Source organism: Thiothrix caldifontis (assembly GCF_900107695.1).
Classification (GTDB): domain Bacteria; phylum Pseudomonadota; class Gammaproteobacteria; order Thiotrichales; family Thiotrichaceae; genus Thiothrix; species Thiothrix caldifontis.
Genome location: NZ_FNQP01000022.1, coordinates 6092 through 52378, shown reverse-complemented (window position 1 = coordinate 52378; position 46287 = coordinate 6092). Strand labels below are relative to the sequence as shown.

Here is a 46287-nt window from a genome sequence, read left to right as displayed (position 1 = left end):
GGCGAATTTTGTGTGAAATCTACGTCAAATTACTGATTATCCTCATCCAACACTGGATCATGCTCACCGGATTGTGGGAAATACCCCAGCGCAGCCTCACCAAAGGTGTTCAAGCCATTCAGGAACAGGCTTCCCATCTTGCCGCCTGCATCGCTGAGCGACGCAGCTTGATAAAATGCCTCAAGCAACTGGCAAAACTCTTCGCTTCTTCAACCGCTTGCCGACAAAACAAACGGAGGAAAAAACCTAATAATTGGATGAGATTACAGCAAGTTAGGGAATGGAGGGCTTAAAGTTGATGCGTATAGGGGCCGAAAAATACCTGCCCCAGCGCCAAACCCAGAAACAAGGTGGTGAGGATTAATTGCGCGTCGTTGTCGTGTTGTGTACCCAGTTCGCGCCCGATGGTGACGAGCGCGGGCAGCATGGCATCAATCGCCAGTGCTGTTAGGGATGTGAGCATGGCGATTAGAGCGACGAATTCGCCGAAGCGGGGGAGGTTGGTGGGCATGTTAGGGAGAGGTTTCCTGCATAAATGCCCAAGCAATAAGCGACATTATAGTGATGTTCCTTCTTTCTGCTGTTGCTCCAACCACGCCAACACATCCTCATTTTTAACCCGCTCGTAAATGGCTGCAACTGGCAGGCGGGCATTGACCGACTCCAATACCACCTCATCCCCCAAAAAGTAATAGGTGGATTGCCAACTGGCACTGCGGCGTTGTACTTCGATTTCCGCGAAATCCTGCTCAATCAGCACGTATTCCAAGAGGCTAGGGATGGCGAGGTATTCCAAACGCTTTTCGCCTTTGTCTTTTTTACGGGTGCTTTTGGACAGCACCTCGATAATGAGGATAGGGCTTTCCCTGACACGTTCATCGTCTGAGGCATCATCATCACACACCACCACAACATCAGGGTAGCGGAAGCGTTTGCCGAAGGTTTTTACCAGCATGTCACCACTGAGCGGTTCGCAAGGTTGGTGACGTAAATGATTCCACAAGAGTGCAGACATATTGCGGGCAATACGGTTGTGATTAACCTTTGCGCCAGCCATTGCGTAAACCTGACCATCCACATACTCGTGTTTGATGTCGCTGATTTCTTCGCCTGCTAAATAGTCTTCTACGGAAAGGTAGGCGAATTTTTCTGCCGCTGCTGCCATAACATCACCTGCTGTTTTGTCTTTTGCTGATGGTAGCATAACAGGAAGTGAGGATGTCTCAACTCTGGAAAAACTGCGTTGCCGTTTCGCCATCCGGCTGCTGCAACCAACGCTGTGTCAACGCTTCCACCCGCTCCGGGTAATGCGCTACCACTTCCCTCGCTGCCATTTGCACTGCTGGCAGCAAATGCTGATCGCGCAATAAACTGGCAATTCGCAGCCGCACATCCCCGGTTTGGCGCGTCCCCAATACTTCGCCGGGGCCACGCAATTCCAGATCAATATCCGCAATCATGAAACCATCGGTAGTAGTGCGCATCGCATCCAGCCGTTTCCGTGCTGTTTTGCCGAGCGGATGTTGGTAAAGCAGCACGCAGCTACTCGCCACACTGCCGCGCCCAACCCGTCCGCGCAACTGGTGCAATTGCGATAAGCCCATGCGTTCAGCATTTTCGATCACCATCAAGGACGCATTCGGCACATCCACCCCGACTTCAATCACCGTGGTTGCCACCAAAAGCTGAATTTCCCCCAGCTTGAACTGACGCATGATGTTTTCTTTTTCCGAACCATGCAGCCGCCCGTGTACCAGCCCCACGGCGACATGCGGCAAGCGTTCGTGCAACATCGCAGCGGTCACTTCTGCCGCTTCACATTGCAAGGCTTCCGATTCTTCGATCAGGGTGCAAACCCAATACACCTGCCGACCTTCGCGACATGCGGCGGAAATGCGCTCAATCACCTCATCGCGGCGCTCATTGTTCAGGGCAACGGTGGTAATCGGCGTGCGCCCCGGCGGTAATTCGTCGATCACCGAATAATCCAGATCGCCGTAAGCGGTCATTGCTAGAGTGCGCGGAATCGGTGTCGCGGTCATCACCAACTGGTGGGGGTAATGCTCGCCTTGCTTGCCTTTTTCGCGCAAGGCCATGCGCTGATGCACGCCGAAACGGTGCTGTTCGTCGATAATAATCAGCCCCAGTTGCAGGAATTCCACCGTGCGCTGGAATAGGGCGTGTGTACCCACGGCGATATGCCCGATGCCCAACAGCAAATTTTCCACTTTGCGGCGGCGTTGGCGCGGGGTTTGATTGCCGGAAATGTACACCGTCTCGATACCCAGCGGTTCGAGCCAACGTACCAGATTTTGGTAATGCTGTTCCGCCAGTAATTCGGTCGGAGCCATCATGGCGACTTGGAAACCGTTGGCAATCGCGTGCAAAGCAGCCGCCACCGCCACCAGCGTTTTGCCCGACCCAACATCGCCTTGCACCAGCCGATTCATGGGGACGGTTTGTTGCAAGTCGGTGGTGATTTCAGCAATCACGCGGTCTTGTGCACCCGTGGGGGCAAAGGGCAGGGCACGCAACAATTGCCGCCAATAGTGGTTGGTTTCGGGCATGGTGTGCGCTTGCACTTGCTTGAGTTCGTGTCGCGCTTGTTGCACACCCAGTTGATGCGCGAGCAATTCCTCGAAAATCAGCCGGTACGGGCGCATTCCTTCTACCGTTGAACCCGACGGCGGTGTATGCAGTTTGCGTAATTCGTTTGCCAATGGCGGAAAATGGTGTTGCCTGACCACGCTTTCCGGCAGCAAATCCGGCAACTCCTCCACATGCTCCAGCGCTAAATCAATCAGGCGGCGCAAGCTACGTTGCTGCAAACCTTCGGTGGTGGGATACGTAGGGGTGAGGGTGTTGGCAATCGGTTCGGGGTCATCGGCTTTGAGGTAATGGCATTCGGGGTGTGCCATTTCCAGCTTCATACCGGATTGGCGCACTTCACCAAAACAGCGCAGCAACACGCCTTTGCGCAAGCTGTATTTCTGGGCGGAGGTGAAGTGGAAAAAGCGTAAGATCAAGGTGCCGCTGCCGTCGTTGAGGTAGCACAGCAACATGGTACGCCCGCGTTGCACCACTTCGGTGGATTCGATTTCACCTTCCACCAGCACTTCTTGCCCAACTTTGAGGCTGGCGATGGGGTAAATGCGGGTGCGATCCTGATAGCGTAGCGGTAGGTGAAACAGCAAATCGGCAACGCGCAAGATACCCAGCCGCACCAGTTTTTCAGCGACCGCATCACCGACCCCACGCAGGGCGGTGACAGGTTGCTGCAAAAAGTCGGGTTCGGCTGGTTCACTCATGCCGTGAGTATACTATCGCTTGAAGCGCAATGCCTCTGGGTAGGGGAACACATCTTCATACTGACCCGCTTTGATCCTGTCCTTTTTCTCTTGCCAGTAACGGGCATCCAGCAAATTCCGATGGTATTTGAGGAAAGTTTTGCGGATTTTGGGCGTAGACAGCAAAAACGTGCCGAATTCTTCCGGGAACACGTCATTCGGCTCGACCGAATACCACGGTTCGGAACGGAACTCGTCTTCCGGGAAACGCGGCGGCGGAATCTTGCGGAAGTTGCATTCGGTCATGTAGCTGATTTCGTCGTAATCGTAGAACACCACGCGCCCTTGCTGCGTGACCCCGAAGTTTTTGTAGAGGAAATCGCCGGGGAAAATGTTCGCGCCCGCCAGTTGTTTGATGGCATTGCCATAGTCTTCGATCACCCATTCCAGAATATCATCGGCGGCGGTTTCGATGAAAATGTTCAGCGGGATCATGCGCCGTTCCATATAAACATGGCGGAACACCAGATTGTCGGTGTCGTAACTGATGCTACTGGCACAGGTTTCTTGCAGTTCTTCCAGCAGGCTGGCATCGAAACGTTCCAGCGGCAGCGCAACATTGGAATATTCCAGCATATCCGCCATGCGCCCCACGCGGTCGTGGCGTTTCACCAACTGGTATTTTTCTTCGACTTGTTGGCGGGTGAATTCTTTTTGTGGCGCGAATTTGTCCTTGATGATCTTGAACACGTAGGGGTAAGAGGGCAGGGTGAATACCATCATGACCATGCCGCGTATCCCCGGTGCAATCACGAATTCATCGCTGGAATGCTTCAAGTGGTGCAAAAAGTCGCGGTAAAATGCTGATTTGCCCTGCTTGTGCAAGCCAATTGCCGAATACAGTTCCGAGGTATCGCGGCGCGGCAACAGTTGTTGCAGGAAGCACACCACCGCCGACGGCACTTGGTGTTCCATCATGAAATACGCCTGCGAGTAGCTGAATACCACGGAAAGCTGCTTTTCCCCCCACACCAGCGCATCAATGTACAAACCACCGTTTTCATTGTTGAGAATGGGCAGGGCGAAGGCGGTTTCTTCGCGCCCATTCATCATGCGCCCGACCAGATACGCCGCCTTGTTACGGAAAAACGGGTGGCGGATCACGGCAAGTTGGAAGTTCAGTTGTGCCTTGCGGTTTGTCTTGCCGGGGTAGTGCTTGACGATGGCGCGGTAAATATTGCGCAGGTCGCGTTCGAGGTTTTCAAACGGCAGCACAAACCCCGCATTGTGGAGGATGCTGATAATGGATTCGCGCAAACCGCTCGTGCCGGGGTAATAACACACGTAGCTGGTTTCTTCTGAATCAATGTATTCGGTCGAAATCGAGCTACGCACAAAGATGAATTCGTTGGTGTAGTACTGGCGTGGAAATTGGCGGCAAAACACCGAGGTGTAGAAGGTTTCCGCCAGTTCTGGCTGTTGGTGATCCAGCAACAGGCGCATGTAACAGTGTTTGATTTCGCGCCATAGGCTGGGGTCGATGGTCTTGATTTCATACAAATCGCGGGTCAGGGCAATGGTTTCCTTGATGCGATGATCGTACAACATAATGCGTTCGCGGGAGGCGAGTTGCACCGCTTTCCAATCCGCATCCTCAAAACGCTGACGTGCGCCAGCGGTGATTTGCTGGAAAATATCAAAGTGCCGGTTAAAGCCTTGCAGGATGGTGGTGGCAATGCCGCGTGCAAGAGAATTGATCTGCAAAGCCTGTTCTGCCATACCCTACCCATCCAAAATATCCAAGGAAAGAGGTCAGAATATTACAGGAATATTTATGTGCGCTGCAACAAAGATAGTAAGGCGGCAAATTGTCGACAATTTGCATTATTTGTTGCGGATTTTGTGGCGATTATTGCGGTTTTTATATAATATTGTATTACAATAACGCCGCTAGGAATGACTGTACATGAATAATGAAACACCAAAAGTAATTTACACGCTGACGGATGAAGCGCCACTGCTGGCGACTTGCTCCTTGCTACCGATTATTCGTACCTTTGCATCCGGCGCGGGTATTGAGATTGCCAAAAGCGATTTGTCGCTACCTGCCCGTACCCTTGCCGAGTTCGCCGACTATCTGAGCGCCGAACAACAGGTAGTGGATGAGTTGGCGATCATGGCGCAACTGACGCAAGAGCCAGATAGCAATATTATCAAGCTACCCAATATCAGCGCCTCTGTGCCGCAACTGGTAGCGACGGTCAAAGAACTGCAAGCCGCAGGCTACCCGCTGCCGGATTATCCCGAAGACCCGCAAACCGAAGAAGAAAAAACTATTCTGCGCCGTTACTCCAAAGTGCTGGGCAGTGCGGTCAACCCGGTGTTGCGTGAAGGCAACTCGGATCGGCGCGTACCGGCGGCGGTCAAACGTTACGCACAAACGTTTCCGCATGAAATGAAGGAATGGAGTCAGGCTTCACGCACCCACGTTTCGCACATGCATCACGGTGACTTTTACAGCAGCGAAAAATGCCTGACGCTGGATCGTGCCTGTGATGTCAGCATGGATTTGGTGACTAACAGCGGCAAAACCATCGTGCTCAAGCCTAAGGTTTCCTTGCTGGAAGGCGAAATCATCGACAGCATGTTCATGAGCAAAAAAGCCCTGTGCGAGTTCTACGAAAAGCAGATCGAGGACGCGAAAGAAACGGGCGTGATGTTCTCGCTGCACGTCAAAGCCACCATGATGAAAGTGTCGCACCCGATTGTATTCGGTCACTGCGTCAAGATTTTCTACAAGGAGCTGTTTGAAAAACACGCGCAGTTGTTCAAGGAATTGGGTGTCAACCCCAACAACGGCATGAGCAGTGTGTATGAAAAAATTGCCACGTTGCCAACTTCGTTGCGGGAAGAAATTGAGCGGGACATTCATGCCTGCTACGAACATCGCCCGGAACTGGCGATGGTGGATTCAGCCAAAGGCATTTCCAATCTGCATTCCCCGAACCATGTCATCGTCGATGCTTCGATGCCAGCCATGATCCGCAATGGCGGCAAAATGTATGGCCCGGCGGGTAAGTTGAAAGACACCAAGGCGGTGATGCCTGAAAGTACCTTTGCGCGTATTTATCAGGAGATCATTAACTTCTGTAAAACCCACGGTTCGTTCGATCCGCGCACCTTGGGCACTGTGCCGAACGTTGGTCTGATGGCGCAAAAAGCCGAAGAATACGGCTCGCATGACAAGACCTTTGAAATTCCCGAAGATGGCGTGGCGCGTATTGTGGACGATCAAGGCAATGTCCTGATTGAGCAAAACGTGGAAGCTGGCGACATCTGGCGCATGTGTCAGACCAAAGATCTGCCAGTGCGTGACTGGGTAGGTCTGGCAGTCAGACGGGCGCGTGAATCCCAATTGCCTGCGGTATTCTGGTTGGACGAGTACCGTCCGCATGAATACGAGCTGATCAAGAAGGTGAAAACCTACCTGAAGGATCATGATCTGACCGGTGTTGATATTAGTATTATGTCCCCCCTGCGCGGGATGCGTTTCAGTCTGGAACGGATTATTCGTGGCAAGAATACGATTTCCGTAACCGGCAATATTTTGCGCGATTACCTGACTGACCTATTCCCGATCATGGAAGTGGGCACGAGTGCAAAAATGCTGTCGGTTGTACCGTTGATGAAAGGCGGCGGTTTGTATGAAACAGGTGCGGGTGGTACAGCGCCGGTCTTGGTGAAGCAATTGCTGGAAGAGAACCATCTGAGCTGGGATTCCCTTGGGGAGTTTCTGGCGCTGACGGTTTCCTTTGAACAGGTGGCTAGACAATACGGCAGCAATAAAGCCAAAGTGCTGTCGGTCACGCTGGATGAGGCTATCGGTAATGTGTTGTTGAGCGATAAATCACCGAAGCCGCGCACAGGCGAGTTGGATACACGCGGCAATCACTTCTATCTGGCGATGTATTGGGCGCAAGCGCTTGCCAAGCAAACCGAAGAGCCGGAAATGGCGGAACATTTTGGTAAGTTGGCGAAAGTCCTGACGGAAAATGAAGAGAAAATTCTGGCTGAGCTGAGGGACGCTCAAGGGCGACCTGTGGATATTGGTGGCTATTTCTTCGCCGATTCTGCCATGACCAAAGCGGTGATGCGTCCGAGTGCGACGTTCACGAATGCCATTATGGCGGCACGTATGCCGGGCTTTAGTGCGGCGGAGTTAGACGTGCCTCACTGACCGATGCTAACCAGCGGATGACGCCCTCTCCGACCTCTCGTCCGCTGGCAAAACACGCTGTCAGGAGATAACCTCCTGTCGGCGCTTCCCAATCCAGCATTTCCCCCGCGCAAAATACCCCCGGTAATGCCCGTAACATCAGGTTCTCATCCAAGGCTTCAAACGGTATGCCGCCTGCGGTGCTGATCGCTTCGTCAATGGGCGTGGTCGCAGTAACGGTAATTGGGATCGCTTTTAAAGTTGCAGCGAGCAGTGGAATGTTCTGCCAGTGTGCTTTATCCAGCGTTTCAAACAGCAATGCTGCTTTTACCCCATCCAATTTCCAATGGCTTTTCAGGAAGTTGCCTAGCGTTTTATTAGCAGGTTTTTTGTGCAAGGTTGTTTCAAGCTGAGCGTGGCTGTGGTTGGGGAGCAAATCCAAGTGGAAGGTGGCTGAACCGTGGGCATCCAGCGTGTCACGTAAGCGAGCAGAAAAGGCGTAGATCAAGCTGCCTTCCACGCCGCGTGCGGTGACGATCATTTCACCCATGCGCGTTTCGGTTTGCCCGTTAAGATCGGTGAAACTTAGGGTGACGGATTTTAGCGGTGAACCTGCAAAGCGGCTGCTGAGGTGTTCGCTCCATGCGCACAGAAAGCCGCAGTTGGCGGGTTTTAAGGGGGCGATGGGGATGTGACGGTCGGTTAGCAGGTTGACCCATGCGCCATCACTACCGAGTTTTTTCCAGCTACCACCGCCGAGCGCGAGGATGACGGCGTTGTAGGGAACGGTAACTGTATCTTGAGGTGTCTCGAACATGAGCTGCCCCTGCGCATCCCACCCCATCCAACGATGACGCGGATGCACCCGCAACCCATTCCGTTTCAGCCGTGCCAACCACGCCCGCAATAGCGGCGCAGCTTTCATTTCCTTGGGAAACACCCGCCCCGATGTGCCCACAAACGTTTCCACCCCCAATTCCGCACACCACGCCCGCAATGCCTCCGCCCCAAAACGTGCTAACAGCGGTTGTATCTGCGGCTGACGTTCAGCATAGCGGCTGCAAAACGCCTCAAACGGTTCAGAATGCGTAATGTTCAAGCCGCCAATCCCCGCCAGCAAGAACTTGCGCCCCAGCGTCGGCATGGCATCGTACAAATCCACCGCATAACCCGCGTTAGTAAGCTGTTCGGCAGCCATTAATCCAGCAGGCCCGCCGCCGATAATGATTACGCTCAACTGCGAATCCCAATGCCTTTATTCAACAAATACAGGCTAAACCCGCCCAGCAGCAGGATAAAGCCCATGATGACGCTGTAACTCAGCCAAATCGACATATCCGACGCGCCCAAAATGCCGTAACGGAAGCCGTTTACCATGTAGAGCACGGGATTCAGCAACGAAATGTTTTGCCACAGCGGGGAAAGCATCGCAATCGAGTAAAACACCCCACCCAAATACGTCAGCGGTGTCAGCACAAAGGTCGGAATAATGGTGATGTCATCAAAACTTTTCGCATATACCGCATTGATCACCCCAGCCAGTGAAAACAGTACCGAAGTCAGTAAGACAATCGTAAACGTGATGAAAATATGCTGCACACTCAAGGTACTGAAAAACAAGGATACCAAGGTAACAGCTAACCCAACTGCCAAGCCACGCGCCACCCCGCCACTCACAAAGCCCGCCAGAATGATCCAATTCGGCATGGGCGAGACCAGCATTTCCGCGACATTGCCTTGAAATTTGCTACCGTAAAACGACGACACCACATTGGCGTAGGCGTTGGTAATCACCGTCATCATGATCAACCCCGGCGTGATGAAGTCGATGTAACGATGCCCTTCCATATCGCCGATTTGCGAGCCGATCAGGTTGCCGAAAATCACGAAATACAGTGCGGTAGTAATCACGGGCGGGATGATGGTTTGCACCCAAATCCGTGCAAACCGCAGTACTTCCTTGACCAGAATGGTGGTGTAGGCCGTCCAGAGTTGTTGTGCATTCATCTATCTTGCGCGAGAAACCTCGCCCTTCAGGGCGGGGAGGGATAGCGCGTCGGCGTCAGCCAACCCTCTTCCCGCGACCTCCTTTTTCGTTGGCTATCTTTTGTGGTTTTACTTCACACGATTGAACTATATAATGTGAAGCATGAAAGTCAAACGCGCCTACAAATTCAGGTTCTACCCAGACCAGCAACAAGAGAAACTGCTGGCGCAAACCTTTGGCTGTGTGCGTTTCGTCTATAACAGCATTCTCCGCTACCGGATGGATGCTTACTATCAGGCAAAAGAGAAGGTGAATTATGTCGGTGCTAACGCACGGCTCACTGCCATCAAGCAAATGCCTGAATTTGCCTTCCTGAATGATGTTTCCAGTGTTCCGCTGCAACAATGCTTGCGAAACCAGCAAACCGCTTTCAAGAATTTCTTTGAAGGGCGGGCGAAATACCCCGTCTTCAAATCCAAAAAACACCGTCAGTCGGCGGAGTTCACCTACCGCGCTTTTACCTACAAGGACGGCGCGTTGAAGCTGGCAAAGTGCGACAAGCCGCTGGCTATTCACTGGAGTCAAAGCCTTCCCTCAAACCCTTCAACTGTTACTGTTTCAAAAGACCCAGCAGACCGGTACTGGCTATTCACTGGAGTCAAAGCCTTCCCTCAAACCCTTCAACTGTTACTGTTTCAAAAGACCCAGCAGACCGGTACTTTGTATCGTGCCTGTGTGAGTTCGAGCCAACCCTGCTTCCCGTTACCAACAAAAAGGTAGGGGTAGATGTTGGCATCAAGGATTTGTTCGTCACTTCTGACGGTTTCAAATCCGGCAATCCCCGCCATACCGCGAAATACGCGGCTAAACTTGCGAAGTACCAGCGCCGTCTTGCCAAGAAAAAACTCGGCAGCAAGAATCGGCTGAAAGCCAAACACAAGGTTGCCCGTATTCACGCGAAAATTACCGATTGCCGTTCGGACAACTTGCACCAGTTGTCCCGCAGATTAGTCAACGAGAACCAAGTTATCTGTGTTGAAAACCTCGCCGTGAAGAACATGGTCAAGAACCCAAATCTGGCTAGGCACATTGCTGATGCAGGCTGGGGGGAATTTACCCGGCAGCTTGAATACAAATCAGCTTGGGCTGGAAGGACATACGTTGAGATTGGGCGGTTCTTCCCGTCCAGCAAACGCTGTTCCTGTTGTGGGTTTGTCAAGGACACTATGCCGCTGGATGTGCGGGAATGGGAATGCCCCGAATGTGGCGCTACCCACGACCGTGACGTGAACGCCGCGCATAACATTTTAGCCGCCGGACTGGCGGTGTTAGCCTTTGGAGAGAATGTCAGTGGCGATAGCATTTCGGTGTTGTCGTCCAGTTCTTGATGAATTAGGAATCCCATTCCTTTAGGGAGGGGAGGATGTCAATGCTTATTGTTCTCCACCAGATCCATGAAAAGCTGTTCTAAGCGATTGGTTTTATTGCGCATACTGTTGACCACGACCCCATGTTCATTGAGGAAGGCGAATACCTTGTTGAGCGAGTAATGTTCTTTGTGGAACACCGCTTCCAGCGTGGTTGGGTCTTGCAGGGTGAAATGGCAAAGGTTGCTGGTAGTGGGTAACACCTCCACTGGGCTGGCAAGGTCGAACACGTAGCTTTCGGTATCCAGCCGGTTGAGAAGTTGTTTCATGCTGGTATTTTCGATCAATTCGCCCCGGTCGATAATGCCGATATTGCGGCAAAGGCTTTCGGCTTCTTCCAGATAATGCGTGGTGAGGATAATGGTGGTGCCATCCGCGTTGAGCTTGCGCAGGAATTCCCACATCGAACGGCGGATTTCGATGTCAACGCCAGCGGTGGGTTCGTCGAGGATCAGCAGGCGCGGTTGATGGATGAGGGAACGTGCAATCATCAGGCGGCGTTTCATGCCACCGGAGAGGGTGCGGGCTTGTTCGCGGGCTTTGTCCCACAGACCCAGTTGTTTAAGCAGTACTTCGGCACGGGCAAAGGCTTCCGCACGCGGGATGCCGTAATAGCCACCTTGATTGACCACGATTTCGATCACTGGCTCGAAGACATTGAAGTTGAATTCTTGTGGCACTAATCCAATTTGCGCTTTGGCTTGTTCGCGTTGGGTATCGAGGTCGTAGCCGAAAATGCTGACCTTGCCTGCGGTTTTGTTCACCAAGGAGCTGGCAATGCCGATGGTGGTGGATTTGCCAGCACCATTTGCGCCGAGTAGGGCGAAGAAATCACCTTGTTCTACCCGCAAGTCGATGCCTTTCAGCGCGGTGAAGCCATTGTGGTAGGTTTTTTGTAAGCCTTGAATGTCGAGAGCCGTCGTCATGGTGTTTTTTCTGCTGAAAACGAAACGCGAATGTTACCACGTATCTCACGAGTGGGGATTTGTTGTGACATAATACGCGCCATTATGAAATTGTATGATCTGTTAACCGTTGGACAATCCAAACATTGGGCGCACTGGCTATGGCGTGTGCCGTTGCTGCTATTCATCGCCTTGTGTGTGTGGTTGCTGATTTTTCGTTGGTTGCCGGTGCCGACGTCGGCGTTTATGTTGCGGCAAGATGTAGTGGCAATCTTTAGTGCGGAAACGCCGTTTGTACGCCACGATTGGGTGAGTTTGGAGGAGATTCCGCGCCACATGCAATTGGCGGTGATTGCCTCGGAAGACCAGCGTTTTGCTGAGCATTGGGGCATTGATGTGGCGGCAACGGAAGCGGCGATTCGTGCGGAAATGCGCGGACGTGGTAAAGGCGGTGGTAGTACGATTACCCAGCAGTTAGTGAAAAATTTGTTCTTGTGGGAAGGGCGCAGTTATGTGCGTAAGGGACTGGAATGGGGTATTGCAGGGGTGATGGAAATCTTCTGGTCGAAAGAGCGGATTTTGGAGGTTTACCTGAATACCGCACAATTCAGCAAGGCGGATTATGGGGTGGGTGCGGCAAGTCAGTATTTGTTGAAAAAGCCGGTCGGTAAATTGGCGGCGGCGGATGCGGCGTTGTTGGCAGCGGTGTTACCCGCGCCGCGTAAATACAGCGTGGTGAAACCTTCCGCTTATGTGCGGGCGCGGCAGAACCGGATTTTGCGGCAAATGCGTTCTTTGGGTGGGGCGGCGTATTTGCAGCGTTTGGATTAAGGCAACACCACCCGCACCGATTCTGACGGCCTCAACACCTCTTTCGCATTGCGCTTAAAGAGAATATCCAGCTCATAAATCGCGCCTTCCGGCTCGATCCGCACCGCTTCCACGCCTTGGCTGTATACCTTGCCGCTGCGATTATCGCCGTTCACTTGTACTTGTGCCGTTGTGCCTACTGGGTAACGCCGCAATACATCCGCCGTCACCAATACCCGTGCTAACATCTGATCATCGGGTGCAAGGCTAACCAGCGGCTGATCTTGCTTACCTGCAAAAATGACTGCACCTTGCCATGCATTATTGGCGGCAATAATCCCCGCAAATGGCGCTTTGAGTTCGGTATGACCTAAGGCTACTTGTGCGGCTTCTTCTGCTGCTTTCGCTGACTCCAGTTCGGTGGTGGCAACCGCTTTTTTCAATTCGCCATCTTTGAGTTCTTCCTCGGCAATTAAGCCACGGTCAAATAGCTCTTGGGTACGTGCCATGTCACGTTCAGCATCATCCATGCTTAAGGTGGCACGTGCCACTCGCGCTTTGGCTTCCAGCAACGCCGCTTTCTGTTTACGCTGATCCATGCGTACCAGCAAAGCGCCTTTGTTGACGTGTTGCCCTGTGGTCACATTCACTTCTTCCACCACACCGTTTTCGACGACGCGCATATCCACCTTGTGTTGCCATTCCAGACGACCTTTCAATTCCAGTGCTTGGGTAGGCAAACTGTATAGTAATAAAATGGGCAATACGATCTGGAAAGTAGTGTGGGGGTGTTTCATGCAGGCTTGTCCTCTGTCGGGGCAGGTTTGGGCAAGGGCCAAACGGGGTTGCCTTGTAAAGCATTCAATTGTGCCAAGGTCAGGGCACGGCAGAACTGGATTTGTTGTTGTTGCAAGCGGGCTTTGCTTTGTTGAGTCATGGCATCACCGATGTCGGATTTGACTTCTTGCTCATACAGGGTACGGCTACGTTCCAGATAATAATCGCGCCAGAGAATTTCCGCTTGGGAACGCTCTTCGGCTACCTTGAACACATCCAGACGCAACAGTAATTCGAGAATGTGCTGGTGTAATTCCATATCGGTCACGGCACGTTCGTCAGCAGTCATATCGTCACGGCGGTCATCCAGCCATTTGTTGTTTTTTAGGCTGGTTTCTACCAGTTCATTCAGCGGTGGCAACTCGGTAGGAAATGTACCAATCTCTGGCGGATTCAGCTCATTTGGCAGCTTTTGCGGATTATTAATGGCTTGGGCTAACAACGAGCGTGTCAAACGTTGCGCAGCAGCACTGGCAGCGCCTTGTTGGCGCACCACTTGGTATTCCGCGTCGAGTTCTGCAACATCCAATTCCGAAAACTCTTTCAATTCCAAACGGGTACGGGTACGGTCAAGTGGGATGTAGTACACCGCCATGTTTTCGTTATCACGAACCGCGCTGGAATCTGCCAACACCACATCAAAAAAGCGTTCCATGATGTCGAGGCGTTGCTTTTCCAGTGGTGCAATCAGGTTGGGTAATAAACGGTCGCGCTGATTGTCTACTCCCGTATTGCTATTATACGCAAGGCTATGGCAGTCCAAGTACAGTGGCTGCGGGGCAGGGTGGCGTAACGCAATTTCCGGTGCAAGCTGGCTGCGTGGATGGCCTTCGGCGTAGTTGAGTGCTTGATCAAGACTCAACGGGTCAGGGACATCAGCGGCTTGAACGCTAGTGAACAATATCAGGGGGGAAAGCATTCCCCACCAACCAGTGTTAACTCTTCGCATCATCAGCCTTGGCAGCGGCATCGCTGCCTTGTTCACGCTTGAATTTAGAAAACGGTACGTCCTCATTCTTTTTGTCGGCAATGTATTTACCAAACAGCATGAACTCATCCGCATCTTTGGTTGCACCTGTCAAACGCCCGTTTTTGATTGGTTCGCCATCTAACCCCATGAATTGGAAGACTGGTGTGGCACGCACTCGAAATTCTTTCAAAGAAAAATCTTTTTGGGTAGTGGCATCGCCTTTGAAGTTGGTTAATTCCACATCGCCTTCAATATCGACAGTGATAATACGGAAGTTTTCTTTGTAATAATCCTGAATATCACTGCGGTTGAGAACGGTACTTTTCATACGCTGACAGAATGGGCACTCATCCATTTCAAACATCATCAGCAAACCTTTTTTGCCGTCCGCTTTGGCAGTTTCCAACTCTTCTTTCATGTCGTTAAAACTGTCGTCGAAGAATTGCGCGGCATCGCGGATTTCTACTTTAGCAGAGGCACTACTGACAGTAGCTGTTGTATCAGCAGCTTTATCATCGGTGCTGACACTGGTTGATTTGTCATCAGCAGGTTTATCCGCAACGGTAGCACTATCAGCGACTTTAGCCGGTTCGGTAGGCTTGTCTTCCGCGACAACACTGGTGGAAAGGCTCAACGCGATGAGCGTACTCGATAATACAGTACGTAACACTTATATATCCTCCTAACTATTAATTGTGAGCGTTAGCATGCACTCAATTTGTGCTCTTATCCTAGGTTGAATTTAGGCACTCTTCAAGCTTAAAAGTTACGATAGGGTTAGTGCGGCAAGGCAAACCACAGTATGGCTGGCATAATCACCAAACTGGCGAGATTGCCTAATAACACGATAGAGGCAACTCGATCCGGTTCTTGTTGGTATTGTTCTGCCACCAAGACGTTCAACACGGCAGGTGGCAAGGCAGCAAATACCAGCAACAGGGCATAATGCGTAGCACTCAATTCCAGCCACTGCGCTATTAAAAATGCGCTACCAAGCCCAGCCGCAGGGCCTGCAATAGCGCCGAGTGTACCTAATTTCCAATCACGAAAATTCACATCCAACAGGCGCACGCCCAGCGAAAACAGTAGCAGCGGAATGGAAACCTGCCCCAGTAATTTGACTGTATTCGCCAAGGCATCCGGCAAGGTAAGGTGTAAACTGCTAAACAATAACCCCAGAATCGTGGCCTGAATCATTGGCATTTTCAGCAAATGCAGCGGATTCGTGCGATGGTTTAAAATGTAAAACCCAACCGTGAAATGCAGCACCATTTCAATGATAAACAACACCACGGCTGCTTGCAGCGCTGACTCCCCAAATGCAAACAGGATCAACGGGATACCCATATTGCCGGAGTTATTAAACATCATCGGTGGTAAAAAGGTTTTCAGATTGATGCGAAACAGCCAGGCCAGCGGCAACAATAACAGACCAGAACCCAATACCACTGCCACGCCGCCAATGGTGAGGTCGCGAAAGGCTAAAAAGTCGAAAGGCTTATCCATCAGCGCCCAGAACACGAGGAAGGGCGCGAAAAATTCCATATTGAGGCGGTTAACCACTGCCATATCCGGGCGGCGGAAATAACCATACGCTGCCCCCAGTGCCGAGCAGGCAAAGACGGGGAAGATAATGCTGAAAATGCGCAAAGCGGCATCAAGCATAATCTACTCAGAATTCCTTTACCCAAGCGATTTTATTATCGCCGATTATCCAATGCCCTGCTTGCACACCGACAAAAGCGCCAACGGCATCCCATGCCAGATCTTTACCGCTGAATTGTTTGCCTTCATCTTGACTGTCAATGATTTCCTTGAGGACACCGGGAGCAATAGCCCAAGCAAACGCTTTAGTTCGATTATGCGTTTGCGAATAGGCAGCAACTCCCAATGCAGCAGAGACACTAAAATGTACTGATTTATCCTTGCTCATCCATTCATCTGCATGGCTCAGATTAGAGGATAACAGCAACAGTAGCAGGGTGGTTGCCTGCAAAGTTTGGGGGGCTTTCATGTGGAATGAGGCTCAATCCATTATTCGAACCGCCATTACATCACACGGAACACCTTTGAGGGTAGCTTCAGCGGTTGAACCCATGAAGCCAAGCACACTTTTTTTGCCGCTGTTACCAACGACCACTAACTCAATGCCATTTTGTTTGACGAATTCGATAATGGCATCGCTGGGTTTGCCGCTGGCATAGGTCACTTCTAAGGCAACATTTGCACCTGCACCTAAGTTATCGGCTAATTTGCGTAGTTTTTCGGTTGCTAGATTGATTTGGTTTTGTTTGATGGCGGGAGGCATTCCGAGTTTGTTGGTGCCACCGAATGCGACATTGCCGAGTGAGGCATCTTCCAGCACATTGAGTAGGGTAAGCTTGGCTTGGTAAAAGTTTGCCAGTTCATTGGCACGTGCCACGATGGTATTGCTGATTTTGGTGAAATCGACAGGCACTAAAATTTGTTGGTAGGGCTTCATGGGGTTCTCCTGTGGGTGGCGACCGCTCCATCATGTTATGGATTGCGTGTGACGGGAATGATGTACGTCAATTTTTCGGTGTTCTGACAATTTACCGGTAATTCCATTACACTGTAATCATTATGTTAATAGTCGATGAGGAGGAAGCAATAATATGGGTATTCCAGCGGCATTGTCGCGTTATCTGAATTATTTTCTGGTGGTGTTTGCGGTGTTATTCACGCTGCCACCCGCAATGGCGGCTGATACCAGCTTTGATTTTGGGGATGAAAGCCTGACGGCTGAACAGGCATTTGCGCTAGGGCAACCGGCCTTGGCGAGTGAGAAATTAAGCATTCAATGGGTGGTTGCCCCTGACCATTACCTCTATAAAGATAAATTTATGGTCAAAATTTTTGATCCGCAAGGCGTGACGGTGGGCGAACCTGAGTTGCCGAGTGGTGAAGTTAAACAAGACGAATTCTTCGGAAAAATCGAAGCAGTACACGATCTCGCTGTCATCCAATTACCTGTGAAACGCACCGAAGCCGGTAAAGCAGGCAGTTTTGTGCTGGAACTCGGCTGGCAAGGTTGTGCGGAAAATGTGTTGTGTTACCCGCCGGAACTCAAAGCGTTCAAGGTGAATTTGCCTGCGCCTGTAGCTGGTGAACAACCCAGTGTGACTTGGGCTGAAACCACGCCACCGGAAGCAATTGCCAAAGCAGCCGATAACACTGCTACCACCACTGCGGCTGGCGCAAATGCAACGTTATCGGAGCAAGATGAAATCGCGCAAACCCTTGCCAGCGGCAATGTGCTGCTGACCTTATTAGGCTTTTTAGGGTTTGGTTTATTGCTGGCATTTACCCCGTGCGTGTTCCCGATGATTCCGATTTTGTCGGGCATTATTGTGGGGCAAAAAGACATGACTGGACGCAAAGCGTTTATTTTGTCCTTGGTTTATGTGTTGGCGATGGCACTGACTTACACGGTTGCAGGTGTTTTAGCGGGTTTGTTTGGGGAAAACTTGCAAGCGATGTTCCAGAATCCGTGGGTATTGGCAACGTTCAGCCTTATTTTCGTATTGCTGGCCTTGTCGATGTTCGGGTTTTACGAATTGCAAATGCCTTCTAGCATCCAAAGCCGTTTGAATAATCTGAGCAATAAGCAACAAGGTGGCAGCTTGATTGGGGTGGCGATCATGGGTGCGTTATCCGCATTGATTGTCGGGCCGTGTGTCGCTGCACCACTGGCAGGGGCGTTGATTTATATTGGGCAAACGGGTGACGCGGTATTGGGTGGCATGGCGTTGTTTGCCTTGAGTATCGGCATGGGGATTCCGTTATTGCTGGTGGGGACATCCGCCGGGAAATGGTTGCCGCGTGCGGGCATGTGGATGGAAGCAATTAAAGCGGTCTTCGGGGTGATGATGCTGGCAGTGGCAATCTGGATGCTGGAGCGTATTTTGCCCGAATCCGTGAGTTTGTTGCTGTGGGCGGCGTTGTTGATCATTTCGGCGATTTTCCTCGGTGCCTTGAGCGGCTTGCCAGAAAATGCCAGTGGTTGGCGCAAGTTTTGGAAAGGCTGGGGGATTTTGCTGCTGATCTATGGCGGTTTGCTGATGGTCGGCAGTGCCACGGGGAAAGGCGATTTGTTCCAGCCTTTGCGTGGTTTGAGCATGGGGCAGGCGGGGGCAGGCGGCGGTGCTGCTACCGCTAGTTTGCAGTTCAACACGGTCAAGACCTTGGCGGACTTGGAGCAGGCGGTGAAAGATGGAAAAGGTCAGCCGGTAATGGTGGACTTTTACGCTGACTGGTGCGTGACCTGTAAGGAAATGGAAAAGTACACGTTTTCTGATCCGGCAGTGCAGGCGTTATTGCGTAATGCAATTTTGGTGAAAGCCGATGTGACGGAAACCAACGCGGAAACCAAAGCGTTGTTGAAACATTTTAAAATTCCGGGCCCCCCAGCCATCCTGTTCTTTAACAAGGATGGCGAGGAGTTACGCCAGTTTCGCGTGGTTGGGTTTATGCCAGCGGAAACGTTTGCGGGACATTTGAGCAAATCATTGCAATAGTTATTCCATCAAATTCGCCGGGAAGCCGTGGGCGGCTAGGGCTTCGCGGCGGTGTTGCAGGTAGCGTTGGAATTCGGGCATCCAGGCATACGCGCCAGAGGTGACGTAATCCATTGCGCCGTGGGTGTGGAAGGCTTTGAAGTAGGCTTCGGTGCGGAAGACTTCTTTGCCAGCGGTATCGAAGAAGACGAGGCTGGGGCTGTATTTGATTTCCAGCGTTTTTGCCCATTCTGCCACTGTCATTTCCTTGCCATCGGGGGTTTGGATTTTGGTGTTATCGTCGGGGTTGGCTTGGGCAAGATCGAGATTGCTGAGGGAATACGCGAGTTCTTTGCGTTTGAAAATGTCATTGTAGAGTTCGTCGCAGGTGTCGCATTCGGTTTGCGCGAATACCACCATGAGCGGGCGTTTGCTGTCTTTGCGAGCGTCTTGCAGGCGTAACGGCGCAGGCAAGGCGGCGGGCAGGATGTAAGTTTTGTCAGTCGTGGCAGCGACTTTGCTATCGGTTTTTCCATCGGCTTTGAGCTTGGCGAAGTAGTCTTTGAAACTGCCGTCTTTTTCGTGTTTACCGGCGACAAAATCCAGCGCCATCTCAAATTTGTCGGGGGCGTAATAGCCGTTGACGCGCAGTACCACTTTTCCGGCTTCGTCGAGGAACAGCATGGTGGGGGTGTATTGCACTTTCAATTCGGCGGCGAAGGCTTTTTCGGTGGTTTCTTTGCCGTCAACGTCGGTCACATTGCGGTCGCCCCACATATTGATGGCAATCACGTCAAAGTTTTTCTGGGTCTTGGCGGTGATGTCTTCCTTGCCGAAATTTTCTTGGATTAATTTGGTGCAATACGGGCAGCCATCTTGGTAGAAATACAGCACGGTGCGTTTATTCGCGGCATTCGCTTCTTTTATGTCGTCGCGCAGGTCGAGGAAGGATTCTTTGAACCAAGCGGGTTTGTCGATTGCGCCGGGGTTGACTAAACCGGCTTCGAGTTGGGTGGGTGTGCCAGCGGGCGTGGCGGCGTGGGTTGCTCCGGCGAGTAATGCCAGCGTGAGCGGGATGGGTAACAGGTACTTCATGGGATGGCCTCCTCAGACAGCGGTAACGCGGTGATATTATTGGGTTATGGAAGCAGTTTAGCAGGTTGTGGGTAGTGCTGATATTTCTGGGGTTTGTTATACGTTATACTGGGTTTCACTAGTAATGATCACCCATTAGGATGCGCAATATGATCATTCCGCCCGAAGAACTCGATTTCCAACCCATCCGCGCTCAAGGTTCCGGCGGGCAAAACGTCAATAAAGTCTCGACCGCGATTCACTTGCGTTTCGACATCCGCGCTTCTTCATTGCCGGAGAGTTGGAAAGAAAAGTTGTTGAGCTACGCTGATCAGCGCATTTCCACTGATGGTGTGGTAGTCATCAAGGCGCAAACCCACAATAGTCAGGAAAAAAACCGTGCGGACGCGCTCGAACGCTTGCAACAATTAATCGCGGATGCCACCAAAGTGCAAAAGAAGCGCAAAGCCACGCGCCCGACGTTTAGCTCGCGGCTCAAGCGGCTTGACAGCAAGAAAAAGCACAGCGACATTAAATCGGGGCGTAAAAAAGTCGATTATTAGCCATGCTGTTTGGCGTAGTGCAGCAATAAAGCACGGCTGCTTTGATAAGCCTGTTCTGCCTGTTGCAATAACGCCGCATCCAGTTCCACATCATCCACCGCTTCCTGAAAATCCGGTAATATTTTGCCGGTGTGAATGAGCGGTGAGGTATCCCCCGCACCGGCTACGCCCGTTTTGGCAAAGCTACCGTATTCACGCGATAACGGTTCAGCTACGCCTATCCATTGCTGTAACTGGCTTAATAAGCGGTCGGTGTCAGTACAGACTTTTTCGGTATCAAAATAGTAATAACGTTGTGGGTGTTGCTGGGCGAAGTCGGTAAGGGTTTGCAAGCGTTCAAGGTAATAGTTGGTTGCCCCAGTGGGTTGCGCGTACAAATCATCGCTGGATTTTTGCCGAAATAACTTAATGATGCTTTTTATGGTTGGCTCAGGTTGGCGCAATGCAATAAAAATGACGGCATCTTGCAACGCGGGCAGGCTTAAATTCAGCCGATAATCGTTGTGCAACAGTTTATCAAACTGATAGTGACTGTCGGGTTTTAAGCTATCGTGTTGGCTGTAATCCGCGATTTGCTGGGCTAGATCAGCGTCGCTGAGGTAGCTTTGGTGCATTTCGTAATAGCCATTGATACGCGGGTGTGAGCCGATAATATGCCCTAGCAAACTGCTGTAGGCTCGCATGTGGCTGAGTAGGAAGATTCGGGAGTAGGGGTGTGTCATGGGGCATTATGCTTTTTGTGTTCTCAGAAAAGTGACAAACTCAGTTTTAAGCTCTCATCAAGTGCTAATATTTTTTTGTCTGGTAGTCTGCTTACTTTCTCGGTTAGAAATACTTTATCAAGAGTCAAAATCTGTGAGACATTGATAACAGACTCTTTTGAAAGTCCTGAATCTCTTTTGGATATGGAAATATTGCCCGGAGCATTGGCTAATCGTAAATTTGATGTCACGATGGCGACAACGACGGTTTGTATTCTGCTTTGGTTGAAATCGTCAGATGAAATGATGACAACAGGTCTTTTATAACCCGGTTCTGAACCTCTTGGTTCTTCAAGCGAAGCCCACCATATTTCTCCTCTTTTCATTACCATTCTTCTCGCGGGATGGATTTGATCTGCATTGCATGTAATTCATCCTCTAAATATGAGGACTCATCTGAGTAGATTTTATTAAGCTCTTCTGTGACATTAATATATCTTCTTGAGGCGATGTACTCTTTAATGGCTTTTGCATAAAGCTCACTTCTGGAAATACCAAAATGATGAGCAAAAACTTCTGCCGCTTGGAATATTGGGTCGGGTATGGATACTGCTGTTTTCATGCTGCTTAGGGTATGACAATAGTTATACCCTGTCAAGATGGTGTCTACTTATCGGGACTTGACAACAGCAGCACACCACCGCAAACGCTACACTGCAATATGCTATCATCTGCCACATCACCACCGTGCAGGACGTGCCATGAAAATCCCCTACGGCTTGAGCAATTTCAAGAAAGTCATCACCGAAGGTTTTGTCTATGTGGACAAAACCGCCTACATCGCTGCGTTAGAAGCCGATGGGCAGTACCACTTTCTGTTGCGCCCACGCCGTTTCGGAAAAAGCCTGTTCATCTCGGCGCTGGAGTATTACTACGACGTAAAGCATCAAGCGGATTTCGACGCGATTTTTTCCCAACTCCACATCGGGCAACACCCCACCCCGACGCGCAGCAGCTATCAGGTGCTGTTCATGGAGTTCAGCGGGATTGCCACGGATAGCGCGGAATCGGTCGAGCGTTCGTTTACGCATAAAGTCGATGTGGCTTTGAAAAGCACGCTGGAACGCTACGCTTACCCAGCCGCAGCCATCACCAGTGTTGATAAAAGCTATTCTTCCTACGAAAAAATGGAAGCCTTTTTCAGTGCGGCTCGTGGGCAAAAAATCTTTCTGTTGATCGACGAATACGACCATTTTGCCAATTCGATGCTGGCGGATGACCCAAAGCTATTCCAAAGCGTGATGGGGAAGGGCGGTTTCGTGCGCAGTTTTTACGAAACGATCAAGGCAGCCACTCAGCGCGGCACAGTAGACCGTTTGTTCATCACAGGTGTTACCCCGTTGATGCTCGACAGCATGACCAGCGGGTTCAATATCGCCAGAAACCTGTCGCTGCACCGGGATTTCAACGCTGCAATGGGCTTCACTCAAACAGAAGTCGCGGCTTTGATTCAGCCATTGGTTGAAACCTGCCAGTTGGACACCAACGTTTTGTTGGATGACATGGCACACTGGTACAACGGCTACCGTTTTCACCCCAAAGCAACCGAAACGTTATACAACGCCAATATGGTGCTGTATTTCCTTGATAATTTCCGCTTGGAAGAATGCGCTTACCCTGAACAAATGCTGGACGAGAATATCGCCTCCGATTACCGCAAAATCATGGCACTGTTTGGCATCGGCGACCGTGAAGCCAATTACCAAGTGCTGGATGAGTTGGTCACGACTGGCACGGTAAAAGCCCAACAGCAACGCAAGTTTGAGCTGGACAAAAATTTCAGCCGTGACGATTTTATCAGCCTGCTGGCTTACATGGGGTTTGTGACCATTAGCGGCAACACCCTGACGCAGACGGTGTTTGCCATCCCCAACCATGTGATCCGCGAACTCTATTTCCACTACTTCAAGGTGGAGCTGGAACGCCGCAACCAGATCAGCATTCCCAACCAATCTTTGACGCAAGCCATTGAAATGCTGGCGTTGCAAGACGACATCCAGCCGTTAATGGATGAAATGCAGCGGGTGTTGCAGGTGCTTTCCAACTGCGATTTCATGAAGATGGATGAAAAGCACATCAAAACCTTGCTGCTGACGCTGCTCTACCATTCCCCTGTGTATTTCATCCAAAGCGAGCGCGAAATGAATCACCGTTACCCTGACATCCTGCTGTTGGAACGCAGCCCGTATGCCGTGCCGCACCAGCATCTGATCGAACTGAAATACGCCAAAAAGTCCGAGGGTGTAAAAGGCTGGGATGCCAAACGGGAAGAAGGCATTACGCAAGTGCAAGGCTATTTGTCTGTGCCCGAAATCGCCGCATTACCCAAACTCAGCGCATGGGTGGTGCTGACCGATAGTGAACAACTGGATGTGGTGAAGATACAATGATTTACTTTAACGAAGTAAGCACGATGAAACGCAACCAGAGCCAAACATGAACCTTCAAGAACTCCAAACCCTCATTCAACAAGGCGAAAACGCCGCCGTCGAATTCAAGGCATTGCCGCTACGCCCTGAAGCCTTAGCCCGTGAAATGGTGGCATTCGCTAACAGCGCGGGCGGTACAATCCTGCTCGGTGTGGCGGATGACGGCACGGTGCTTGGTATTGACGGTTCAGAGCAACTCGAAGAGTGGGCGATGAATATCGCCCGCACTGCCGTGATTCCCGCCTTGACAGTGACTTACGAAACCGTCGCGATCAATGCAACGTGGGTTGCGGTAGTCGGTGTTCCCAAAGGCAGCGACAAGCCTTACCAAACGGGTGACAAATACCTGATGCGGGTCGGCTCAACCAATCGCGTGGCAACACAAGCCGAATTGATGCGCTTGTTTCAAATGTCCGGCGTGTTCCATTACGACACCCTGCCAGTCGCCAACGCCAGCATCAACGACCTCAATATGGCGGCACTCGATAGCTATTTCGCCAACTACGGGTTTGAGTTTTCCAAGGAGGCGGATATTGCCCGCCGTCAGTTATTGATCAATACCGATATTCTTGCGCCCTCTGGCGAACCCACCATTGGCGGTTTGCTAATGTTCGGCATCAACCCGTCACGCTATTTGCCGCAAGCTGCCATTATGTTTGCCCACTTTAACGGTTTGGAAATCGCGGCTGAGTTGATCGACCGCCAAGAAATCATTGGTACATTGCCCCAGCAAGTGGATGCTGCTGTCGCCGTGATGAAAAATAACCTGTTGCGTCCTTCCACCATCGAAGGCATGAAGCGCAAAGATACCCGCCAACTGCCGCCCGATAAGGTGTTGCGTGAAATGGTGGTGAATGCTTGTGTCCATCGCAATTACGCGATTGCTGGCTCGCGCATCCGCATTTTCATGTTTGATGACCGCATCGAGTGCATCAGTCCGGGGCGTTTGCCAAATACCGTGACGGTGGAAAAACTGCGTTCTGGCGTATCCTATGCTTCCAATCCGGTGCTGCTGAAGTTCATGGATAATCTGCGCTACATCGACCGTTTAGGGCGCGGTTTCCCGATGATTTACCGCGAAATGCAGCAAATTGGCAAAGAGGTCAATGTTTACGAACTCGGCGAAGAGCTGCGCGTTGTATTGCCCTTATAACGCCGTTGTTACCCACAATCGAGAGCTAAGCTAAACCATGCAACCCACCCTCAAACTCATCGCCTTCGACCTGTTCGGTGTCGTGATTTCCGACGGACACCTTGTCACCCACGGTTTGCTACCGTTGTTACCACCCACCACAACCAAAGCCGTCGTCAAGCCGTATTACGATGCTTACACCGGCGGGCAGATTAGCGAAGCGGCGTTTTGGGAAGGTATCGGCTTGACGCTGGAATCGCCGATTCGCCAACAATTTCTCAACTTTTTTGAATTGGATGCGGATTTGGCAGACGTGACGTACACGCTGTCACAGCGTTACCGCCTCGGCATCCTCTCCAATTTGGGGGCGGAATGGGGTGAGATGTTGGAAGCGCGATTTGCCTTCAGCGAACGTTTCGAGCCACGCATTATCAGCGGTGCGGTTCAGTGCCAAAAGCCCGAACCCGCGATTTACGAAGTGCTGATAAAAGCCAGCGGGGTAGGGGGTGAACACATCGCCTTCATCGACGACCGCCGCGAAAATCTGGCGGTGGCCAAGCGTTTCGGCATGACCACCATCCATTACCGGCGCGAAGCCGACGCGCACCCGTTTGAGCCGGATTACACCATTGAATCCTTGGCGGACGTGTTGGCGATTTTGTGAGACTTGCCGAACAGTTTAGCGGGCAATTCGCGCACATCGCCTCCCATTAAATACAAGGCAGGGACTAAATACAGCGCCAAAAATGTCGCAAACAAAATCCCGAACCCCAGCGTCACCGCCATCGGAATCAGAAATTGCGCTTGCGTGGTTTTGTCCAGAATCAGCGGTGTCATCCCCGCAAATGTGGTCAGGGAGGTCAGCAATATCGGGCGGAAACGTGCTACACCCGCCTCACGCACTGCGTCCGCCACGGCTAAACCTTCTTTAAGTTTTTGGTTGATGCGATCCACCATTACCAGCGCGTCATTCACAGCCACCCCAAAGAGTGCCAGCAAGCCGAACATGCTGCTAATGCTCAAATCCATGCCCATCAGCAAATGTCCACCCAATGCGCCAATGATTGAAAACGGAATGACGCTCATCACCACCAGCGGTTGTGTATACGATTGCAGCGGAATCGCCAGCAAGATATAAATCGCCATTAGCGCAAAACCTAAGCCCAATATCAGGCTACCCATCGACTCCTTCTGCTCTTTCTGCTCGCCTTCCATGTCGTAACTGACGCTGGGGTAGTCGGCGAGCGCTTCCGGCATCCAAGCTTTGAGGTCAGCCACCACTTTGGGAATATTAATGCGCCCTTTGTCTACGTCAGCGGTCACGTCAATGACGCGCTGGCGGTTGACCCGAGAAATTTTCGGCGCACCTTGCCCTAAAGTGATGTCCGCCACTTCACTTAGCGGAATTTCTGCGCCATCCGCGCTGCGAATCAGCAAGTTTTGCAAATCGGAGAGCGAGTAACGTTCCTCTTTGGGGTAACGCACCATGACTTTAACTTCGGACTGGTCGCGTTGGATACGCTGTGCCTCAGCACCAAAAATTGCATGGCGCACTTGCGTACCCACTGTGCCAAGGGTTAAACCCAGTTGTTCGGCTTCGGGGCGGATACGCAATTGCACCTCCTGTTTGCCACCTTCAAAACTGTTTTTAATGTCGAATACGCCGTCGTATTCCGCCATTTTGGCTTTGATTTTATCGGCAACGACTGCCATGTCCTCGAAATTATTGCCACGCAATTGCACTGCTAACGGGCTGCCGCCTTGGGCGATTTCGGCACGGAAACTGACTTCCTGTGCGCCCGGAATGGGCCCAATCAGCTTGCGCCATTCATTGGTTAAGGCGGTGCTGCTGATGTCTAGGGTACGTTCTTCCGGTGCGGTGATTTCAAAGGTAACACTGGCAAGGTGTGATTTGCCTGCGCTTTCGCCGCGTCTGCCGGATGAACCTGTTGCTCCTACCGTCACCAAAATATGCTGGATAATGCTCGCGCCAGTGGTGGGTTCAATGTACTTTTCCTGCAATTGCTGGGCGGCGTTTGCCATGCGTTCAACGTTGCGGGTGGTCACTTCAATGGGGGTGCCTTCCTGCATTTGCAGTGTGCCGGTGGCAAACTCGCCTTGTACACGCGGGAAAAACGTGAATTTCATGCGCCCGCTCATTGGTAAAGTCAGGCTCAGGATAAATAGCGCAATAAATACGCTGATGACCAGATAACGCCAGTTGAGTGCTGCGTTGAGTGAAGGGCGGTAAACGCGCTCGATAAAGGTTTCCAATCCGTGTGAAAACTTGCGCTGAAAACGGGTGAATGCACCGATTTCATCCTCACGCCGTGGGTGCAAATGGCGCAAATGCACCGGCAGAATCAGCTTGGATTCGATCAGTGAGAACAGCAGCACCGGAATCACAATCAGTGGGATTTGCGCGAAAATCGGCCCCCGATCCCCCCCCATCATTAGCAACGGCGTGAAGGCTGCCACCGTTGTCATGACCCCAAACGTAACCGGTACGGTGATTTCCTGCGTGCCTTCCACCGCCGCTCGCATGGGGTCATCGTGGCGTTTGACGTGCGAGTAAATATTTTCCCCCGTCACGATGGCATCATCGACCACGATCCCCAGCACCAGAATAAAGGCGAACATGCTGACCAGATTCAGGGTGACGCCGAGTTCCGGCATCAGCCACAATGCGCCGAGAAAACTCACCGGAATTCCTAGCATGATCCAAAACGCCAAATCAATGCGCAGAAACAGCGTCAGCACAATAAACACCAAAATCGCACTCTGGATAGCACTGGAGGTGAGGGTAGACAGACGTGCTTTAATGGTTTTGGAATTGTCGCGCCAATAATCCAGCGTGGTTCCGGCGGGCAGGCTGGCGCGGCGTTCGGCAATGTAATCCTTGATGGTGTTTGCCAGCGTAATCGCGTTCTGGTCGCCAATACGGTAGACGTTGATAAACGCCGCTTTTTGCCCGTCGTATTCGGAATAAAGTTCGTCTTCGTTAAAGCCGTCATTGATGCTGGCAATGTCACCGAGGCGAATGCGCGAGCCATCCGTGCCGCTAATGACGGTGATATTCGCAAACTCGGCTTGTTTGTAGGCTTGCCCCAAACTACGCACCAAAATATCGCCACCACTGGTTTTGACCGTGCCACCGGGAATATCCCGCGACGCATTGCGGATCGCTTGCGCAATGGTGTCGAGGGTAATTCCGTATTGGCGCAAGGTAGCTTGCGGCACGCTGATGCTGATTTCAAATGGGCGTACCCCGCCTAAATCGGCTTGGGTAATACCGGGCAAGCGCAGCATTTCATCGCGCACAGCTTCGGCTTGCAGGCGCAATTCGGTTTCCGACAACACATTGCTGCCGAGTATTACGCTAATGACTTCGCGGCGGCGGGTAAGCTGTTCGACCACGGGGCGTTCGGCATCGGCGGGTAAGCGATTGGTGATGCCATCCACACGGGTTTTGATCTGGTTGACCAGCTCGGTCACGTCATGCTGTTTGTCGATTTCGACGCGCATTTGTGCCGAGCCTTCGGATGCATCGCTGAGGATTTCGGTAATACCTTGCAGGTCGGCAATCGCTTCTTCGACGCGGGTAATAATACCTTCTTCCACCTCTTTGGGGGTCGCGCCGGGGTAGGCGACAGTAATATTGACAATATCCAGCTCAAATTCGGGGAACACTTCCAGCGGAATGCGTTTGAAAGTGGAATACAGCCCCAGCACCATGATCAGCACCATCAGGATATTGGCAGCAACGGGGTTGCGGACGAACCAAGCGATCATGGTTTGGACTCCTGCGGTGTGTCTGCTGGCTTACCTTGTGGCTTTTTTTCGCCCGCCACTTGCACGGCTTGGCCATCGGTTGCCAGCGGTAGGGGCGTGGTAATCACCCGTTGCCCATTGAGGTCGGTATCGGCTTGAAATACGACTTCTTTTTCGGCATTCCACACCACGTTAATGGGTTGTACGGCGACTTTGCCCTCGCGTAGCAGCAGGATTTCTTTGCCTTGGCGTACCGCCGCACTGGGCAGGCTATACACGTTGTTGAACAGTTTGCCTGCAATCTTGGCATTGAGGTATTGCCCGATGCGTAACGGTGCAGATACGCCTTCCCGCGCAATAAACGGCTGGTCGATTTGTGCAATCACGCTGATTTGACGGCTTTTTTCGTCAAGTGCGGCGCTGCTGCGTACCACTTGCCCTTGCCAGACATCGCTGCGGTTGCCATTGCTGGGGCGAAATTCGACGGCGGGCATCGCGGCAGGGTCGGCAGCTTTGTCGCGGAATGCTTCAGGCATTCCTAACAGGTCGTATTGCGCCAGTGAGAGCGGTAAATGCACTTCCACTGCATCGGTGGCGTAGATCACGCCCAATACCGTGCCAGGGGTGACGTATTGCCCGACTTCGACACGCTTTTCTTGTACGCGCCCGCTGTAAGGGGCGGTTATGCGGGTGCGGCTGAGGTTGAGCTTTTCTTGCTGGAGCTTGGCTTCGGCAGCAGCAATCGCGGCTTGCGCGGCGGCAATGTGTGGGCGGCGGGCGGCAAGGTCGCTTTGGGTACGATTTTTGCTGCTATCCAGCAAATTCCAGTCACGTTGTGCCAGTTTTGCTTGGGCTTGCTGCTCTTCGAGGGCAAGCTGCTTTTGGGCTAAATCGCCTGCGGCAATGGTGATGGCGTTGGTGTAGTTGTCGGCATCCAGTTTGAGCAGGGGGGCACCTTTATCAAAATACCCACCATCTTGAAAGTTGGGGGAAATTTTCAACACTTTGCCGGAGACTTCCGCCACCAGATTGGTTTGGGTTTGTGCTTTGACAATGCCGGAGGCGTTGACATTGACGCGGTAATCTTGCAATGCCAGTGTTTGCGCTTCAACCAAGGTAGGGCGGATTTCCTGCGGCTGCTTTTCGGCTTCGGGGCCGGTGGCAATCAGAAATTTGCCCAAACCGACACCAATAGCAATGACCAGCAGGGGGAGGATGATTTTTTTCATGTGTTCAGGTTGTCCTTTGTCCCAATGAGGACGGATTCTACGCCCAGATTGTGCAAGCAGTGTGAAAGTTAGCCGTAACGCCCGTCAATACGCGGTTTCAGCAACATGGGCGCATACTGCCACACAAACAGCGCAAAAGCGGTTATCCATAGCAATTGTGCGCTTAGAATCCACATCGCGTAGAACTCTGGTACAAGTGCGGCATTCACCACGCGCACGAATGCACCCGCAAACAACAGCAAGAAAATGATGACTAGAATCGCCGGAGGTTCCGCCACATTGCGCCCAGTATGCCCCAATGCTACCCGTGTCATCATGCCGCAGGTCATCATGGCAATCCCGCCATAGGCGAATGCGTGAATCCACACAGGCGCAATGCCTGCCGCAAGATTAAGGAATTTCAGCAGGAAACCAAAGATAAGCCAGCCATACGCCAAGTAAAGTGACCACAACAGCGGTTTTTCCCAAATAGCAGGGTGATACCAGCCGTGTAAACGGAAAGCGTGTAACAGCACTTGTACCAAAGCAAACATACCGCTGAGCAGCCCCGCCAAGGGATTGCCCGTGGCTAATGCCCACACATCCGCCCCTACAAACAATACAAATAACACCAAACTGAAACGATCCAGCCAGACATCGTTGTTGGCAGTAAACGGGCAACCCACGCCGCGTTCAATAAAAAACGGAATCACGCGCCGCCCCATTGTGAATATCAGCGCCAAAATCAGGTAGAAACCGGCATACAAACCGACCTGAGTGCCTTGCGCCCAATAACCGAGTAAGCCCAGATAAAACACAATGTTCGCCGGAATCAGCAAGGCAATTTTGCCTACCAGTGCAGCCTGTTTCCATTGCTTAGTACGAATAATCGGGCGGGCAAGCGCCAGCGTCAGCCACAGTAAAAACAGCGTGTCGATGATGGCAATAACGCTTAACGGTACACCGGCAAAGGGTAATAGGCGTGCCAAGAGCCACACACCGGCTAATACCAGCAACGGGGTTTGGTTCAGGGTTTGTTGATTCGTCCAATTTTTTACGGCTGTGAGCAAGAAACCAGTGGCGACGGCAACGGCGTAGCCAAATACCATTTCATGCGCGTGCCAAGTGATGGCAGGGTAAGTGGGTGGTAAACCTGTCCACCCGAAACCGTAGATACCTGCCCATAGGATCATGCCAATAACAGCAAACAATCCGGCAGCGAGAAAGAAGGGGCGAAAACCGAGGTGGTCGAAGGCGTATTTGCCCACGTAAGGCTTTTCGGGGGTGAGTAGCATGGGGACATCCGTGTGCTGAGGGCGATGTGTGATTATAGCAATCCATCAATTATACTGCACTGCAAGATAACTGCTTTCTTTAATACCAGCGTCAAGGTTCACAATGGAATTACTCTTAGCCCTGTTCGTCATCGCTATCATTGCCGGATGGGTGGATTCCATTGGCGGTGGCGGCGGTTTGATCTGCATTCCTGCGTTATTATGGGCAGGTTTTACCCCACTGGAAACGCTGGCAACCAATAAATTGCAGGCAAGTTTCGGTTCATCCACGGCTGCTATCAATTACACCCGCCACGGGCTAGTTGATGTGAAAGGGCAAAAGCTGGCAATTGCGCTGACGTTTCTTGGCTCGGTGTGCGGCACATTGCTGGTGCAGCAGCTTGATGCCAGTCTGTTGGAAAAAGCGATTCCGGTCTTGCTGATAGCATTCGCGCTGTACTTCTTATTCTCACCGAAAATCAGTGATGCGGATAAGCATCAGGTAATTTCACCCCCTGTGTTTGCGCTGACTGTCGGCTTTGGGGCAGGTTTTTACGATGGTTTTTTTGGCCCCGGTACAGGGACATTTTTCATGATGGGCTACGTGGCGCTGCTGGGGTATGGTGTGCCAAAAGCTACTGGCAATACCAAACTGCTGAATTTCACCAGCAATATTGCCTCGCTGCTGTTTTTCGCGCTCTCAGGGCATATCGTGTGGTTGGCAGGGTTGGTGATGGGAATAGGGCAGGTGATCGGCAGTTACATCGGTTCGCACATGGCGGTCAAGCACGGTACACGCCTGATCCGCCCTGTCCTAGTAACTGTGTCGCTATTAGTCTCACTGAAACTGCTACTCGACTAACTCTTCCTCCCTGCCCCCCTTGCGGGGGAAGGGCTGGGGAAGGGGGGCTTACTTCTTTTTCTTCTCGCTCTTCTTAATCTTATGAATCCGCGCTGCCAGCCGCTTCTTGGTGTGTTCCTGACGCGGTGTCAGCGTATTGCGCTTGCCTTCATACGGATTTTCGCCGCCTTTGTATTCAATTCGCACCTGACTGCCAACTAATTTCAGCGTTTTGTGGAAATAGTTGGTCAGGTAGCGTGTATACATATCCGGCACGTAATCGGTACGGTTGCCATGAATAATGACGCGGAACGGGTTGCTGCCGCCTTGGTGAGCGTAGCGCAGTTTGATGCGTTGCCCACGGGTCAACGGCGGCTGATGCTGTTGCACTGCCATTTCCAGAATACGGGTCAAACGTGGCGTTGGCACTTTGAGCATGGCGGAATCGTAAGCGCGTTTCACTGCCGTATACAGCAAGCCGACGTTAGAGCCGTGCAGTGCGGAGATGAAGTACTTTTCGGCGAAATCGAGGAACGGCAGTTTGACTTCAAGCTGTTGCTTGATCCATTCGCGCTCGTCGGATTCCATGCCATCCCATTTGTTCACAGCCAGCACCAAGGCTTTGCCCGCATCCAAAATCAACCCCAGCAAGTGCGCATCTTGGTCGGTAATGCTGTCGTGCGCGTCCACCAGCATAATGACGACGTGGCAACGTTGAATCGCATCCAGCGTTTTGATAATGCTGAACTTTTCGATGGTTTCATCCACGCGGCTGCGGCGACGTACCCCAGCGGTGTCGATCAGGGTGTATGCTTGCCCATTGCGTTCAAACGGGATAAAAATACTGTCACGGGTCGTGCCCGGTTGGTCGAACGCAATCACGCGCTCTTCACCCATAATGCGATTGATCAGGGTCGATTTGCCGACATTTGGGCGACCCACGAAGGCGATGCGGATGCTGCCGTCGTCTTCCTCTTCTTCCTCGACATCGAAATCCGCGCCGAGGCTGTCGAGTACCGCCGTCATCAGCACGGTCACGCCGCGTCCTTGCACCGCTGCAATCTGGAACACCTCGGTAAAGCCGAGCGAGTAAAATTCGGAGGAGGCTTGATCCGCATCCACCCCGTCGATTTTATTGACGAGCAGGTAAACCGGCTTGCCCATCACGCGGATGTCTTGCGCAATCTGTTGGTCAGCGGCGGTCAGCCCTTGCTTGCCATCGACGATGAATAAGATCGCATCGGCTTCTTGCATCGCGGCACGGGTTTGTTTCGCCATGTGTTCGTCGATACCGACTTCTTCACCGCTCAAACCGCCCGTGTCGATCAGCATGTAGCTGCGTCCGTTGAGTTCGCCAGTGCCGTATTTGCGGTCACGGGTCAAGCCGGGGAAATCGGCAACGAGCGCGTCACGCGAACGGGTCAGGCGGTTGAATAGGGTGGATTTGCCTACATTAGGGCGACCAATCAGTGCGAGGACGGGTTTCATGGTATAAACAGTACAGCAGAAAATGAAGCAGGCTAGGATAGCATTATTTTGGGAGAAAACATGAATTATTGCAGCGATTGCGGCGCAACCGTGAGTTTAAAAATCCCTGAACACGACGATCGCCTGCGTTTTGTATGCGATGCCTGTGGGGTGATTCATTACCAAAACCCCAAGATTGTGGCCGGGGCGTTGCCGGTGTGGGGCGAACAGGTGTTGCTGTGTCGGCGGGCGATTGCACCGCGTTACGGCTTGTGGACATTGCCTGCGGGCTTCATGGAAAACGGCGAAACCACCGACCAAGCCGCTGCCCGCGAAGCGCGTGAAGAAGCCAATGCCAGCTTGCGGGATTTGCGGCTGTATACGGTGATTAGCATTCCGCACATCAATCAGGTGTACATGTTGTACCGCTGCGAATTGGTGTCAGACGACTTTTCGCCGGGGGTGGAAAGTCTGGAAACGCGCTTGTTCCACGAGCATGAAATCCCGTGGGGCGAGTTGGCGTTTCCGTCGGTGCGCAAGACCTTGGAATGTTTTTTCAGTGATCGCAAGCTAGGGGCGTTTTCGGTACACAATTTGGGATTTGTGATTCCCAAACCTGCGGCGTGATTACTTTTTGTGGATACGCACCAAACGTGTGTGTGAGAAACGGTCATGCCAGGTTAGGTGTTCGGGGTCAAATAAGGCAATCAAAAAGCCAGCCCCCAGCGTTGCCCAACTGAGCAATGCCCACAGGCACCGGGAACGGGCTTGCTGCCAATTGATCGCTTGTCCATCGGGGGTGACAACGCGCAGTTTCCACGCTCGCATTCCCAGTGTTTGCCCGCCATGCGTCCAAAACCAACCGAAAAAGCCGTAGGTCATGGCGACGTAGACCAAGACCATGATGGCATCCGGTACTTTTGCGCCAGTCAATGCGGTGAAAGCGTAAGCGGGAATCGCGGCAGCAATTACCACGCTGAAACCAGCGAGTACGGTGTCGTAGAGGATTGCGCCGAGGCGACGCAGGAGAGTGGCGGGTTCAGCAGTCATGATATTTTTACTTGCCATCCAAGAAATTCCGCAACATGTCGTGCCCGTATTGGGTGAGGATGGATTCGGGGTGGAATTGCACGCCCTCCACTGGCAGCGTTTTGTGGCGCACACCCATGATTTCATCCAGCTTGCCATCGGCGGTTTCTGTCCAGGCGGTAATTTCCAGACAGTCGGGAATACTTTCTTGCTCGATCACCAGCGAGTGGTAGCGGGTGGCTTCAAACGGGCTGGGCAAGCCGGTGAATACGCCGACACCTTTGTGATGCACCAAGGAAATTTTGCCGTGCATGATTTCTTTGGCGCGGATGATCTTGCCGCCGAACGCTTGCCCGATGGATTGATGCCCAAGGCATACGCCCAAAATCGGGATTTTGCCCGCAAACCGCAGCAGGGTAGGGATGGAAATACCCGCTTCTGTCGGGGTGCAAGGCCCTGGTGATAGTACGATTTTGTCCGGTGCAATGTCGTCAATCGCTTCGACGGGGATTTCGTCGTTGCGCACTACCTGCACATCCGCACCCAGTTCGCCGAAGTATTGCACGAGGTTGTAGGTGAACGAATCGTAGTTGTCGACCATTAGCAATTTCATGTTCACCCTCCTTATTTGTGTTTGCCGTTCAAGCCGGATAATGCAGCACTGGCAGCACGGAATACCGCACGACCTTTGTTCATGGTTTCATCCCATTCCGATTGCGGTACGGAGTCGTAAACCACACCCGCGCCCGCTTGGATGTGCAGCACGTCATCCTTGATGACGGCGGTACGAATCGCAATCGCAGTATCCATATTGCCATTCCACGCCAGATAGCCGACCGCGCCCGAGTACACGCCGCGTTTGACGGGTTCGAGTTCGTCGATGATTTCCATCGCGCGGATTTTCGGCGCACCACTGACGGTTCCGGCGGGGAAGGTGGCGCGTAATACATCCATCGCATCCAGCCCCGGCAGCAATTTGCCGGTGACGTTGGAAACGATGTGCATGACGTGCGAATAGCGTTCCACGATCATTTTGTCGGTGAGTTTGACCGAGCCGATTTCGCTGACGCGCCCGGCATCGTTGCGCCCAAGGTCGATCAGCATCAGGTGTTCGGCGAGTTCTTTGGGGTCGTTGAGCAATTCGGTTTCGAGTTCCTGATCGCGTTGTTCGGTGTCACCACGGCGGCGCGTTCCGGCAATCGGGCGCACGGTAATTACGTCATCTTCGAGGCGCACCAGAATTTCCGGCGAGGAACCAACGATGTGGAAATCACCCAGATTCAGGAAGTACATGTACGGCGACGGATTGAGGCGGCGCAAGGCACGATACAAATCCAGTGGCGGGGCGGCAAACGGAATGCTCATACGTTGCGACAGCACCACTTGCATAATATCGCCCGCTTTGATGTATTCTTTCGCATCCAGCACCGCTTGCTTGAAACCGTCCTCGGTGAAGCCGGAAATGAAGTCGCTTTCGTCTACCTGTGTTGCTTTGGGGGCGGGTTGGTAGAGGCGGCGGGCTTCCTGCAATTGGCGTTCGAGAGCGTCGAGGCGTTGCTGGGCTTGCGTGTAACCGTTGGCTTCCGCCAAAACGATTAAGTGCAATTCGCCGCGCAAATTGTCGAAGACCACGACTTCATCCGACACCATTAGCACAATGTCCGGCGTACCAAGCGGGTCGGGTTTGTCGCGCCCGTTGGCGAGTTTTTTCTCGATGTAGCGGATGGTTTCGTAGCCGAAATAGCCGACCAGTCCGCCGTTGAAGCGCGGCAAGCCGTCAATATCGGGTACGTTGTATTGCTGCTGGAATGTGGTAATCCACGCCAACGGATCAGCTACGTCGAAGGTTTCTAGGGGTTGATGGGCGCGATGCACTTCCACCCGCAAGCCAAACACCTTGATGATGGTTTGTGCTGGCAGGCCAAGCATGGAATAACGTCCCCATTTTTCCCCGCCCTGCACGGACTCGAACAGGTAGGAATAGGGCGCGTCAGCGAGTTTGAGGTAGGCACTTAACGGGGTATCAAGGTCAGCCAGTATGGTACGGCGGACAGGAACGCGGTTGTAGCCTTGGGCAATATAGGTATCAAAGATGTCCTGATTCATAAGAACTTCCAAATAAAACGGGTAATGAAACACTTCCAGCAGGGTATCAGCAGGAACGCCATCGCCACGTTTTGTTCAGAAAGTGTTTCATCAGGTATAAGTGATCAGGTTAAAGAATGGCGAAAGTCTACCATAGGCTTTCTGGAACTGTTACGGAAAAATGGTGATCGGCACTAACGCAGGCGATATACGCCGAGTAGAGGGTGGTAACGCAGGGTGTGATTCTTGTCGGTTTCACTGTAACAGGCACTTTCAATACTCATCAGTTGTTGTCGAATCAGCGTTTCTTCCTTGTCGGCGAAGAGTTTGGCTTTCAAGTCATCGTATAGCGCTTCAACATTCCAGTCGCATAAATAGCGCGTGGTAGAAATGTCTTCGGGTTTCGGAGGCTTGATCTCCACTGTCTCGAAAGTGTGTTTGATTTCTTCGCGGCAATACCATTGATTTTCCGCGTCTAGCCAGAATAACAGATTGCTGTGAGCGCGGCGGAAGCGGTTGTGTTTGGCGTGATAATCGCTCAATGCCATTGAGGGGGATTGAATAAAGTGCTGCAAACCAATGTGTGAAATAGGATTGCGGTTGGCTGTGCCGCTTAACCAATCGCGGAGTTTGCGGTGTTCCAGCGTGGTAATGGCGGCGGTTTGTGCCTGTTCTTGGCTTAACAGGGAACGTGCATCAATATTTTGCGTGAGTAGGGCGAGGTCATATACCGCTTGGGTTTGGTGTTGCTTGAGGGTGTAACCGTCGGTTTCTACACCAGGGTAGCAGAACGCTTTGTCGTTGCCTTTGTAGCCCCGGATGGTGGTGGATAGCAGGGCAATGTTTTGGGTATTCGCTGTCGTGGGGCGGTGACGGCGTACCCGTCCGGCGGTTTGAATAATGGCGCGGGTTGATGATGGCTCGATGATTGCCCAATCGAAATCGTGATCTCGCCCGATTTCTTCAATCGGGGTGGCAGAAACCACTAGCATAATGGTTTGCGCGGGGCTGCTATCCAAGGCTTGGCGCACCAATGGATGTTGCAGGAATTCGGCTTCATCCTTGCGCTTGAGCATCACGTCCAACTGTTTTTCGACTTCAAACCGCACGACGGGCAGTAATTTGGCGTGGTAGCACAATACACGGTGATCCGGCTGGTCAGGTGTGGGTTCGTGTCGCAACAAGTATTCGGCGAAACGCCAGCACGGTTCGGTATTGCTCCAACGCACCAAACCGATGGATACCCGTTTGCACGTTTGTGGATCAATCATGGCGTGTTGTTGGTGGAAGGTGTGGCACTGCGCTAATACCGCTGCAAAGACGGGGCTGAGATCGACCGTTTTGTGTGAGTGAATATACATTGTGGCGGGTTTCGTGGTGGGAAGTTCCAGCAACGCAGCTTGGCGTTTGGCGGTTTCGCCTTGCAACTGCCCGACCAATTGCTGGGTAATGTTGCCGTGGGTGCGGTTAAAAGCTTCTTCGCTACTGCATTTTTCCACGCGGCTGAGGCTGGCTTGATCGGCAAACCAACCTGCGAATAAACGCGGCTCTTGCTGTTTGCGGGCGCAATATTGCGTGTAACCCTTTTCGTAAGCGGCAAAAAACTGTTCGGCAAGGGCAGGGGGGATGGTTGCCGAAGCGAGCAAGACTTTGCGCCCAAACAAGCCGCACAAATACACCAATTTGCCCAGTACGATCAGGTCTTCTTCGCTGTAGGCATCGACTTCATCCAGCACCAAGTCAGAGGTCATCAGGCGCAAACTGGCATATAAATGGCGGCTGCGGTTGGGGTTTGCAGCGGCGACTAAATAATCTACGGTAGAAACCAGAATCGGCGCGGTTAACAACAGGCGTTTTTTGGGTTCGGTTGCCAACAGGGTTTGCAATTGTGGCGGCAAGTCCAGATCCACGTCTTCCATGCCGTCAATGGCGTGATCGTCGAGATTATCCGAAGTCGCGCTTTCACTGCCGGATGCTTCAAGGTTGATTTCGTGTAAGCGGCGAGCGAGTTCTGAGCCGACTAATGTGCTGACTTGTTTATCGTCCAGTCCCAATTCTTCGCGGTAAGCTGTGCCGGATTGCAAGGTCAGGGTGCGTAATCCCAGTGCGAGGTTGTAACGGACTCGTGGGGAAAGTTGCGCCATCAGCCGCGCACAGGCACGGGTTTTACCTGCGCCGGTGCGAGCTAACACAATGCCGAAAAAGCCGCTGTCCTGGATGCCGTCTTTGACGCGCTCCTTGATTTTTTGGCACGCATCATCCTGCCAGTAAAACGGTGAATCGAGTTGCTTGTGAATCTGCCGTAAACCGTCTGGCAGGGCTTCGGGCGTGATGCCGGGAAGATTATCCAGTAAGCGCAAACCCAAACGGAACAGACTGCCGCTTTCCTTGCCGACACCGCGTAAATGCTCATTGAGTGTTGCTGCCATACAGCCTTTAGCGCGGTTGGTATTGGCAAAATATAACGGCTTCGCGGCTTTTTTGTCTCCAGTAAAGCACTGCTGAGTGTTCTGGTTGGAAACAAAGTGATCGCCCAACATCAGCATGGTGCGGCAATAGTGGGCGATGAAGGGAATCCAATCGGGTGCTGACAGGTTGAGTTCGGGATTCGCCCGCATGAGATGCTGTAATTGCGTGGCTTTAGCAGCAACTTGTTGTGTCCACCACGGGTTATCTGACCAGAGTGCTTTTTTGTCAGCCATCGGTTGTAGGCATTCCAGAAAAACGTCGTGCGTAAACGGACGGTGGATATGTGAGCCAGCGCGTAACATCTGTTTGCCATTCAAGCGCATCACCCCTTGAGGCAAACGATGGTGCGAGAGAATCAACCATGCCAGATGGTGCAGCAATGGTGTGTTGTTGATATTGGGTAAAGGTAAATCGTGTACTTTGGTGTCCAATGTCGGGTCATTATTGCCTTGAATGTCCCGCCAGAGGCGTTCGAGTTGTGCCGCATCGGTGTAACAACCCTCCGCAAACGCCGCTTCCAAACGTGGGTGTAGTGTTGAGTAATCCGCCAGTCGCTCTATCCACGTCATGTCATCTGGCGATTGCCCCAAGATTTTTTCCAGCATCAGCCATGACACGTATTCGTGGCGTAAGGGTTCACCTGTCGAGGCATTCTTGCTGAGTTTGTTTTGGAAGAGCCGGTTGGCTTTGCCTAAATCGTGGAATAAGCCTGCCAGTTCGGTGAGGTAACGGGCGGCGCGTTCCTGTGGTGTCGGTTCGATCACGGTTTGCAGCATGTCACGCTTTGTCCAACTGAAGGCGAACATACCTTCGTTGTTGAAGTGTTTGCGTGTGCCAATAATCCATTCCAGTGTGGTGCGATTGTTACCGCGTACCCGGTGACAACTGACCGACATTTGTCGGGTTACTTTGCTTTTAAGTTCGGCGTAAATGTCGCGTAAGCCTTCTTCGGAAAGGCGTGCCATCCATGTGCGTCGCCCCAATTGCGTGGCGTATTTATTCAGGATGCGCCGTGAAAGTTTGAAGGCGTTGTGTTCGCATTCGCTGACAAACAGGATAATCATGCAGCCTCCGCATTGACTTGTTGCAGGGCGGCTTTCACTTGATTGAACATGAAGGGCAGGCTATCCATTTGATCGAGGAAGGCAATGCATTGATTGCGCATTTCCTGATCGCTTTTCTTTTGTGAGGCTGCCGTAAATGCTACGGGTAAAATCACGGCATCTTTGATCATATCCGCCACATCAAACACCAATGCACCTCTGCGGGTCATCCCGTGTGAAACGGGCATGGCGTGTGGAATGCCCAATACCCACAAAACGGTGGCAGCCAAGCCGTAAGCCAAATAATTGCCGTGATCCAGATAGCTGTTGTGTGCATCGCGGGTGTCGCCTGCACCTGGTTTGCGTTCAAATTTCACCTTGAAGTGGCGAGCGAGTAGTGCGTACAGGCTTTTGGAAAAGTTAGCCTCGTAGCCCATCAGTTGTTGGTTGTCGCGGGCGATGACGATTTGTTGCAGGTAGGTTTCAATCAGCGGGGCAGGGTCAACGGGGAGATTTTCTACCTTTTTCCATGCTTTGCGCACGAATTCACAGCGTTGTTGCTGGAAATATTTGGCGACTTGCAGGCGTTTTTGTTCATCCCACCAAAATTTTACCCATGCTTGCAGATATTCGGTGGGGCGGTATTCGCTTTGCGAAGCGAGAAACAAGGGTGAGCCGCCACCGCCGACGAATGCCAACATTACGCCTTCTTCTGCCAGCAAACGGGCGGCGGGTTGGGTGATGGATGTACCCGTTCCCAGCAATAACACGGAGGTGTTGCCATACGGAATGCTCCAGAATTTTTGGTAGGCACCCTCTTGGCGCACATAGGTGAGCTTTTCATCTTTGACCATGATGCGGCATTGTTCCAACAGGTAAATGCCTTGGCGGTGCGAAGGTAAAATAGCCATTGTGTAGCAATCTCAATGTTAGGTGATGTAATATAGCGTTATACAACGTCAAACATTGAGGATCAATGCCATGTCAAAAGAATCCATCGGTTTTCGGATTGAAAGTGAAAAGCGGGTCGCTTTGGATCAACTGTCACAAGCCATGCAGCGTGACCGTTCCACGCTGATCAATGAAGCAATTGATAGTTACCTTGAGTTGCATTACTGGCAGGTGGAACTGATCAACAAGCGTTTAGCCAGCGCTAATGCAGGAGAGGTTGGGGTAGAGCATTCCGAAGTGTTCGCCAACTTACGCAAACGCTTACAAGGAAAACTGAACTGAAAAGGATTCCCCCGTCTGATGGATGCCAGCGGGGGATGTGCTGTCTGCCACCTATTCGGCGGATAATTTTCACTTGCTGTATTCAGCAATACATTTCTAAGCCACTAGTAAAGCGGATGCGGATAGATAATAGCAAACCTGTTGACCTGTGGGCAGACGAAGAATAACATCCTGTATAGCTTAATACTGAAATAAGGTTTTTTTAATGAAAATTGTATGGTTGCAAGGTGCTATCCATGACTTGGAAGCCCTATTTGAATACATTGGGATGGAAAATCCACCTGCTGCTTTTGCTATGTGCGATCTCATTGAACGTAGAACAGGGCAGTTAGCCGATCATCCTTTTCTCGGACGTGAAGGGCGCGTAGCAACTACCCGTGAATTGGTTGTTGCCGGAACGCCTTTCATCGTTGTCTATCGAGTTCTGTCCAATCAAGTCGATATTCTTGCCATTTTGCATGGTGCGATGCGTTGGCCTGATACGTTTTGATTATGTTTCACCCCTTTGACAAGCTTGTCATCGTTGGCATTGATTAAACAATAGTTTATTGTCAGATTAATATCCTTATGGGGAAATAGGCTGTATGCAATTTGATGATGCCAAAATTGATCTGAAAAATCTTCCTGATCTTCTCACCCGTTACGATTCGCCGTTGCTGCAAGTAGCCAACGGTGAGTTGCGCCAATACTTAACGGCTTTGCTGAACGCGCTGTTTTGGAAAGCAACCAAGCCCAAAGCGTTATTTGATGAATCCACCGCTAAACAAGCTTTACAAGACGAAAAACGTTTGCAGTCGTTGTTGGGTGTTGCTGAAAGTGCATTGGGGACACACAACCTCAAATATCCCAATGCCAATGTGAATCAGGGGGCGGTGTTTGAACAAAATGTAGCACGCGAGACAGGGCAGAACATTCAGCCGTGGATGTCATCACATTCAGTGGCGTTGACGCGTACCGTCGGGGGTGCGGGGAATGCAGCATGGGCGGCGGAAATCCGTTTGCTGGGCACAGAGTTTTTGCTGGATGGGCAACGTGTACGCATGGCGGATGTGTTGGCGCAACGTGAAGGTGCGGTTTGGGATGCATTATTGAGCTTGGGTCTGTGTGAAGGTGATGCAGAGAAACTGGGTGGTGTGTTGCGGCAACGTTTACAGCAGTCGGATAAAGGCTATTTGGATCGTTTGAGCAAACAAGTGTTTTTCCCGCTACGGGATGATGAGGATGTTGTCATTACCCCGGTACAGCATTTTGGTTTAGCCCGCGAATTTCACACACGATTTTTCCAGCGGGTGAAGAAAGAAAATCCACAGCAGGAACGTTTTCAAACACGGGCGTTAAAAGTTGGGGGCGCAAACCCGATTAATGCAGGGCCGTATAACGCGGAAATTGCCGGTTTGTATCGCCATTTGTTGGCGGAAGTGCCGCCTGCGAATCGTCGCCCCTTTGCGGCAGATACGGAAAAAGCACAGGCATTTGAGGAACACGCGCAAGTATTGCTGGCAAGGCTACGTCAGCGGCAGACGGTTTTCCCGTTGCCGAATCAGTTGGTGTTCGATGATACGTTTTTGAGCGGTGAAGCCATTGCGCAGCATGGCTGGAGCGGTGGGGAACGGCGGGGCAAAAGCAATGCGTACAACCGCAATACCTATCAGGTGGCGGTGGATTACATGGCGGAACAACTTCTACACGATGCTACCCATTTAGCGGAATGGTTGGCTGCCCAAGAAAACAGCGTGTTGTTACAGCCCGAATTTGCACAGGTGTCGGTCTTGGAAAAAGCGTGGTTAGACCCGCGTTTACGTCCGCAAGCTCGTTTGGGGGCGGATCAAGTGGCGATATTGCTGACGGATGCGTTGCGTTTGTTTAAGGCTTGCCAGCATCACTATCAATACCAAACAGAACAACAGAAATGGGACAAGCAGTCACGGATATTATCCATTGGGGATGATCAAGCCTTGCGTGACAGTTTAGCCACCTTGATTCGGGAGTTTTAGGCATGAGTACAGTGATGGAAACAATGGCTTATGTGGTGATTCCCGGTTTGCAGGTGAAAGACTTTAATGCCGAAAGTAACCAGTATGTGGTGGGTATTCCGGCGATGACAGGATTTACAGGCTTTGGGCATGGCATTGAGCGGCATTTGCAAACGTTGGGTTGGAAACTGCAAGTAGAGGGTGTGGCGGTCATGCTGCATGACTTGCGGCTACATGAAGGGCATCCGAAATGTCCGGCGGCAATGTTGGGCGCGAAAGATTTTATTAACCCGCCGATCATTGAAGAAATCAAAGGCGATATGCGGGTGACGTTGGTACTGCGTTTGGTGGGAGATTTGGACGACGCTGCGTTGTACGAAAAAGTACGCGATGAGTTTGCAACGCCGGAAACCCGCCAAGCCTTGTATGGCTGGATTCATGCTAACCCGTGTTGTGGTGGTAGTTGCCACGATTTGAAAGCCTTGCGTCTGATGGTGGTAGAAACGGCTGAAGATCATTCACGTTTGGTTGCGGCTTTGAAGCGTCTGCAACAGCACGATAAAGGTTTCTGGGTTGTGCCGCGTGATGACTTGCTGCGTGAGCGACAAGCCGAAGGGCAGGATGTGCTGGATGCTTTGCTGGACACCCAACGGCGTATGAAGCAAGAGGATGGTCGTTGGCGGCGTGATGCGTGGATTCGTGAGCAAAAACGCTGGTTAGTCCCCCTCGCGGTCGGCTACCAAGCCATCGAAGCCCCGCAACCCCGCCAGGGTGTGCGCAAAAATGCGCGGCATATCTACGCCGAGCCGCTGACGGGATTGGGGGAGTTGGTCTACGCCAGTCATTGGTTGTGGCAAGCGGATTTTTCATTGGATAGCGTGTTTTGGGTGCATCGGCATGACGCGCAGCAACAAACGTATTTTGTAACGACTTTACAGGCAGAGGCATAATCATGGCAGCAGCAAAATTAACTTTACCGTCGATGTTGAATTATACCCGCAGCATTATTCCTTCCAACGGGGTGTTTTTTTATCGCGATGGTGAGCAGGAAAAGCCGATCACGGTGCATCAGCAGACGGTACGCGGCACGATTGCGAACTACGGCAATGTGTACAAAGGCGATAAGCAGCAAAGTGAAAGCGATCTTGCCAAGCAGCTTGATCCGGCGAATGCGAATATTCAGCGCATTGATGTGTGTTACTTGCCGGATGCGGTGGATACGTTTTGTTTGCGTTTTAGCGTGACGTTTGCGGCGCATTCGCTGGCTCCGGGGGCGTGTAATGACACGGAATACGCCAAGGCATTGGAACAATTTGCGCTGGCGTATCGGGAAAAGGGCGGTTATACCGAGTTGGCGGGGCGTTATTTGCAGAACCTGATCAATGGGCGTTGGTTGTGGCGGAACCGTTATGCGACCGATAAGCAGGTGACGTTGAGCTATGCAGGAAAAACGCTGGTGTTTGCGGTGGCGCATGAGCTGGAACACGACTATAGCGCGGTGGAAGGGTATGTGGCGTTGCGTGATACCTTGGCGGCGGCATTGTCCGGCAATGGCGGGGTGTTGCGTTTGCAGGTGACAGCGGCGGGCGTGTTGGGCTTTGGGCAGGAGGTGTACCCGTCACAGGAGTTTGTGGAGGGTAAGAAAGATAAAACGCTGGCATCGGTGAAAGTGGCGGGTGATGTGCGTCAGGCGGCTATGCACAGCCAGAAAATCGGTAATGCCTTGCGCACGATTGATGATTGGCACAGCCGTGCAGCGGATTACGGCAAGATTGCGGTCGAGCCTTACGGCGTAGTGGCGCAACGGGCAGAAGCGGTGCGTTTGCCGAACAGTAAGAGCGATTTGTACAGCTACTTGAAGGATTTGGAGCTGTGGACTGAGCGTGTCACGGCGGCACAGGGGATGTTACCCGCTGAGGCGCATTACCTGATGGCGTGCTTGATTCGTGGTGGGGTGTACAGCGGCGGCAAGAAAGAGAAGTAAGCCATGACTAGCCATTATTTGGAATACACGGTGGCGTTGCCTGCGGTCGAAAGTGGCGAGATTAGCCATTTGTTGGGGCGGTTGTGGCAGCGTTTGCATGGGGTATTGGCGGGGGCGAATATCCAGCACCTTGGCATTTCGTTGCCGCGTGCGGGGGCGAAACACCCCGGCAATGTGTTGCGCTTGCACAGTGATGCAGAAACCTTGCAGGCGGTGGCGGCGAATGCGGGTATCCGCCAGCTTGTGGAAAGTGCGGGTATCGTCACCAGTGCGGTGTTGCCTGTGCCGACGGGGTGCGCTTACCGTTGTTATACGCGCAGTCGCCAGTCGGAGAAGTTCAGCGATGCGTGGATTTTGCGGAGTGAGTCCCGCTTGCTGCAACATCTGGAAAAAAAGGGCGTGGTGTTGTCGATCAGCGAATTGCTGGCGCGGCGTAAACGCTTGCAAGAACGGGCTGCCCAAGCCAAACGTGACGCGGTTTATATCAAGTTGCAAAGCCACAGCACCCGCCAAACATTCTCTTTACTGGTGAATACGGCAACGGTGGATGCGGCTTGCTCTGGTCAGTTTTCCCATTATGGGCTGGCGATTGGCGCAGACGAAAAAACGCCGGGTCAGGCTACCGTGCCTTTTTGGTAAACGCGCACCCTTCGTTTTTTCGGTGTGGTGCTAACCCATTGATTTAATGTGGTCGTCTTTTAACAACCGAAAAACGAAGGGTACGCCATCCAAAACACGGCAAGTTACTGATATACTGGGGCTTGCCGCGTTTTTGGCACTATTAACCGCCGTATTGGTGGCTTAGAAAAGAAGAATGCCGGAGTCCAGTAGTGCAGGATGATTAACCGCCGTATTGGTGGCTTAGAAATTTATTAAAAACCCAAACAACTGGAATGATGGATTAACCGCCGTATTGGTGGCTTAGAAATGAAGTGGCTACTCAGAGATTTGCTGAGATTAATTAACCGCCGTATTGGTGGCTTAGAAAGTAAGAA

44 protein-coding genes are annotated in these 46287 nt (G+C 52.0%); 17 read left to right on the top strand and 27 right to left on the bottom strand.

The genetic code is table 11. The features are described from left to right. Positions 1-29 precede the first annotated feature (29 nt). From BLV87_RS19470 to aceK, 5 genes are all read right to left on the bottom strand, one after another. Complete coding sequence (locus BLV87_RS19470) at positions 30-188, bottom strand: hypothetical protein (protein ID WP_175517813.1); 159 nt, start codon at positions 186-188, stop codon at positions 30-32. A gap of 101 nt (positions 189-289) precedes the next feature. Continuing rightward, entirely contained in the window at positions 290-511 is a 222-nt protein-coding gene (locus tag BLV87_RS15100) for a hypothetical protein (protein ID WP_175517962.1), read from the bottom strand. A gap of 45 nt (positions 512-556) precedes the next feature. Then, entirely contained in the window at positions 557-1165 is a 609-nt protein-coding gene (locus tag BLV87_RS15095) for a Uma2 family endonuclease (RefSeq protein WP_093070004.1), read from the bottom strand. A 58-nt stretch (positions 1166-1223) separates the two neighbouring features. Then, complete coding sequence (recG, locus tag BLV87_RS15090) at positions 1224-3308, bottom strand: ATP-dependent DNA helicase RecG (RefSeq protein WP_175517961.1); 2085 nt, start codon at positions 3306-3308, stop codon at positions 1224-1226. 12 nt (positions 3309-3320) lie between these two features. Then, entirely contained in the window at positions 3321-5066 is a 1746-nt protein-coding gene (gene aceK / locus BLV87_RS15085) for a bifunctional isocitrate dehydrogenase kinase/phosphatase (RefSeq protein WP_093070003.1), read from the bottom strand. Between the two features lie 187 nt (positions 5067-5253). Between aceK and BLV87_RS15080 the strand changes: the two genes are divergently transcribed. Then, entirely contained in the window at positions 5254-7524 is a 2271-nt protein-coding gene (locus tag BLV87_RS15080) for an NADP-dependent isocitrate dehydrogenase (protein ID WP_093070002.1), read from the top strand. On the opposite strand, the gene BLV87_RS15075 is transcribed toward BLV87_RS15080, so the two are convergent. Then, the gene (locus BLV87_RS15075) at positions 7493-8740 is read right to left on the bottom strand and encodes a TIGR03862 family flavoprotein (RefSeq protein WP_245707052.1); all 1248 of its coding nucleotides are present in this window, start codon (positions 8738-8740) and stop codon (positions 7493-7495) included. The genes BLV87_RS15080 and BLV87_RS15075 overlap by 32 nt on opposite strands. Continuing rightward, positions 8737-9510, bottom strand: a complete 774-nt coding sequence (locus BLV87_RS15070; RefSeq protein WP_093070001.1) for an ABC transporter permease — start codon at positions 9508-9510, stop codon at positions 8737-8739. Before BLV87_RS15070 ends, BLV87_RS15075 begins: the two co-directional genes overlap by 4 nt. Positions 9511-9652: 142 nt before the next feature. Between BLV87_RS15070 and BLV87_RS19705 the strand changes: the two genes are divergently transcribed. Then, positions 9653-10270, top strand: coding sequence for an RNA-guided endonuclease InsQ/TnpB family protein (locus BLV87_RS19705; protein ID WP_217630007.1), 618 nt, complete (start codon positions 9653-9655; stop codon positions 10268-10270). 23 nt (positions 10271-10293) lie between these two features. Then, positions 10294-10878 carry an RNA-guided endonuclease TnpB family protein gene (locus BLV87_RS19700; protein ID WP_217630008.1) on the top strand — a complete coding sequence of 195 codons (585 nt, stop codon included), beginning with the start codon at positions 10294-10296 and terminating at the stop codon, positions 10876-10878. Between the two features lie 38 nt (positions 10879-10916). On the opposite strand, the gene BLV87_RS15060 is transcribed toward BLV87_RS19700, so the two are convergent. Then, the gene (locus tag BLV87_RS15060; protein WP_093070000.1) at positions 10917-11843 is read right to left on the bottom strand and encodes an ABC transporter ATP-binding protein; all 927 of its coding nucleotides are present in this window, start codon (positions 11841-11843) and stop codon (positions 10917-10919) included. An 84-nt stretch (positions 11844-11927) separates the two neighbouring features. On the opposite strand from BLV87_RS15060, the gene mtgA reads away from it, so the two are divergent. Beyond that, a complete protein-coding gene (gene mtgA, locus BLV87_RS15055) occupies positions 11928-12653 on the top strand; it encodes a monofunctional biosynthetic peptidoglycan transglycosylase (protein WP_093069999.1) in 726 nt (241 codons plus the stop codon). Here mtgA and BLV87_RS15050 read toward each other — a convergent pair. The 6 genes from BLV87_RS15050 to BLV87_RS15025 form a co-directional block, all read right to left on the bottom strand. Continuing rightward, positions 12650-13429, bottom strand: a complete 780-nt coding sequence (locus BLV87_RS15050) for an efflux RND transporter periplasmic adaptor subunit (protein ID WP_093069998.1) — start codon at positions 13427-13429, stop codon at positions 12650-12652. The two genes, mtgA and BLV87_RS15050, sit on opposite strands and share 4 nt — an antisense overlap. Next, positions 13426-14421 carry a TolC family protein gene (locus BLV87_RS15045; RefSeq protein ID WP_139282200.1) on the bottom strand — a complete coding sequence of 332 codons (996 nt, stop codon included), beginning with the start codon at positions 14419-14421 and terminating at the stop codon, positions 13426-13428. Before BLV87_RS15045 ends, BLV87_RS15050 begins: the two co-directional genes overlap by 4 nt. Then, complete coding sequence (locus tag BLV87_RS15040) at positions 14405-15109, bottom strand: thioredoxin family protein (protein ID WP_217630006.1); 705 nt, start codon at positions 15107-15109, stop codon at positions 14405-14407. Before BLV87_RS15040 ends, BLV87_RS15045 begins: the two co-directional genes overlap by 17 nt. A 107-nt stretch (positions 15110-15216) precedes the next feature. Further along, a complete protein-coding gene (locus tag BLV87_RS15035) occupies positions 15217-16104 on the bottom strand; it encodes an AEC family transporter (RefSeq protein ID WP_093069996.1) in 888 nt (295 codons plus the stop codon). A 7-nt stretch (positions 16105-16111) separates the two neighbouring features. Then, a complete protein-coding gene (locus BLV87_RS15030; protein ID WP_093069995.1) occupies positions 16112-16453 on the bottom strand; it encodes a YfiM family lipoprotein in 342 nt (113 codons plus the stop codon). 12 nt (positions 16454-16465) lie between these two features. Beyond that, a complete protein-coding gene (locus BLV87_RS15025; protein ID WP_093069994.1) occupies positions 16466-16921 on the bottom strand; it encodes a universal stress protein in 456 nt (151 codons plus the stop codon). 154 nt (positions 16922-17075) lie between these two features. Between BLV87_RS15025 and dsbD the strand changes: the two genes are divergently transcribed. Further along, the gene (gene dsbD, locus BLV87_RS15020) at positions 17076-18977 is read left to right on the top strand and encodes a protein-disulfide reductase DsbD (protein WP_093069993.1); all 1902 of its coding nucleotides are present in this window, start codon (positions 17076-17078) and stop codon (positions 18975-18977) included. Here dsbD and BLV87_RS15015 read toward each other — a convergent pair whose 3' ends face one another. Beyond that, a complete protein-coding gene (locus BLV87_RS15015) occupies positions 18978-20051 on the bottom strand; it encodes a thioredoxin family protein (RefSeq protein WP_093069991.1) in 1074 nt (357 codons plus the stop codon). Positions 20052-20200: 149 nt separating this feature from the next. On the opposite strand from BLV87_RS15015, the gene arfB reads away from it, so the two are divergent. Continuing rightward, positions 20201-20593 (top strand): alternative ribosome rescue aminoacyl-tRNA hydrolase ArfB, encoded by a 393-nt coding sequence (gene arfB / locus BLV87_RS15010; RefSeq protein ID WP_245707050.1) that lies wholly within the window; start codon positions 20201-20203, stop codon positions 20591-20593. On the opposite strand, the gene BLV87_RS15005 is transcribed toward arfB, so the two are convergent. From BLV87_RS15005 to BLV87_RS14995, 3 genes are read right to left on the bottom strand one after another with little or no spacing between them, the layout of a single operon-like run. After that, complete coding sequence (locus BLV87_RS15005; RefSeq protein WP_139282199.1) at positions 20590-21315, bottom strand: sulfotransferase family protein; 726 nt, start codon at positions 21313-21315, stop codon at positions 20590-20592. The genes arfB and BLV87_RS15005 overlap by 4 nt on opposite strands. Before the next feature lie 23 nt (positions 21316-21338). After that, positions 21339-21680 carry a type II toxin-antitoxin system PemK/MazF family toxin gene (locus BLV87_RS15000; RefSeq protein WP_093069986.1) on the bottom strand — a complete coding sequence of 114 codons (342 nt, stop codon included), beginning with the start codon at positions 21678-21680 and terminating at the stop codon, positions 21339-21341. After that, positions 21680-21916, bottom strand: a complete 237-nt coding sequence (locus BLV87_RS14995; protein WP_093069984.1) for a hypothetical protein — start codon at positions 21914-21916, stop codon at positions 21680-21682. Before BLV87_RS14995 ends, BLV87_RS15000 begins: the two co-directional genes overlap by 1 nt. A 139-nt stretch (positions 21917-22055) precedes the next feature. On the opposite strand from BLV87_RS14995, the gene BLV87_RS14990 reads away from it, so the two are divergent. The 3 genes from BLV87_RS14990 to BLV87_RS14980 are packed head-to-tail and all read left to right on the top strand — an operon-like array spanning position 22056 to position 25579. Beyond that, positions 22056-23744, top strand: coding sequence for an AAA family ATPase (locus BLV87_RS14990; RefSeq protein WP_093069983.1), 1689 nt, complete (start codon positions 22056-22058; stop codon positions 23742-23744). Positions 23745-23790: 46 nt separating this feature from the next. Further along, complete coding sequence (locus BLV87_RS14985; RefSeq protein ID WP_093069981.1) at positions 23791-24936, top strand: RNA-binding domain-containing protein; 1146 nt, start codon at positions 23791-23793, stop codon at positions 24934-24936. 37 nt (positions 24937-24973) lie between these two features. After that, positions 24974-25579, top strand: coding sequence for an HAD family hydrolase (locus BLV87_RS14980; RefSeq protein ID WP_093069979.1), 606 nt, complete (start codon positions 24974-24976; stop codon positions 25577-25579). Here the strand turns inward: BLV87_RS14980 and BLV87_RS14975 are convergent. From BLV87_RS14975 to BLV87_RS14965, 3 genes are all read right to left on the bottom strand, one after another. Continuing rightward, positions 25537-28707 carry an efflux RND transporter permease subunit gene (locus tag BLV87_RS14975; RefSeq protein ID WP_093069978.1) on the bottom strand — a complete coding sequence of 1057 codons (3171 nt, stop codon included), beginning with the start codon at positions 28705-28707 and terminating at the stop codon, positions 25537-25539. The genes BLV87_RS14980 and BLV87_RS14975 overlap by 43 nt on opposite strands. Beyond that, positions 28704-29915, bottom strand: coding sequence for an efflux RND transporter periplasmic adaptor subunit (locus BLV87_RS14970; protein ID WP_093069976.1), 1212 nt, complete (start codon positions 29913-29915; stop codon positions 28704-28706). Before BLV87_RS14970 ends, BLV87_RS14975 begins: the two co-directional genes overlap by 4 nt. 68 nt (positions 29916-29983) lie before the next feature. Further along, a complete protein-coding gene (locus tag BLV87_RS14965; protein ID WP_093069974.1) occupies positions 29984-31189 on the bottom strand; it encodes an NnrS family protein in 1206 nt (401 codons plus the stop codon). Between the two features lie 103 nt (positions 31190-31292). Here BLV87_RS14965 and BLV87_RS14960 point away from each other — a divergent pair, with 103 nt between their 5' ends. Further along, on the top strand, positions 31293-32030 hold the full coding sequence (locus tag BLV87_RS14960; protein ID WP_093069972.1) for a TSUP family transporter: 738 nt from the start codon (positions 31293-31295) through the stop codon (positions 32028-32030). A gap of 48 nt (positions 32031-32078) precedes the next feature. On the opposite strand, the gene der is transcribed toward BLV87_RS14960, so the two are convergent. Continuing rightward, a complete protein-coding gene (der, locus tag BLV87_RS14955; protein WP_093069970.1) occupies positions 32079-33497 on the bottom strand; it encodes a ribosome biogenesis GTPase Der in 1419 nt (472 codons plus the stop codon). A 60-nt stretch (positions 33498-33557) separates the two neighbouring features. Between der and BLV87_RS14950 the strand changes: the two genes are divergently transcribed. Then, entirely contained in the window at positions 33558-34103 is a 546-nt protein-coding gene (locus BLV87_RS14950) for an NUDIX hydrolase (protein WP_093069969.1), read from the top strand. Here the strand turns inward: BLV87_RS14950 and BLV87_RS14945 are convergent, their stop codons facing one another. The 5 genes from BLV87_RS14945 to cas1f form a co-directional block, all read right to left on the bottom strand. Beyond that, positions 34104-34544, bottom strand: a complete 441-nt coding sequence (locus tag BLV87_RS14945) for an RDD family protein (protein ID WP_175517960.1) — start codon at positions 34542-34544, stop codon at positions 34104-34106. Further along, complete coding sequence (locus BLV87_RS14940; RefSeq protein WP_175517959.1) at positions 34534-35118, bottom strand: anthranilate synthase component II; 585 nt, start codon at positions 35116-35118, stop codon at positions 34534-34536. The genes BLV87_RS14945 and BLV87_RS14940 overlap by 11 nt, the downstream gene beginning before the upstream one ends. 11 nt (positions 35119-35129) lie before the next feature. Then, positions 35130-36611: an anthranilate synthase component I gene (gene trpE / locus BLV87_RS14935; RefSeq protein ID WP_093069967.1), complete on the bottom strand. Its 1482-nt coding sequence runs from the start codon at positions 36609-36611 to the stop codon at positions 35130-35132. 173 nt (positions 36612-36784) lie between these two features. Next, a complete protein-coding gene (cas3f, locus tag BLV87_RS14930) occupies positions 36785-40123 on the bottom strand; it encodes a type I-F CRISPR-associated helicase Cas3f (RefSeq protein WP_093069965.1) in 3339 nt (1112 codons plus the stop codon). Next, the gene (gene cas1f, locus BLV87_RS14925; protein WP_093069963.1) at positions 40120-41013 is read right to left on the bottom strand and encodes a type I-F CRISPR-associated endonuclease Cas1f; all 894 of its coding nucleotides are present in this window, start codon (positions 41011-41013) and stop codon (positions 40120-40122) included. Before cas1f ends, cas3f begins: the two co-directional genes overlap by 4 nt. Before the next feature lie 70 nt (positions 41014-41083). Here cas1f and BLV87_RS14920 point away from each other — a divergent pair, with 70 nt between their 5' ends. From BLV87_RS14920 to cas6f, 6 genes are all read left to right on the top strand, one after another. Further along, complete coding sequence (locus BLV87_RS14920; protein WP_093069962.1) at positions 41084-41335, top strand: CopG family ribbon-helix-helix protein; 252 nt, start codon at positions 41084-41086, stop codon at positions 41333-41335. Positions 41336-41540: 205 nt separating this feature from the next. Beyond that, positions 41541-41825: a type II toxin-antitoxin system RelE/ParE family toxin gene (locus tag BLV87_RS14915; RefSeq protein WP_093069959.1), complete on the top strand. Its 285-nt coding sequence runs from the start codon at positions 41541-41543 to the stop codon at positions 41823-41825. Positions 41826-41919: 94 nt separating this feature from the next. Continuing rightward, positions 41920-43329: a type I-F CRISPR-associated protein Csy1 gene (locus tag BLV87_RS14910; RefSeq protein WP_093069958.1), complete on the top strand. Its 1410-nt coding sequence runs from the start codon at positions 41920-41922 to the stop codon at positions 43327-43329. Positions 43330-43331: 2 nt separating this feature from the next. Beyond that, a complete protein-coding gene (locus BLV87_RS14905) occupies positions 43332-44258 on the top strand; it encodes a type I-F CRISPR-associated protein Csy2 (RefSeq protein WP_093069956.1) in 927 nt (308 codons plus the stop codon). 2 nt (positions 44259-44260) lie between these two features. Beyond that, the gene (gene csy3 / locus BLV87_RS14900) at positions 44261-45292 is read left to right on the top strand and encodes a type I-F CRISPR-associated protein Csy3 (RefSeq protein WP_093069954.1); all 1032 of its coding nucleotides are present in this window, start codon (positions 44261-44263) and stop codon (positions 45290-45292) included. Between the two features lie 3 nt (positions 45293-45295). Further along, positions 45296-45931, top strand: coding sequence for a type I-F CRISPR-associated endoribonuclease Cas6/Csy4 (cas6f, locus tag BLV87_RS14895; protein WP_093069953.1), 636 nt, complete (start codon positions 45296-45298; stop codon positions 45929-45931). The last annotated feature ends 356 nt before the right edge of the window (positions 45932-46287 follow it).

Bases quoted from the DNA above. Each gene is read 5' to 3' on its own strand.
- arfB (WP_245707050.1), top strand. From the start codon at position 20,201: ATGATCATTCCGCCCGAAGAACTCGATTTCCAACCCATCCGCGCTCAA.
- BLV87_RS15100 (WP_175517962.1), bottom strand. From the start codon at position 511: ATGCCCACCAACCTCCCCCGCTTCGGCGAATTCGTCGCTCTAATCGCC.
- BLV87_RS15000 (WP_093069986.1), bottom strand. From the start codon at position 21,680: ATGAAAAGAGGAGAAATATGGTGGGCTTCGCTTGAAGAACCAAGAGGT.
- dsbD (WP_093069993.1), top strand. From the start codon at position 17,076: ATGGGTATTCCAGCGGCATTGTCGCGTTATCTGAATTATTTTCTGGTG.
- trpE (WP_093069967.1), bottom strand. From the start codon at position 36,611: ATGAATCAGGACATCTTTGATACCTATATTGCCCAAGGCTACAACCGC.
- BLV87_RS14990 (WP_093069983.1), top strand. From the start codon at position 22,056: ATGAAAATCCCCTACGGCTTGAGCAATTTCAAGAAAGTCATCACCGAA.
- BLV87_RS14995 (WP_093069984.1), bottom strand. From the start codon at position 21,916: ATGAAAACAGCAGTATCCATACCCGACCCAATATTCCAAGCGGCAGAA.
- BLV87_RS14940 (WP_175517959.1), bottom strand. From the start codon at position 35,118: ATGAAATTGCTAATGGTCGACAACTACGATTCGTTCACCTACAACCTC.
- BLV87_RS14910 (WP_093069958.1), top strand. From the start codon at position 41,920: ATGCAATTTGATGATGCCAAAATTGATCTGAAAAATCTTCCTGATCTT.
- BLV87_RS14920 (WP_093069962.1), top strand. From the start codon at position 41,084: ATGTCAAAAGAATCCATCGGTTTTCGGATTGAAAGTGAAAAGCGGGTC.
- aceK (WP_093070003.1), bottom strand. From the start codon at position 5,066: ATGGCAGAACAGGCTTTGCAGATCAATTCTCTTGCACGCGGCATTGCC.
- BLV87_RS15025 (WP_093069994.1), bottom strand. From the start codon at position 16,921: ATGAAGCCCTACCAACAAATTTTAGTGCCTGTCGATTTCACCAAAATC.
- BLV87_RS14905 (WP_093069956.1), top strand. From the start codon at position 43,332: ATGAGTACAGTGATGGAAACAATGGCTTATGTGGTGATTCCCGGTTTG.
- cas6f (WP_093069953.1), top strand. From the start codon at position 45,296: ATGACTAGCCATTATTTGGAATACACGGTGGCGTTGCCTGCGGTCGAA.
- mtgA (WP_093069999.1), top strand. From the start codon at position 11,928: ATGAAATTGTATGATCTGTTAACCGTTGGACAATCCAAACATTGGGCG.
- BLV87_RS15005 (WP_139282199.1), bottom strand. From the start codon at position 21,315: ATGACACACCCCTACTCCCGAATCTTCCTACTCAGCCACATGCGAGCC.
- BLV87_RS19705 (WP_217630007.1), top strand. From the start codon at position 9,653: ATGAAAGTCAAACGCGCCTACAAATTCAGGTTCTACCCAGACCAGCAA.
- BLV87_RS15015 (WP_093069991.1), bottom strand. From the start codon at position 20,051: ATGAAGTACCTGTTACCCATCCCGCTCACGCTGGCATTACTCGCCGGA.
- BLV87_RS15060 (WP_093070000.1), bottom strand. From the start codon at position 11,843: ATGACGACGGCTCTCGACATTCAAGGCTTACAAAAAACCTACCACAAT.
- der (WP_093069970.1), bottom strand. From the start codon at position 33,497: ATGAAACCCGTCCTCGCACTGATTGGTCGCCCTAATGTAGGCAAATCC.
- BLV87_RS14985 (WP_093069981.1), top strand. From the start codon at position 23,791: ATGAACCTTCAAGAACTCCAAACCCTCATTCAACAAGGCGAAAACGCC.
- BLV87_RS14960 (WP_093069972.1), top strand. From the start codon at position 31,293: ATGGAATTACTCTTAGCCCTGTTCGTCATCGCTATCATTGCCGGATGG.
- BLV87_RS14970 (WP_093069976.1), bottom strand. From the start codon at position 29,915: ATGAAAAAAATCATCCTCCCCCTGCTGGTCATTGCTATTGGTGTCGGT.
- BLV87_RS15080 (WP_093070002.1), top strand. From the start codon at position 5,254: ATGAATAATGAAACACCAAAAGTAATTTACACGCTGACGGATGAAGCG.
- BLV87_RS14980 (WP_093069979.1), top strand. From the start codon at position 24,974: ATGCAACCCACCCTCAAACTCATCGCCTTCGACCTGTTCGGTGTCGTG.
- BLV87_RS15070 (WP_093070001.1), bottom strand. From the start codon at position 9,510: ATGAATGCACAACAACTCTGGACGGCCTACACCACCATTCTGGTCAAG.
- cas3f (WP_093069965.1), bottom strand. From the start codon at position 40,123: ATGATTATCCTGTTTGTCAGCGAATGCGAACACAACGCCTTCAAACTT.
- BLV87_RS15095 (WP_093070004.1), bottom strand. From the start codon at position 1,165: ATGGCAGCAGCGGCAGAAAAATTCGCCTACCTTTCCGTAGAAGACTAT.
- BLV87_RS14915 (WP_093069959.1), top strand. From the start codon at position 41,541: ATGAAAATTGTATGGTTGCAAGGTGCTATCCATGACTTGGAAGCCCTA.
- cas1f (WP_093069963.1), bottom strand. From the start codon at position 41,013: ATGGCTATTTTACCTTCGCACCGCCAAGGCATTTACCTGTTGGAACAA.
- BLV87_RS15035 (WP_093069996.1), bottom strand. From the start codon at position 16,104: ATGCTTGATGCCGCTTTGCGCATTTTCAGCATTATCTTCCCCGTCTTT.
- BLV87_RS14945 (WP_175517960.1), bottom strand. From the start codon at position 34,544: ATGGCAAGTAAAAATATCATGACTGCTGAACCCGCCACTCTCCTGCGT.
- BLV87_RS15030 (WP_093069995.1), bottom strand. From the start codon at position 16,453: ATGAAAGCCCCCCAAACTTTGCAGGCAACCACCCTGCTACTGTTGCTG.
- recG (WP_175517961.1), bottom strand. From the start codon at position 3,308: ATGAGTGAACCAGCCGAACCCGACTTTTTGCAGCAACCTGTCACCGCC.
- BLV87_RS15050 (WP_093069998.1), bottom strand. From the start codon at position 13,429: ATGAAACACCCCCACACTACTTTCCAGATCGTATTGCCCATTTTATTA.
- BLV87_RS15045 (WP_139282200.1), bottom strand. From the start codon at position 14,421: ATGATGCGAAGAGTTAACACTGGTTGGTGGGGAATGCTTTCCCCCCTG.
- csy3 (WP_093069954.1), top strand. From the start codon at position 44,261: ATGGCAGCAGCAAAATTAACTTTACCGTCGATGTTGAATTATACCCGC.
- BLV87_RS14965 (WP_093069974.1), bottom strand. From the start codon at position 31,189: ATGCTACTCACCCCCGAAAAGCCTTACGTGGGCAAATACGCCTTCGAC.
- BLV87_RS14975 (WP_093069978.1), bottom strand. From the start codon at position 28,707: ATGATCGCTTGGTTCGTCCGCAACCCCGTTGCTGCCAATATCCTGATG.
- BLV87_RS14950 (WP_093069969.1), top strand. From the start codon at position 33,558: ATGAATTATTGCAGCGATTGCGGCGCAACCGTGAGTTTAAAAATCCCT.